Raw genomic sequence first — 56805 nt, 5'->3', positions numbered from 1 at the left:
GGGCGAGAGCGAAAAAGGGGCGCGGTGCGCAGCATGCAAGGGACTCCTGGATCGGTAAAGGGAAACGGCTGGTGCGCTGCGCACAGCGCTGCCACCCCCTGTAGACGCAGCTGCGCCAGGAATCCGCAGGTCCCGAGGAAAAATATTTTGAATAATTTTTGAGCCGCTCACACGGCCCGGCAAACCGAAGCTTGGTGGATGAGACGACGCCCAAAGCCGCAGACATTACGGAAGTACGGCAAGGGTTGGCAACGAAGGACCCAGGGCCTGGTCCGTGACGTTTAGCGTGCGACGATTTCCGTCAGGCCATCGCGTTTGACCAGGCGCACCGGCAGCAGGTGCGGCAAAAATTCCGCAAAGCGCTGGTGCTGGTTCAAACCATAGCTGCCGCCCACCGGCAGGGCGGCGACGGCCGGGTCGCGCACCACCAGGCCAGTGGGGCCATAGCGCTCAAACTCGGCCAAGGCCTGGGCGAGGGGCGTGCGGTTAAAGCTCAGCCGACCGCTGCGCCACTGGGCCACGGCGGCGGGCGCCACCTCGGTGATGGTGCCCAGGCCCGCGTCTTGCGCGTTGCTGTCTTCCAGCATCTGGCCGGCCGTCAGCAGCACCATGGCCGGCGCCTTGTCGGTCTGGTCCGCATCGCGCTGCAGCCGCTCCACCTTCACCCGGCCTTCTTCCACCGCCACCTGGGTGTGGCCCGCGCCCACGCCCTGCGCCGTATGGCGTACCGAAAAACGCGTGCCGACCACGGTGATGCGCAGATCGCCCGCCAGCACCTGGAAGGGCCGGCCCGGGTCGGAATGCACGGAGAACATGGCCTGGCCATCGGCCAGCGCCACCTCGCGCCGGTGGCGGTAGAGCCGCGCGGTCAGGTGCGTGTCGGTATCCAGCTGCACGGTGCTGCCGGAGGCCGCGTCATCGGGCAAGGTGACCATCAGCTGCTGGCCACGCTGCGAGGCATAGTTTTGCTGAAAGCTGGGTTGTACCCACCAGCCAAACCAGCCTGCGCCCACGACCGCCGCTGCCACCAGCGCCGTGGCGGCATAAGGCACCACGGGCCGCAGCCAGGCTTGCCAAAAGCGGGGGCGCGGGGTAGGTGTCTGTGCATCACGCTGGGGCAGGCCGGCGCGCAGCCGGGCCAGGTCGTGGGCTGGCAGGCTTTGCACGCCCGCGATGCTGGCGCGCATCGCATCCAGCGCGGGCCCATGGCGCGGGTCAGCCGCCAGCCAGGCCTGCAAGGCCGCCTGGCCCTGCGCATCCAGCCCGGCGTTGCAGCGCACCGCCCAGGTTGCGGCCTCGTGCTCCAGCGCATCCACATCGTTGGCCTCGTCCGCAGCCATCCCTTCGGGCAAGTCACCCGGGCTGTGGTTGAAGGATGAAGAGGTGCTGGACATGCGCAGAAAAATCGGGAGGGAATGGAGCGAGAGGGGCGGTGAGGAGGAGGCGATTGAAGCGGTGCACACTAAGCGCCAGGCCCCTGCCCATGCCGTTTGCAGGCCAGGGTGCCGCGCACCACATGCTTCTCGACCATGCTAACCGATATGCCCATGCGCGCTGCGATCTCGGCCTGCGGCAGGCCATCGATGACATGCAGCACAAAGGCCTCGCGGCAGCGTGGCGGCAGGCTCTCGATCACCTGCACATAGCCATGCACGGTCTGCTGTCGCACCAGGGCCTCCTCGGGTTGCAGATGCTGGGGCGCGGGCGGCTCATCGGATGCCGCCACCTCGTCCAGGCTGTCATGGCGCCGCAGCGCGGCACGGCGGTGCTGGTCAATCACCAAGTTGCGCGCGGTGCGGTACAGCAGCGCCCGACCATCCATCACCGGCGGCCCCGAGCGCTGTGCTGCCAGCACCCGTGCATAGCTCTCCTGCGCCAGGTCCGCCGCCGCATCGCGGTCGCCCACCTGGCGGTGGAGAAAGTTCAGCAGTTCGCGGTAGAAGCGCTCAAGCATGGAGGGGGCGGAGGGCCGGCGGCAGTCCCTGCAGGCAGGGGCTAGTGACGAAAATAAGAATCATTCTAATTGTCGCGCCTAAGCCCTGTGCCCAGGTTGCCCTGTTCTGGATCTATCCCTTGCCAAGAACCAAGACGGCATCGCCCGCACCGGGTGCGGCCTGCATTCCAGGATCGCCCTGCAATGGAGTCGTTTTGTAGAGCAAATAAACATTTGTTAACATTATTTGCAGATATCTACGGCCGTGTATACATTTGCCAAATAGCTCATTTTTTTGGTAAATGCACACCCGAACGCATCCGGCTTGGAGCGGCTGGCGGGCTCAGAAAGATCCAAAGGGATATCCAGATATGACAAACAACTACTTCAGCAGCCTTCTGCGAAGGCTGGGGGCGATCCTTGCGTTGCTGCCCATTTCCGTGATTGCCTGGGGCCAGACCGCCGACCTGCAGATCGTGAAGTCAGGGCCGGCCACGGCAGCCGGCGGTGGTGCATTCAGCTACACGCTGGTGCTGGACAACAATGGGCCCAATGCGGCCAACAACGCCAGCTTTTTGGACACCCTGCCGCCCGGCGTGGTGAATGTTTCGGCCTCCTGTGTTGCCGCCACGAATGGGGCGTCGTGCCCTGCCAGCATCGTGGCGGACAACAGCGCGGTCTCCGGCGTCCTGCCCACGTTTCCCGCACTGGGGAAGGTGACGATTGAGATCCTGGGGAATTTTGCAGTCTCAGGGCCGAGCTCGCTCACCAATACATCGACGGTGAGCCCTCCTGCGGGCGTCACCGATCCCATGCCCGAGTCCAATACGAGTTCGGTGAGCACGGCGATGAACTATGGTGCCGATCTGGTGGTCAGCAAATCGCAGAGCGCTCAGAGTTTTGTCTCTGGCCAGACGGTGACCTATGTCATGACGCTGACCAACAACGGCCCTGCGGCAGCGGATGGCACGATGATGGAGGACTTCCCCTACGGAAACAGCGGCAGCTCTGCGGCCCGCGTGAATGCCAGTTACACGTTTGGCGGTTGCAGCGCAGTGAACGGTGCCGTGTGCCCGGACACCGGTGCATTTCAGAACTACAGCGGTCAGGTGGGAAGCGCAGGCTATTTGTTCAATACGGCAGTTCCCCGTTTGCCATCGGGCGGTGCCATCACCATCACCTACACGATGGTCGCGACAGCGCCTTCGATGTGCGGCTTGACGGCAGGCGCACTACAAAACGTGTTCCAGACCCGAGGCATGCCCGCCAGCGTCATCGACCCCGATCCGACCAATAACCGCGCAGAAGTGGAGCAGGCAGTAGCTGCGACGGCCGCCTGTCCGGAGGCGGACCTGGAAGTGACCAAAACGCAAAGCGCTGACGATTTTGTCCCTGGCCAGCCGGTGACCTACGTCATGACGCTGACCAACAACGGCCCCACCGCTGCGGATGGCGTCTTGATCGAGGATTTCCCTTATGGCTACGGCGGCACGGCTGCTGCCAATGTGAATGCGGCTTACAGCTTTGGGAGCTGTGTGGCGGCCAATGGCGCTGTCTGTCCGGACGCTGGCGCATTCCAGAATTACTCGGGGCTGGTGGGAAGCGCGGGCTATTTGTTCAATACGTCGGTACCGGCGCTGCCATCAGGAGGCACGATCACTATCACCTACACGATGGTGGCGGATGCGCCCTTGCGATGCGGCTTGCCCTCCGGGCCTTTGCAGAATGTGTTTCAGACACGGGGACTGCCACCGGGTGTCACGGACTCCAATGCATCCAACAATCGCGCCGAAGTGGAACAAACCGTCGATGCCACAGCGGATTGCCCACAGGCTGACCTGGTCGCTACTAAAACGCAAAGTACCGATATCTTTGTCGCTGGCCAGCCAGTCACCTACACGATGACCTTGACGAACAACGGCCCGGCAGCGGCCGATGGGGCGTCCATGTTGGATTTCCCCTATGCCTACGGTGCGGGCGTCCAGCTCAATGCCGCCTATAGCTTTGCCGGCTGCACGGCGACCAATGGCGCGGTTTGTCCCGACAACGGCGTTTTCCAGAACTACAGCGGCCAGGTCGGTAGCGCGGGCTATCTGTTCCAGACCACCGTGCCCAGCTTGCCATCAGGCGGTGCCGTCACCATCACCTACACGATGGTGGCCAACATGACGAGCGCTTGCACCTCTGCCAACGGGACCATTCAGAATAACTTTCGGGTTTCTGCACCAGTCGGCGTCACCGACCCCGAGCGATTCAATGACGAAATCCTGGTGGAGCAGCCGTTTGTATGCGCGGATATCTCCACCAACAAGACGGTAGCGCCAGTCACCGTCCAGGCCGGAGAGACGGTGACCTACACCGTCAGCGTGGTGAACGCCGGTCCTGCCGATGTCAGCAATGTGGCGTTTTCCGATCCGCTGCCCAATGGCTTTGTCTACGCCAGCGCAAGCTGCGCGGTTGAAGTGGCGCCGGGCACCTGCGGCCCCGTCAACTATGACGCTGCCACGCGCACCGTCAGCAGCAGCATTGCGGCGATTGGGAATGGCGGCCAAGTGCGATTCACCATCGTAGGTACCGCTGGAAACATCCCCGGAACCTATCCCAACGTGGCCTATGCCGCCGCACCTTCTGGTGTCGTGGATCCGGTGACCTCGTCCAACAGCAGCTCGGTCAATCTGCAGATCTTCAACACCAGCGCAGCGGTGACGGTCAGCAAAACCATCACGGGTCTGTCGCCCAGTGGCCTGCCCGCTCCGCTCACCTTCAGCGGCACCGTCACCTGTGGCGCACAAGCGCCGCAAAACTGGTCTGCCACCGTTGCCGCTGGCAGCAGCAGCGCCAGCAGTGCTGCGCTGAGCTTCTACGACGGTGATGCCTGCACGGTGACAGAGAACGCGCCACCTGCTGCGCCCGCAGGCTACGTCTGGACCGGCACGCCCGTCATCAGCCCCAGCCCCACCGCAACGCTGGCATCGGCACCAGTGGCCGTCAGCGTGACCAATGCCCTGCAGCGCCAGACCGGCAGCCTGGATCTGAGCCAGCTGTTTACCGGCCCGGCCGATGGGGTTGCGCAGGTCAATGGGGTGTTCAACTTCTCGCTGAACTGCGGCGCCGATGGCAGCTACTCCTTGGCGATCACCGTGACCCATGGCACCAGCGTGCCCGCTGTCATCAGCAGCCTGCCCGCGGCTGCCAGCTGCACGGCGACCGCGACAGGCCCCATGCCGGCAGCTCCTGGCGGATTCACCTGGGAGGCATCGAGCTACCAGAACAATCCTGCAGTGACCATTGCCAATGGCGTGGTGAGCATTGTCGTTACCACGCCGTTGAAGGCGACGACGGGCGATGTGGGCGGCTCCGTCAAGGCCGTGCCCGGCCTCGGCAACGCCATGCTGGTGCTGATGGCGCTCCTGCTGTTGGGCTTTGCGGCGGCCAATGTCAGAAGCCGCCAGCATTGATCTGGCTAGCATTGCGCAAGTAATGTGGAACGCCCGGCGATGCCGGGCGTTTTTATGGGATGAAGCTAGTGTTTTTATGAGCGGTTGCTGACAGACTTGCAGGATGACGGGCCGCATTCGGTGCTTGCCGCGTCCGCTTACCTCAGCCGCTTCAGCATCTCTGCCATCACGATATGGCGCATGGCGAGGGCGACGCGCAGGTGTTGTGGGTTGCCCTGGATGTGCGGTACATCGTCGTTCAACAGCTCTGCAGCGGCCTTTTCGATATGGGCACGTGTCTCGTCCAGAATACGGCCCGCCAGGCCGGCAGCCAAGCCCAGCGCGACACCGGCATCGACCACACTGGACCGCGTCACTTGGCGGAACTGTGTGGCGTTTGGCAAGGGAAACACCAGCGGTCTCTCTGACCAATCGTTCAGATCGGCGGTGTCTGTTGGTAGGCTTGATGCAACAACTATCTGTCGATAATCCAAATTTTTGTCGGCATCCCTTGCTTTGCAGCGATTAGCCTCTTGCGGCGGCTGAACAGGGTGAGGGAGCGCGGTGTTGTTTCCAGATCACGCCATCAACCAGGTAGTGATGAAAATTCAGTGTGAAGTGTGCGATGAGCACAGTGGGAAGTCCCAGCCAAAGCAACTGTGTCCCAACCCAGTCTACGGCCCAATAGAGTAGGGCTCCCAGTAGCAGACAATGGCAGATGTATTGCCGGGCACTCTTCCAGAGCAGCGTTGTTGAGATCCTTTCGCTGCTTTTCTCAGCGTCGCGCCGTATGTTCTGCACCCAGACGAACTGTAAGTACTGCAGGTTGTGCCAGAGGTTGATCACCAGCCAGCCAAGGGTGATATCGGTGATCCAGATGTAAGCTGCGAGATTGGCGCACACGTGCGATGCCACAAACCCATCGTGGCGCCAATCGATCTCGCGAGCCAGGGCCTTATGTGCAAGCCGCCACAACCACCATGCGCCGCACACGATGGTGGCTACTCCTGCGACGTCGGCCACCGGTGTAGGCACAGCCGGAAGTTCAATGGGGTACTCAAGAAAAGTTGTGGGAGACTCGGCGCAGCGGGCAAGTAGTCCCCAGGCTGCAACCATATAGATCAGGGTTTCGGACAGTCGATCCGCTTGAAACGGTTGCGTCGACCCTGCCCGTCGATAAGCCCTGGCGATACCGAAGGATTGCCGCGCGACGTGATAGCTCTGCGCGATGAAATAGAGCGTGAATAGTCCGCTAATCTCATACGCTAGTGCCGTGGCCACCACACCGCCGAGCACGATCACGGGTAACCCGAAGATCAGAAAACGATATCGTCGAACGTGGGCCAAACTGGCACCGATACGGGTGAAGGTCGCCACCACATGGGGATTGGCGAAAAGCCAGGTATCGATCAGTACAACGGCGATCAGCATCGCAGGAGAGACGGATGCGATGCCTGCCAGGCCGAGAGCTAGCCCCAGCGTACCCACGATGAAGGTGCCATCAAACCAGGCATGCTGGCCCAGCAATCCAGTGCGGGCGGCCCGTTTCTGGGCCAAAGTATTCATGTAACTGTCATCGGCCTGATATGTGGCCGAGGTGACCCGAGCGGTGCAGGCTTGGGAGGCATGGTGAACATGGTTCCTGCACGGAGGAATTGCGCAGTGCTGTTCTTGAGTTTCTCCAGCGCTAGTGCGCGGGAGGCTGCAAAACGTGATTCAAGTGTGAGCCGCTTGGACATTCCGGACAGGCCTGCAGCGGGAAGCTTTTGGTATGGATCGTAGACTTCGGTAATTTCACAGGGATAGCAGCGATCACTTGCATCAAGTTGGCTCGCAAGGCTAATTTTGTAGACAACACCTTCGGCCTGATCGGGATCCACAGGAAAGGAAAAGACCAAATCGGAAACCCTGAGGTCTTTCCTAATATCGCCTTGAAATATGAATCCCGCAGCCCGATAGGCGTCAATGACCGTAGATTTCAAGCTGGTCTGCTCAATACCGACGAACGAGTTCTCATAGAGGTTCTTCTCACCTTGCCACTGGTTCTTGTAATCGAACCCTAGACTGCCATCCATAAATGCCTGCCCATCTTGCTGAATGCTCGCATAGGCTTGATCGATGGCAGGAAGGACCTGCCGATTCACTGCATACTGAAGCATCCAGGGAGCCTGTTGCAGATGAGCAAAGTCTGTCAACACCGTCGTTCGCAGAAAACAAGTCGCACACCGCCCCTTCTTGTCGATATTTTCATCCGTCCTGAGCACTACTTCGATATTCTGGACCTGTCCTTCCATTGCCACAGGGTAGGCGAAGGTGTAACGCACCGTGCCATCTTTCATTCGTTCAGAAGTACGCGATGAGAAGCCTGCGTTTTCGAAAGCGGTACTCACCATTTTGCTGAAATTCTCAGCCGGCATCCCTTTATAAGCAGCTATGGCGACAGCCTCTGACGCTGTGCTCGGGTGAAGCAGGATCGGCGCGGCGACTTCTTTTGCTAATACATTTCCTATCAGAGTTACGCCCAATAAAAGGGAAGGCATTAGTTTTATTAACTGCTTTATTTGCATTATTTATAATTGACCTGTATGGAAGAGAAAAGAAGAACAGCATAACACTGCAATAAAATATTTGCCTAAGGCTGAAGAAGTGTTTGTATGAAGCAAAGATTGCGGATTTACTACACCGAAGCTCAGAAAACGGTGATGTGGGATCGCTGGAAAACAGGCGATACCTCGTCCGAGATCGTCAAGCTTTTTGACCGGCCGCACACCAAGCATTGGCTGTTGGCGAATCGATTCGCTGCATCGCCAGGCGCTTGAGACGAGTTGCCTCCACCATCAGTCGCGAGCGGCTGCGCAATGACGGCAGGACTTGCTACCGAGCGGCTAAGGCCGATGCTGTAGCCTGGGAGCGTGCTCATCGCCCCAAGGCATGCAAATCGGCACGTAACCCTGCACTGGCTCAGATGGTGGCGGTTAAATTGCAAGGTCTGTGGTCACCCGAACCAATAGCGGGATGGCTCAAGCGAACGTATCCGGACCAAAAGGAGTTGCAGGTGTTTCATGAAGCCATCTACCGCACGCTATTCGTCCAACCACGTGGTGCTTTGAAGAAGGAGCACCTGGAGCACTTGCGCCGAACCAGAGGCATGCGTCGCTCAAGGCACTACACCCAGAAAACTCCGATCCATGGCCTATCAGCGAACGCCCAGCCTGCATAGAAGTTCGTGCAGTTCCAGGCCATTGGGAAGGCGCCCTGTGGTTCGGTGATGCTTACAGCCAGATTGCGACGCTGGTCGAGCGGCATACGCGCTATGTGATGTTGGTCAAACTCGTGGACAAAGATTTGTACACCGTGGGAGCCGCGTTAGCCCGGCATGGGCAGACAATGCCCAGGCAGCTGTATCTCTCCTTGACTGGGGACCGCTCAATGAGAAACTATAGCTATAGAAGAAGGTATATAAAAAGAGCCCGGAAAAATCCGGGCTCTTTTTGCTGGCTATGCCAAGCGTCTTCATTTAACGCCTAAAGGTAGGTGAGTCGTTTGGTTTGTGGCATCCAGTCGCAAAACTGTGTCGCGAGTCGCAAACAATACGGAGCCCTACGAACAACAACCATCACACATCAATATTCCCCGCCCGCAATGCATTGGTCTCGATAAAGTCGCGGCGTGGCTCGACCTCGTCGCCCATCAGCATCGTGAAGACGCGGTCGGCTTCGATGGCGTCGCCGACCTTGACCTGCAGCAGGCTGCGGACTTGGGGGTCCATCGTGGTTTCCCACAGCTGCTCGGGGTTCATCTCGCCCAGGCCCTTGTAGCGCTGGCGGGCGGTGGTGCGTTCGGCTTCGCTGATGAGCCACTGCATGGCCTGGCGGAAGTCGGTCACTTTTTCCATCTTGGCTTTTTCGCCTTCGCCACGGGTGACCTTGGCGCCTTCGGCGAGCAGACCGTGGAAGTTCTGGGCTTCGGCGGCGAGCGCCGCGTAGTCCTGGCCTTCGACAAACTCCTGCGTCAGGATGGAGCTCTTGATGTTGCCGTGGTGGTGGCGGCTGATGCGCAGGATCGGCTTTTCGGTGTGCGGATCGAGCTCACCGGTGACCTCGGCGGGCACGCCGGTCGTGGTCAGCTCGCGCAGCTTGGCTTCGAGCACCGGGGCGCAGACCATGGCGTCGTCCAGCGTGTCGAGGCGGATCTGCACGCCGTCGGCGATAGCGCGCAGCGCTTCGGCGTCCAGGTAGGACGAGAGACGGTCGATGACGGTTTCGGCAGCCAGGTGCATGCCGGCCAGGCGGCCCAGCTCTTCCCCATCGATGGTGCGCGGGTTGGCGCCGCCGGTACTGACGCTGGCGCCTTGCAGGGCCACGCGCAGCAGGAACTGGTTGAGGGCAGGGCCGTCCTTGAGGTACAGCTCTTCCTTGCCGTTCTTGACCTTGTACAGCGGCGGCTGCGCAATGTAGATGTGGCCGGCTTCGACCAGATCGGGCATCTGGCGGTAGAAGAAGGTCAGCAGCAGGGTGCGGATGTGGGCGCCGTCGACGTCCGCATCGGTCATGATGATGATGCGGTGGTAGCGCAGCTTGGCGAGGTTGTAGTCGTCGGTGCTGCTCTTGCCCGAGTCTTCGCTCACCTTGCCGATGCCGGTGCCCAGCGCGGTGATCAGGGTCACGATTTCGCTGCTGGAGAGCAGCTTTTCGTAGCGGGCTTTTTCCACGTTCAGGATCTTGCCGCGCAGCGGCAGGATGGCCTGGAACTTGCGGTCACGCCCTTGCTTGGCCGAGCCGCCTGCGGAGTCACCCTCGACGATGTAGATTTCAGACAGCGCCGGGTCTTTTTCCTGGCAGTCGGCCAGCTTGCCGGGCAGGCCCATGCCATCGAGCACGCCTTTGCGGCGCGTCATTTCCCGGGCCTTGCGGGCGGCTTCACGGGCGCGGGCCGCTTCAACGATCTTGTTGCAGATGATCTTGGCGTCGTTGGGCTTTTCTTCGAGGTACTCGGTCAGCAGCTTGCCGACGATGTCCTCAACCGGTGCGCGCACTTCGCTGGAGACCAGCTTGTCCTTGGTCTGGCTGCTGAACTTGGGCTCGGGCACCTTGACGCTGAGCACCGCGCACAGGCCTTCGCGCATGTCGTCGCCGGTGACTTCGACCTTGGCCTTCTTAGCCAGGTCATGGTCGGCGATGTACTTGCCGATGACGCGGGTCATCGCCGCGCGCAGGCCGGTCAAATGGGTGCCGCCATCGCGCTGGGGGATGTTGTTGGTGAAGCAGAGCACCTGCTCGTTGTAGCCGTCGTTCCACTGCATGGCCACTTCAACACCGATCTCGGTGCCGGGGATGCCGCCATAGGTTTCGGCCGGGCGGCTGCCTTCGGCGTGGAACACGGTGGGGTGCAGCACTTTCTTGGTGCCGTTGATGAACTCGACAAAGCCCTGCACGCCGCCGGCGCCGGAGAAGTCGTCTTCCTTGCCATCGCGCTCGTCCTTGAGACGGATGCGCACGCCATTGTTCAGGAAGGACAGCTCGCGCAGGCGCTTGGCCAGGATCTCGTAGCGGAACTCGTAGTTTTCCTTGAAGATTTCCTGGTCGGGCAGAAAGTGCACTTCGGTGCCGCGCTTCTCGGTGGCGCCGACAATGCGCATTGGCGAGACTTCGACGCCGTCGACCACTTCGACCAGGCGGTTTTGCACAAAGCCGCGCGAGAAGTCGATCTGGTGCACCTGGCCTTCGCGGCGCACGATGAGCTTGAGCTTGATGGACAGTGCGTTCACGCAGGACACGCCCACGCCGTGCAGACCGCCCGAGACCTTGTAGCTGTTCTGGTTGAACTTGCCGCCGGCGTGCAGCTCGGTCAGCGCGATTTCAGCGGCCGAGCGCTTGGGCTCGTGCTTGTCGTCCATCTTCACGCCGGTGGGAATGCCGCGGCCGTTGTCCACCACCGACAACGAGCCGTCGGCATGGATGGTCACCAGGATGTCGTCGCAATAGCCGGCCAGCGCCTCGTCGATGGAGTTGTCCACCACTTCAAACACCAGGTGGTGCAGGCCGGTGCCGTCCGAGGTATCGCCGATGTACATGCCCGGGCGTTTGCGCACAGCCTCCAGCCCTTCCAGGATCTGGATGGCGCCTTCGCCATAGCCGCTGGCATCGGGGCCTGGCGTGCTGGGGGATTGTTCCGGCTGGTTTTCTGCGGTCATGAAGCTGCCTTGGTACTGCACTGGCGGGCGCGGCGCCCTGCCATGTCTTTGAATCAAATAAATCTCGGTGCTGCGCCGGCCTGCTGCTGCAAACCGGCGCGCGGGTCGTCTGCGTGGCTTACATGCGCATCGGCATGACCACGTACTTGAAGGTGTCGTTTTCCGGGTTGGTGATCAGCGCCGAGTTGTTGTTGTCGGCAAAGTCGATGCGCACCATGTCCTGGCCCATGTTGGAGAGCACATCGATCAGGTAGGTGACGTTGAAGCCGACTTCAACGGCCGGGCCGCCGTAGTCGATGTCGAGCTCATCCACCGCCTCTTCCTGCTCGGCGTTGTTGGCTGCAATGCGCAAGGTGCCGGGCTCGATGGTCAGGCGCACACCCTTGAACTTGTCGCTGGTCATGATGGCCGTGCGCTGCATGCTGGCCAGCAGTGGTGCGCGGCCCAGCGTGATGCTGTTGGGGTGGTTGCGCGGGATGACGCGGTTGTAGTCGGGGAACTTGCCCTCGACCAGCTTGGTGACGAACTCCATGCCGGCAAAGGTGAAGCGCGCCTGGTTGCTGGCGAACTGCATCTCGATGACGGGCTGGTTGTCGCCGCTGGCGTCCGACAGCAGGCGCTGGAGCTCCAGCACCGTCTTGCGCGGCAGAATCACTTCCTGCTTGGGCACTTCCACATCCAGGGTGGCGCTGGCAAAGGCCAGGCGGTGGCCGTCGGTGGCCACCAGGCTCAGCGTGTTGCCTTCGGCCACGAACAGGATGCCGTTCAGGTAGTAACGGATATCTTGCACAGCCATCGCGAACGAGACCTGGCCCATCAGGTCCTTGAGCACCTTTTGCGGCACGCTGAACACGGGGCCGAACGAGGGCGCCTCCTGCACCAGCGGGAAGTCTTCCGCCGGCAGGGTCTGCAAGGTAAAGCGGCTCTTGCCGCCCTTGAGGATCATCTTGGACTGCTGCGTCTCCAGGCTCACGGTCTGGTCGCTGGGCATGGTCTTCAAGATGTCGATCAGCTTGCGCGCGCCCACGGTGGTGGTGAAGTCACCCATGTCACCGCCCAGCTCGGCCGTGGTGCGGATCTGGATTTCCAGGTCGCTGGTGGTCAGCTGCAGCGCATTGCCGGTCTTGCGGATCAGCACGTTGGCCAGGATCGGCAAAGTGTGGCGCCGCTCGACAATACCGGCGACCGACTGCAGTACTGCGATGACTTTGTCTTGTGTGGCCTTCAGAACAATCATTTCAACCTCTTGTCAAATTGCGGTGTTGTTGTGGACGGCAGTTGTGCACGGAGCCCCCTCTGCACCTGTCCCATTTGCCATTGTGCCTGCGGCGCGCAGGCAATTGGCGAAATCAAAAAATTCCATCGGCTAGCCCTTGAGGGTCTGCTCCAGCACGTGCAATTGCTGGTTCAGCTCAGTCAATTGCTGGCGCTCGCCGCCAATCTTGCGCACGGCATGCAGCACGGTGGTGTGGTCGCGGCCGCCAAACAGCTCGCCGATTTCCGGCAGGCTTTTCTGCGTCAGCTCCTTGGCCAGGTACATGGCAATCTGGCGCGGGCGGGCAATGCTGGCCGGGCGCTTTTTGCTGTACATGTCGGCGACCTTGATCTTGTAGTAGTCCGCGACGGTCTTCTGGATGTTCTCCACGCTGATCTGGCGGTTCTGGATCGACAGCAGATCGCGCAGCGCCTCGCGCGCCAGCTGGATGGAGATTTCCTTCTGGTTGAAGCGCGAGTAGGCCAGGATCTTGCGCAGCGCGCCTTCAAGCTCACGCACATTGGAGCGCACGTTCTTGGCCACGAAGAAGGCCACTTCCTCGGGCATCTCCGTGCCTTCAACGCGCGACTTGTTGATCAGAATGGCAACGCGCATCTCCAGCTCGGGCGGCTCGATGGCCACCGTCAGGCCCGAGTCAAAGCGCGAGACCAGGCGCTCGTGGATATTGGCCAGACCCTTTGGATAGGTGTCGGACGTCATCACGATGTGGCTCTTCTTGGCCAGCAGCGCTTCAAAGGCGTTGAAGAACTCTTCCTGCGTGCGGTCCTTGTTGGCAAAAAACTGCACATCGTCGATCAGCAGCAGATCGAGCGAGTGGTAGCGCTCCTTGAACTCGTCAAAGGTGCGGCGCTGGTAGGACTTGACCACATCCGAGACGAACTGCTCGGCATGGATGTAGAGAACTTTGGCGTCCGGGTTGTCGGCCAGCAGCTTGTTGCCCACGGCATGCACCAAGTGGGTCTTACCCAGACCGACGCCGCCGTAGATGAACAAGGGGTTGTACAGATGGCCGGGAGACGCCGCCACATGCATGGCCGCCGAGCGCGCCATGCGGTTGGCAGTACCTTCGACCAGCGTGTCAAACGTGAGCACCGGGTTCAGGCGGTTGCGGAAGTTGCCACTGGCATTGCCGGTATCGCCCTCGGCGCTGCTGGCCTGGCCTGCATGGGGCGCGGGGCTGGCGTCGCTGATCTGGATGCTGTTGCGGTACTGCTCGGCCGCGTTGGCGGCAGATTGGCCGGGGTTGCGGCTTGCTGGCCCGTAGGACGGCCCCAGGCCCATGCCTGACGAGGTGCCGCTGCCCTGGGCCGACGCGGCCAGCGCACCCCCGCTGCGCACCGGTGGGCGCACGACGGTGCGCACGGCAGCATCGCGCTGGGCAATGGCCAACTCGATGGCCACCGGTTGTCCGTAGGTTTCCTCCAGCATGGCGGCCAGGCGGCCGGTGTATTGGGCGCGAATCCAGTCGAGCTTGAAACGGTTGGCCACATAGAGCGTGACCTTGGACAAGTCGTCCGACACGACAGCGGTCAGCGGCTTGATCCAGGTGTTGAACTGTTGCTCGGGCATTTCTTGGGCGAGTTGCTCTACAACTGCACGCCACAAACCTTGACCCAGGCTGGCTTCATCCATTGTTATCCCACGGAAAGATTCATCCCCCACGCTATTGTTGTTGTGGATAAGGGGGAAGGTTGATCGGCTGCCTATTGTAGCTTGTGCAAAAGTTATCCACACAACGGACTGGTCTGCACAAACCCCATGCTCGGGTTTCCTCGATGGGCTGGCCGCAGACTTGGCAAAAGTCTGCGCATATTACAGAAAAAACCGAGGACAAAGCCAAGTAATTGCCAAGGACAGTAAACACTGCGATAATTTGCGGTTTCCCTGCATGTCAGGGCGAATTTTACGCGCGTGTCCGTCCGCGCTGGCAGCAGGCCTTGTGCCCTTGCCATGGGGGTGGTCCGCACTATTTCACCGGTGTTGCGCTTGAGCAGGGCTTGAGCTTGGTTGCTTTTGTGTTCATTTATGGATGCAAGCGGCCAACAAACCGGAACCAAGCCTCTCTAGGAATTGCATCATGAAACGTACTTACCAACCTTCCAAAGTTCGCCGCGCCCGTACCCACGGTTTCCTCGTCCGCATGAAGACCAAGGGTGGCCGCGCTGTTATCAACGCACGCCGCGCCAAGGGCCGCAAGCGTCTGGGCCTGTAAGGCTGACAGGGTGACGGGCACCTTCCGGGTGCCAGGTAGTGCACCAGTGGGTGACACTTATGCATCGCCTTAAGACTCGCCCTCAATTCCAAGCCGCCATGGCAGGCGGCACCATCGCCCGTACAGCGCACTTTGCGCTGCACAGGCTGGTGTTGTCTGCCGACGCCTCGGGCAGCGCCGCTGCCCCATTAGGGCCTGGTGACCCACCTGCAAAGGTTGGGGCACAGGCTCTTTTTGCGTTGGAGGCGGCCTGGCTGGGTGCCATGGTGCCCAAGCGCTGGGCGCGCCGCGCGGTCACCCGCAACGCCATCAAGCGGCAGATCTATGCCGTCGCCGCCTTGCATGAGGCGCAGCTGCCTGCCGCCGCCCATGTGGTGCGCTTGCGCAGCACGTTCGACCGCAAGCAGTTCATCAGCCCCAGCTCCGACGTGCTCAAGCAGGCGGTGCGGGCCGAGCTGATGCAGCTGTTTGCCCGGGCGCACAAGAACAGCCAGCCGGCCAAAGCCGAGCGCGGCGAAGGCGCCAAGGCGCTTAGCGTATGATGCAACGCTTGCTCATGGGTTTGGTGCGCGGCTACAGGCTGCTGCTGAGCCCTTGGCTAGGTTCTGCCTGCCGGTTCGAGCCCACGTGCTCTGCCTATTCATTGCAGGCGCTGGAACAGCACGGTGCTGCCATGGGCAGCTATTTGACGGTGCGCCGCTTGGTGCGCTGCCATCCCTGGTGCGAGGGCGGCCATGACCCGGTCCCCGCGCATCCGCGCTGGTTCAGTCGTCTGGTGACTCCCGCCGATTCATCCTCTTCCCCCTCTGAGAAGTCTTCATGAACGATATTCGCCGCACCATCTTGTGGGTGATATTTGGTTTCTCCCTGGTCCTGCTCTGGGACAAGTGGCAAATCCACAATGGTCGCAAACCCACATTCTTCCCCACACCTGAGGTGACGGCCCAGGCGCCTGCAGATGCAGTCAGCACCGACAACGGTCTGCCCGCTGCCAGCGCCGCCAGCCCTGCGGCTGCTGCGAACGCCAGCAACGTGCCCGGCACGGCTGCTGCAGATGCGGCAGCCCCTGCTGCTGCACGCGAGAAGCTGACCGTGGCCTCCGACCTGCTGCGCCTGACCTTTGACAGCGAAGGCGCATCCTTGGTGGGTGCCGAGCTGCTCAAGTACGCCGACCAGGACGACAAGACCAAGCCCGTGAAGCTGCTCGACGAGAGCGCCAACCGCGTCTACGTCGCACAGACCGGTCTGATCGGTGGCAACTTCCCGACCCACAAGACGGCGATGACCCTCAAGCCCGGTCCGCGCGAGCTGGCCGAAGGCCAGAACGAGCTGAACGTGGTGTTCGAGTCGCCGGATCTGGGCGGCGTCAAGCTGGTCAAGACCTGGACGCTCAAGCGCGGCGACTACGCCATTGGCCTGAAGCAGGAGGTGGTGAACACCGGCTCTGCCGCAGTCAACCCCCAGCTGTACCTGCAGCTGACGCGTGATGGCAACAAGCCCGCTGGCGAATCCTCGTTCTACTCGACCTTCACCGGCCCGGCCGTCTACACCGAAGCCAAGAAGTACCACAAGGTCGACTTCAAGGACATCGAAAACGGCAAGACCGACAGCGTGGACAAGGCGGCCGACAATGGCTATGTGGCCATGGTGCAGCACTATTTTGCCAGCGCCTGGCTGCTGCCTCAGGGCACGCAGCGCGACATCTATGTGCGCAAGGCCGGCACCAACCTGTACTCGGTCGGCGAAATCACCCACCTGGGCGAGATCGCTCCCGGCCAGAGCAAGGCCATCGATGCGCGCCTGTTCGTGGGCCCGCAGATCGAAAAGACGCTGGAAGCCATCGCCCCTGGCCTGGAGCTGGTCAAGGACTACGGCTGGGTGACGATTCTGGCCAAGCCGCTGTACTGGCTGCTCGACAAGCTGCACGGCTTCATCGGCAACTGGGGCTGGTCGATTGTGGCCCTGGTGATGCTGCTGAAGATCGCGTTCTACTGGCTCAATGCCAAGGCCTACGCATCGATGGCCAAGATGAAGGCGATCAACCCCCGCATCATGGAGATGCGCGAGCGCCTCAAGGACAAGCCCCAGCAGATGCAGCAGGAGATGATGCGCATCTACCGCGAAGAGAAGGTCAACCCCATGGGCGGTTGCTTCCCGATCGTGATCCAGATCCCCGTGTTCATCGCGCTGTACTGGGTGCTGCTGTCGTCGGTGGAAATCCGCAACGCGCCCTGGATCGGCTGGATCCATGACCTGTCGGTGCCCGATCCGTTCTTCATCCTGCCTGTGCTGATGACCCTGTCGTCGCTGCTGCAGACGGCGCTGAACCCCGCACCACCCGATCCGATGCAAGCCAAGATGATGTGGATCATGCCGCTGATGTTCAGCGTGATGTTCTTCTTCTTCCCGGCCGGTCTGGTGCTGTACTGGCTGACCAACAACTTGCTGTCGATTGCCCAGCAGTGGATCATCAATACCCGCATGGGTGTGCCACCGCAGTTCAACCTGCCGAAGTTCAAGTAGCCAGCATTTGTCAATGCAGGGATTGCCTAGGCGGGCATTCCCGGATACACCTCCCAAACGGTCGCATTAGCGACCGTTTTTTCGTTAGCATGAGTTGTTTGAAAATGTGTTCAACAAAATAGGGGTTCAGGTATGGCGAAAGTATCGGTTTTTCGACCTAGCGCGCTGGCGCTGGCAGTGTTGGTCTGTGCAGGCGCGGCCCAGGCGGCCACCTTGCGCTGGGCAGGTGCCAACGACATCCTGACCCTGGACCCCCACGCACAGAACCACCAGACCACCCATGCTTTCCTGCAGCAGGTCTATGAGCCGCTGGTGCGCTACGGCAAGGACTTCCAGCTGGAGCCCGCACTGGCGACCAAGTGGACCGAGGTGAGCCCCACCCAGTGGCGCTTTGAACTGCGCAAGGGCGTCAAATTCCACGACGGCGCAGCCTTCACCGCCGATGACGTGGTGTTCTCGCTGACCCGCATCATGACCCCGCCATCGAACATGATGAGCGCCACCCAGAGCATCAAGGAAGTCAAGAAGGTCGATGACTTCACCGTCGATCTGATCCTCAAGGGCCCCAACCCCATCCTGCTGCGTGAGCTGACCGAGGCGCGCATCATGAACAAGGCCTGGGCCGAGAAGCACAACGCCGTCAAGACCCAGGACTACGCCGGCAAGGAAGAAAGCTACTCCAGCCGCAACACCAATGGCACCGGCTCCTTTGTCGCCGTCAGCTGGCAGCCCGATGTCAAGCTGACCCTGAAGAAGAACGCCGCCTGGTGGGACAAGCCCACCGGCAACGTCGACGAGATCATCTTCACCCCCATCAAGTCGGCCGCCACCCGCACCGCGGCACTGATCTCCAACCAGGTCGACTTCATGGTCGACCCGCCGCCGCAAGACCAGGACCGCATCAAGAAGACCGCCGAGTTGAAGCTGCTCGAGGGCACCGAGAACCGCACCATCTACCTGGGTCTGGACATCTTCCGCGACGAGCTGCCAGGCGCTGGCACCCCGGGCAAGAACCCGATGAAGGATGTGCGCGTGCGCAAGGCCATGTACATGGCCATCGACACCGACGGCCTGCACAAGCGCACGATGCGCGGCATGTCGATCACCGCCGGCACGATGGTGGCACCGATGGTGCACGGCTGGAGCAAGGAGCTCGAAGAGCGTGCCGCCAAGTACGACGTCGAAGGCGCCAAGAAGCTGCTGGCCGAAGCGGGTTACCCCAATGGCTTCAACCTCAAGCTCGAATGCCCGAACGACCGCTATGTGAACGACGAGGCGATCTGCCAGGCCGTCACCGCGATGTGGACCCGCATCGGCATCAAGACCAGCCTGCAGGCGACGCCGATGGCGCAGTTCGTGACCCGCGTGATGAACTCCGACCCGAACGCCTACCTGTTCGGCTGGGGTGTGGCGACCTTTGATGCGCTCTACTCGCTCGACGCGCTGATCCACAGCAAGGGCGCAGCGGGCGGCGGCGTCTACAACGGCGGCCGCATTGCCGACAAGGAGCTGGACGCCAAGATCGACGCGATGAAGACCGAGACCGACACGGCCAAGCGCGATGCCTTGATCAACGACGCCTTGAAGATGACCAAGGACAACTTCTACACGATCCCCGTGCACCACCAGATCTTCCCCTGGGCGATGCGCAAGGGCATCGAGACCGTCTACCGCGCCGATGCGCGCCCCATCCCCGCCTGGACCACGGTCAAGTAAGCGCTTCGCTGCACACTCCAACCACCCCAAAGCCTGCGCCAGCAGGCTTTTTTCATGGGGCGGGGCGAAGTGCGGTGAATGAGGCCAATAGCCTGGCGGGCATGCCGCCGGCCCGGTCGCCCGATAATGTGGGGCTTGCTCCACTCGCGCCAAAGACCTGCCCATGCTTGCCCGCCACCACGATCCGATTGTTGCCATTGCCACTGCCCCCGGGCGCGGAGCGGTGGGCATTGTGCGCGTATCGGGCAAGGCGATTGCGCCGCTGGTCGAGCGCCTCTGCGGCAAGGCTTTGAAGCCGCGCGAAGCCACCTACCTGCCCTTTAAAGCAGCAGACGGCCAGGCCATTGACCAGGGGCTGGCGCTGTACTTTCCCGCGCCGCACAGCTACACCGGCGAAGATGTGCTGGAGCTGCAGGCCCACGGCGGCCCGGTGGTGCTGCAGCTGCTGCTGGCGCGCTGCCTGGAAGCCGCGCAAGCGGAGGCTGATAGTGGCCGGCCGCTGCTGCCTGGCCTGCGCCTGGCTGAGCCGGGGGAGTTCACCGAGCGCGCTTTTCTCAACGACAAGATCGACCTGGCCCAGGCTGAGGCGATTGCCGATTTGATCGACGCCAGCACCGAGGCGGCCGCGCGCAGCGCCAGCCGCTCGCTGACCGGCGCCTTCTCGCAAGAGGTGCACCGCCTGCGCGATGCGCTGGTGCACCTGCGCATGCTGGTCGAGGCCACCCTGGACTTCCCCGAGGAGGAAATCGACTTTCTGCAAAAGGCCGATGCCTATGGTCAGCTGGACCAGCTGCGCGCCACCGTGCAGGCCGTCATGCAGCGCACCCGCCAGGGCGCCTTGCTGCGCGAGGGCATCAAGGTGGTGATTGCCGGCCAGCCCAATGCCGGCAAAAGCTCCTTGCTCAATGCGCTCGCTGGCGCCGAGCTGGCCATCGTCACCCCCATTGCCGGCACTACGCGCGACAAGGTCACGCAAACCATCCAGATCGAAGGCGTGCCCCTGCATGTGATCGACACCGCCGGCCTGCGCGAGAGCAGTGACGAGGTCGAGCGCATCGGCATTGCCCGCGCCTGGGAAGAAATTGCCGCCGCCGACGCCGTACTCTTCTTGCACGACCTGACCCGCATGGCCCAGGCCGACTATGCTCAGGCCGACCGCGAGATTGCCGCCTCCTTGCAGCAGCAGCTGCCTGCCAATGTGCCCGTGCTGCAGGTCTGGAACAAGGCCGATGCGCTGACCCCCGACGAGGCGCGCCGCCAAAGTGCCGAGGCGGCCGCCCAGTTCAGCACCCCCGCTGCTGCTGCCGCTGCGGGCGACCAGGCCCCGCTGGTGCTATCGGCCAAAACCGGCGTGGGCCTCGACACCCTGCGCCAGCAGCTGCTGGCAATGGCCGGCTGGCAGCCTGCCGCCGAAGGCACCTACATCGCCCGCGCCCGCCATGTGCAGGCGCTGCAGCAGGTCGAAGAGCACCTGGATATCGCCCATGCCCAGCTGCATGTGGACAGCCCCGCCCTCGACCTGCTGGCCGAAGAGCTGCGCCTGGCGCAGCAATCACTCAATGCGATCACCGGCGAATTCACATCGGATGATTTGCTGGGGGTGATTTTTTCGAGCTTTTGTATTGGGAAGTGACCGCGAAGCAAGGTCCAAAGAGATTTAAAAGAGCAGAGAGCAATCTAAAAGGAGCGTATCAATGGCGAGGATGTGGATGGTGCGGGGAGAGGGCGGTAGCTTGTACGATGCTTTTCGCGAAAGAGGTGTGGTGGCGATTGGTTGGAGCCAGCTAGCACCGCATGCGCAGCCGGGTGTGAGCCGCAAGCAATTGATCTCGTTGCTTCAATCCATTGAGCCGCAGGCAAAGAAGGGGAGTCTGATATCCGGAGCTTCACAGGTATGGCGCTTTGTGAATGAAATCCAAATCGGTGACTGGATCATTAGCTATACACCTGCTAATCGCTTGTACTCCATTGGAAAAGTGATGGGTTCTGCTGAACATCATCCTGAATGGGCTGACCAAGGCATGGCGTTGGCGCGCAGAGTGCAATGGGAGGCGCGGGAATTGCCGCGCGACAGCTTAAGCGGTAGCACCAAAAATAGTCTGGGTTCGATTTCCACCCTATTTGAGATTGCTGCCCTTGCTGTGGAAGAAGTTCTGGCCGTCTTGAAGGGAAAGCCTGTGCCGGATGTGGAAGATGATTCGGAAGACATTGTCGCTGACCCACTGGCTGACGTTGAGTCTCAAGCGCTGGAACGCATCAAAGATCGGGTCAACGAACTTGACTGGGACGAGATGCAGCAACTAGTCGCCGGTATCCTGCGTGCCATGGGCTACAAAACGCAGGTGTCCCCACCAGGTTCAGATCGGGGTAAGGACATTGTTGCCTCGCCAGATGGTTTTGGCTTCGAGCATCCTCGTATTGTTGTAGAGGTCAAGCATCGCAAAGGGCAGATGGGAAGCCAGGAAGTTCGCAGTTTCCTTGGAGGGCGTCATAAAGACGATCGTGGTCTTTACGTAAGTACGGGTGGGTTCACAAAGGATGCGCAGTATGAGGCAGACCGCGCTTCTATTCCATTGGCAATGTGGACACTGGAGCATGTGGTGCGCGCACTGGTCGAGCACTACGATGCGACCGATGCCGAAACCAAACGGATTGTTCCGCTGAAGCGGCTGTACTGGCCAGCCTAAGACACAGAGGTCGCACGCAGCACAAGTTGCGTTTGTAGAAGGCTCGTGACTGCCTTGCTCTTTTGAAATCCGTGCACCGATTGGTTAAATGCGGCATGGAGAGTCACATAGAGAAATTAGAAGTTTGCAGAGGGAAATTGATTAAATTCTTTATTAATCAATTGGTTATTGAATTGCATTGGTGCGCTATTTGCAGAGAGCTAACGTGAAGCTGCAGGTGAATGGAAAATTCGCCAGACACTTCTCAAATAGAGCGGCTCTGGAGAAGAGCGGCAGCGTCCCCCCGAGGCAGCACCAGCACCGCCTCCAACCCGCCCCCATCCGCCTCGCGCAGCAACAGCTCGCCCCCATGGGCCTGCGCCACCGTCTGCGCAATCGATAGACCCAGCCCCACGCCGCCGGATGCGGCATTGCGGGAGGGCTCCATGCGGTAGTAGGGCTCCAGCACCCGTTCGCGCTGTGCGGCGGGGATGCCCGGGCCATGGTCGCGCACGTGGATGCGCAGCTGCTGGCCATCGTCGTCGATGTGCAACTGCGCATCGCCGGCATAGCGCAGTGCGTTTTCCACCAGGTTGTGCAGGCCCCGGCGCAGGCTTTGGGCGTAGCCGGTGTAGGGCTGCAGCGCCCGGCCGCTGACGGGGACCGGCAGGCCGCTGGCCTCGTGCATGTCCTGGGCCACGCCATGGACCAAAGCATGGATGTCCATGGTTTGGCGCGGGCCGCTGGCATGGGCGCCGGTGAGCATGTCCAAGGTGGAGGCAACCATGTGCTCCATCTCTTCGAGGTCCTTGCGGAACTTGGCGCGCAGGGCGTCGGGCTCGAGCATTTCTGCACGCAGGCGCAGCCGGGTGATGGGCGAGCGCAGGTCATGCGATACAGCGGCCAAAAAGCGTGTGCGCTCGGCCAGGCCTTCGTTGATTTGTTGCTGCATCGCGTTGAAGGCTTGGGCCGCCTGCTGCACTTCGCGCGGGCCCCGCGCATCCATCGGCGGGCTGTGCAGGTTGCGGCCCAGCGCCTCGGCGGCGGCAGCCAGGCGCTGCAAGGGGCGCATCGCCAGGCGCACCGCAATGAGGGCGACGGCCACAATCACCAGGCTGCGCAGCAGGTAGACGCGCAGCACATAGTCGGCCAGCGCCTGCAGCGGCTGCACCGGTTGGCCGATTTCGCCTTCCTGCGCATCGATTTGCAGCCACTGGCCATCCTGCATTTGCAGCAGCAGGCGCAGATGGGCTTCGGGCTGGTCGGCCAGCAGCACCGGGTGGCGGCGGCCGTCTGCGTGGCGCTCGCCCAGCAGCGCGAGCTGCTGCAACTGCAAGGGCACGGGCTGGCCCAGGCGCTCGCTGATTACCTGGGCCAGCACAGCCTGGGCTTCGGGGTAGGGCGATGGCAGGGCGGTGGCGCTTGCGCCGTCGACCAGCTGCAGCTGGTAGCGGCTGCCTTGCCACTGTGCAACCAGTGCGGCACGCTGCTCGGGCGGGCTGGCCTGAAGCAAGGCCAGCGTATCGGCAGCGCGTGCCGCCACCAGGCGCAAGGGCACCTCCAGCAGTTGGCTGCGGCGCATCTCCCACCAGATGGTGCCGGTCATCGCCTGGGCGGCCAGCATGCCGATGACCAGGATGGCGGCGATGCGGCCGGACAGGGTCTGCGGCCACAGCCGCGCCAGCCACGACAACCAGCTGGGAAGCCAGCGGCCGGTGCGATGCGTGGCGGGACTGTCGGGAGCGGTGCTCACGCCAGCGTCTCGACCTCGCAGGCAAGCACATAGCCGGCATTGCGCACGGTGCGCAGCAGCTGGGCCTGGCGCGGCTGGGGCTCCAGGTGCTGGCGCAGGCGGCTGATGCAGACATCGACGGCGCGGTCCAGCGCCTGGCGCTCGCGGCCAAAGGTGTACTCGGCCAGGTAGTCGCGGCTCAGGGTGCGCTGCGGGTTCTGCGCCAGCGCGCAGAGCACGCGGTAGTCCGACTGGGCCAGGCTGATCAGCAGGCCATCGGGGTCATGCAGGCTGCGGCTTTGCATGTTCAAGGTCCAGCCGGCAAAGCGCAGGGTGGCCAGGTGCTCGGGCTCGTGCATCGATGCGGGCACCTGGCGCGTGCGCCGCAGCACGCCAGTGATGCGGGCCAGCAGCTCGCGCGGGTCAAAGGGCTTGGGCAGGTAGTCGTCGGCGCCCATCTCCAGCCCCAGGATGCGGTCCATCAGCGCGCCGCGCGCTGTCAGCATCACCACCGCGATAGGGGTGCGCTCGCGCAGGCTGCGGCACAGCGACAGGCCATCGACGCCGGGCAGCATCAGGTCCAGCACCACCAGGTCAGCGCTGTGGCGGGCCAGCCAGTCCCACATGCCCTGGCCATCGGCCACGGCAGCTGCCTGCATGCCCTGGGCGCGCAGGTAGTCGCAGAGCAGCTCGCGGATCTCGGGGTCGTCATCGACCACCAGGATGCGGGCCTTGCTGGGCAGGCTGGCGGGGGGCGGGGGCGTCACGGTTTTCTCTGGATAAGTAATGGATTGTGTTGGAGGGCGGGGCGACAACATGGCATTGCAAATCAGGCGGGCGGTGGCAGCTGGGCAGCTGCCGCGCTGATTAGAGTGGCGGCTCACTGATCAATAAGAACGATTTTCATTCTAGTTTGTTGTGACCATGACCGCATTGAAGCTCTCCCCGGCACTGCCAGGTGCAGGTGCATCCGCTGCCCGGATTCCGCCCCGTTTTTGTACTGCTGCGCAAGCGGGCATGCGCCTGCGCGCGCTGGGATTGGCGCTGGGCTTGGGCCTGGCCACCAGCCTGGCGCTGGCTGCCCCAGCGCAGCCAGCAGCAGAGGCCGCAGCCGTGCAGGGCACGACGGTGGTGGATATCGTTGGCCGCACCGTGCAGATCCCCGCCAAGGTGGACCATATTCTGCTGGGCGAGGGCCGCTTTCTGTATGCGCTGGCGCTGATGGAGGGCGCTGAGCCCTTGAAGCGCATTGTGGGCTGGCAAGGCGAGCTGGCCTTTGCCGACCCCAATGGCTGGGCGGCCTACCAGCAGCGTTTTCCGCAGATCACGCAGATTCCGCTGATCGGGCGCACGTCGGAGGACAGCGTCAGCTATGAAAAATCGGTCTCGACCCAGCCCGATATCGCCATTTTTGGCCTGGGTGGCCATGGCCCGGGCCGCCAAAGCAGCCTGGTGCAGGCGCTGGAGAAAGCCGGCGTGCCGGTGGTGTTCATCGACTTCCGCGCCCAGCCGGTGCGCAATACCGCCAAGAGCATCCGCATTCTGGGCCGGGCGGTGCAGCGCGAGGCGCAGGCCAATGCCTATGCCGATTTCTACGAGACGCATTTGCAGCGCGTGCAATCCCGCGTCAAGGACATCCCGGCGCAGCAGCGCCCGCTGGTATTTGCCGAGCTGCTGGCCGGTGTCTGGGATGGCTGCTGCCACACGGCCGGCAAGGGCAATGTGGGCGAGTTCATTGACGCCGCTGGCGGCATCAACATCGCGGCAGGCAAGATCCCCGGCGCGATTGGCGATCTGAACCAGGAGGCGCTGATCGCGCAGGACCCGGCCGTCTACATCGCCACTGGCAGCCGGCCCCAGGGCAGCCGCCCCATGGTGCGGGCGGGTGAAGGGGTGAGTGCCGCGCAACTGGGCAGCAGCCTGCGCGAGCTGACCCAGCGCCCCGGCTTTGAGATGCTGAGCGCCGTGCGCGCGGGCCGCGCCCATGGCCTGTGGCACAACTTCTACGATGCGCCCACCAATATCCTGGCGATCGAGGCCATGGCCAAGTGGTTCTACCCCGAGCGCTTTGCCGATGTGGACCCGCAGGCGACGATGGCCGAGATCAACCAGCGCTTCTTGCCGGCGCTGCCGATGCAAGGCGCGTACTGGGGGGATATCGCCCCCTTGAAGGCCAAGCCATGAGCGTGGCTGTGCCGCCGCTGGCCACAGGCGCGGCAGGGCTGGCAGGCGCTGCCAGCCCTGGCGTCGATGCGGCACAGGCCCAGCAGCGCGCTCAGGCCTACCGCCGCTTGACGGGCTGGCGCCTTTTGGTGCTGGCGCTGCTGGCCGGCGCGATTGTCGCGGCCCTGCTGTTTGACTTCACCACCGGCCCCTCGGGCCTGGCGCTGCCGCAGCTGCTGCGGACCCTGTACACGCCCGATGCCGCGCCGCCAGCGCTGCGCGTGATTGTCTGGGACATTCGCCTGCCCTATGCCTTGATGGCAGTCGCCGTCGGTTTGGCGCTGGGCCTGGCGGGTGCCGAGATGCAGACCGTGCTGGCCAACCCGCTGGCCAGCCCTTTCACCTTGGGGCTGTCGTCTGCCGCTGCCTTTGGCGCAGCGCTGGCGATTGTGCTGGACTGGAGCCTACCGGGCGTGCCCGCATCCTGGGCGGTGCCGGCCAATGCCTTTGTGTTTGCAATGGCCTCGGCCTTGCTGCTCGATCTGGTGGCCCGCTGGGGCGGCATGAGCGCCACCGGCGTGGTGCTGTTTGGCATTGCACTGGTGTTCAGCTTCAATGCGCTGGTGTCCTTGCTGCAGTTTGTGGCCACGGCCGAGGCCTTGCAGGGCCTGGTGTTCTGGACCATGGGCAGCCTCTCGCGCGCGACTTGGCCCAAGCTGGGCGCGCTGGCCTTGGCCCTGGTGGTCGTGCTGCCGCTGTCGATGCGCAATGCCTGGCGGCTGACCGCGCTGCGTCTGGGGGAAGACCGCGCGGCCAGTTTTGGCGTGGATGTGCGGCGCCTGCGCCTGGGCGCGCTGCTGCGCATCAGCCTGCTGGCGGCCCTGTCGGTGGCCTTTGTCGGCAGCATCGGCTTTATTGGCCTGGTCGCGCCCCATATTGCGCGCCGGCTCGTGGGCGATGACCACCGCTTTTACCTGCCGGCCTCGGCCTTGACCGGCGCGCTGGTGCTGTCGCTGGCCTCCGTCGCTTCCAAGGCGCTGGTGCCGGGCGTCATCGTGCCGGTGGGCATCGTCACCTCGCTGGTGGGCATTCCGTTCTTTTTGGCCATTGTGCTGCGCACCCGGGGGCGGGCATGAGCGCGGGCGGTTTGCAGATCAGCGGACTGCAGGTGGCCTATGGCCGGCGCGTGGTCATCCCGGGGCTGTCGCTGGCCGATCTGCAGCCCGGCCAGGTCACCGTGGTGCTGGGGCCCAATGGCAGCGGCAAGTCGACCTTGTTGCGGGCGCTGGCGGGCCTGACCCGTGCCAGCGGCCAGGTGCGCCTGCAAGGGCAGTCGCTGGACCAGGCCAGCCTGGCCGAGCGTGCCCGGCGCGTGGTCTACCAGCCCCAGGCCTTGCCGGCGGCCGTGCATTTGCGCGTGATCGAATCGCTGATGGCCGCGCGCAAGGCCTCGCCCCACAGCCTGCAGGCGGGTGCGGAGCCGGCCCAGGATGCGGTGCTGCAGTGCGCGGCGCTGCTGCAACTGCTGGGCATTGACCACCTGGCCATGCGCCACCTCGATGAGCTCTCGGGCGGGCAGGCGCAACTGGCCGGTCTGGCGCAGGCGCTGATCCGCCAGCCCCAGGTGCTGATGCTCGATGAGCCGCTGTCGGCGCTGGATTTGAACCACCAGTTCCATGTGATGGAACTGGTGGGCGAGCAGACCCGCCGCTGCGGCATGGTCACGCTGGTGGTCCTGCATGACCTGGGCCTGGCGCTGCGCCATGCCGACCGCGTGCTGGTGCTGAAAAACGGCGAGCTGCAGGCCGATGGCCTGCCCTGCGACGCGATCAACCCCGAGCTGCTGGCCCGTGTCTATGGCGTGCGGGCCCGTGTCGAGCCCTGCTCGCGCGGCATTCCGCAGGTGATGGTGGATGGCCTGCTGCGCTGAGCGGCCAGAGGGATCCACCGCCTGCTTCCTCTTTCTCAACCACCCAAGCGATCCACCATGACGTTTTCCTTGCACCATCTTGCCCTTTGCGCCGCCACCCTGGGCGCCAGCAGCGCCGCCTTCGCACAGCCCGCCGCGCCCGCCACGGCGCAGGCCCCGGTCTGTGAGGCCCATGTACAAGGCCAGCCCGGAAAAAAGTTTGACCTGACCGAGCTGCGCGTGAGCAAGCGCTGCGCGCAGTTCACCGTGCACCTGCTGCACACCGGCAAAAAGCCCTGGCAGGAAGCGGGCCACAACTGGGTGCTGACGCGCAGCCAGGACACCGAGGCGGTGATCCGCGAAGGCCAGCGTTCGGGCCCCGAGCGCGCCTGGCTCAGCCGGGGCGATGCCCGGGTGCTGGCTGCCACCCAGATGCTGTCGGGCGGCGAGCATGCCTCGGTGAGCTTCCCGGTCGAGCGCCTGCGCCAGGGCGAGGACTACACCTATTTCTGCTCCTTCCCCACCCATGCCGAGCCGATGCGCGGCAAGCTGGTCGTCATCGACTAAGAGCCGTTAACACAACCCTTGATACGTCGTTGCCTCGCCGGCCGCGCCCTGCCTTGTCGTACTACAGTACTGCCTGCGGCAGGACGCCTAGTCGGGGGCGCCTAGTCTCAACCGCAAACCTTCGGTTTGCTGGATCGTGTTACCGGCTCTAAACCGCTGAACCAGCGGCCCAGCCTCAGCTGGGCATGCGGTAGGCCAGCACCTTGAGCGCCCGGTCGGGCGAGACATCGGCAAAGATGGCCGGGTTGGCCACCTGCTCGATGAACTCCAGCTCCGGCGCCAGCGCGGCCATCTGGTCTTGCAAGAAGGCCAGCGGCAGCTCGGGGGCGTTGAGGCAGAGCAGCGCAAAGCCGCCGGGAGCCAGCAGATCGGGCAGGCGCTTGATCAGGCGCGCGTAATCCTTGGTGGCGACAAAGCTGCCCTTTTGGTAGCTGGGCGGATCCATGATCACCAGCTGGTAAGGCCCGGTGCGGGTGATCTTGCCCCAGCTGCTGAAAATGTCATGGCCCCAGAACTGGCCGCCTGCGAGCTGGTTGAGGCGGTGGTTCTGCTGGCCGCTGGCCAAGGCCGCCTTGCTCATGTCGATATTGACCACCTGGCCGGCGCCTGCCTGCAGCGCCGCCACCGAAAAGGCGCAGGTATAGGCAAACAGGTTGAGCACGGTGCAGCGCTCAGGGTCGGGCTGGCGCGCGATGAACTGGCGCACCCAGCGCCGGCCTTCGGCCATGTCCAGAAACAGGCCATGGTTTTGCCCGCGCAGCACATGCACCAGGTAGCGGGCATCGTCTTCCTGCACCGTATGGGGCTCGGGCAGGCTGCCCTGAACCAGGCGGGTCTCGGCCGCGCCCAGCGCCCGGCATTGGTAGACCCAGGTCAGCGGCTCGCCCGGGTAGAGCTGCTGCCAGCGCTGCTGCAGCGCACCGCCCACGCTTTGCAGCGCCTCGTCGGCCAGCGGCGCAAAGCTGGTCAGCACCACCGCCGGTGGGTACAGGTCCAGCGACAGGTGTTCGCAACCGGGAAACAGGCCGCCCCGGCCGTGGAAGAGGCGTTGCGCCTGCTGGCTCGCGGGCATGGTGGCGATGGCCTCTAGTAATGCATGCATGGAATCTGAAAAACGTCTAGGAGAGAAGGTGGGAGGCGGCGTGCTTGGTCAGGAATTGTGGGCTGGGCGATACTTCTTACAAATTTTTGCCCCGCCGCCCAGCCATTGTGCAGCCACTCGGTTAGATTTCTTGGATTAGGAATTTCGATAGATCACTGGTGGATCCACCGCCAGGATTGCGGAGGAGGATTTCATGTTCAGTAGCGCCAATGACATCAAGCCCCTGGTAACAGCCATTAACAACTGCCAGGACGAGGAAAGCATGATCAACCCGCTGACGGCTGCGCAGTGGGAGATCCTGGCCCCGTACCTGACGCAGACCCAGCTGGCGGCATCGCAGGTGCTGTTTCAGCAAGGCACGCAGGAGCGCACCCTGTTTTTCATCGAAAGCGGCAGCCTCAGCGTGCATTTCGAGGACGAAAAGCAGCGCATTCGCCTGGCGATCGTCGGCGCGGGCTCCATTGTCGGCGAAGGCGCGTTCTTCTCGCACCAGCCGCGCAATGCCACCGTGCAGGCGGTGGCCGGCTGCCGCCTCTGGGGGCTGTCGAGCATCCGCTTTACCGAGCTGTGCAACCGCCAGCCCACGGTGGCCGTCGCGCTGGCGATGGCGGCCGGATCGGTGCTGGCCAAGCGCCTGGGCAACCGCAAACGCCGCGTCGCCGCAACATAAAAGCTTGGCATTGGTCAAATCGCGCGCGCTTTTCTGACCAGGGTATGCAATACTCCTTCCTACAATTACAAACGCCTGTTGCGTGATGAAACGGGTGACCATAAGAGAGTCGCGGATACAGACCCAGCCAACCCCAGGTTTGCGGGCCTGCAAGGCGGGATGCGGCCAGCCAGGCCATATCCCCCAAGGCCTGTGTCTGCGGCTCAAATTCTGATCAGGGTAGGGAGTGGCATGTCTATATTTGCCAAATGGTTCAGTCGACCAGAAAAAAAATCGGCTTTTGCGCCCCTGGGGCCGCAAACCATGTTTGCCGAACCGCTGGGTGTGAGCCAGCACGATATGCTGGCCGCCCAGAGCCCCTTGGTGGCCGCCAAGCCCATGGCTGCGGCACCGCAGCACGACAGCGCAGCGCCCCGCCCCGGAGAGCGCTCGGCCCGCCGGGAGATGGTGTATTCGGCCGTGCGCGAGTCGATGGTGCGCTCGGGCATTCTGTCGGCAGGTTACAAATTCAAGGTGCTGGCGCTGGACAAGCGTGCCACGCAGTTCATCGTGATGGTGGACCTGGCCCAGCAGCACTGCGCCTCGCCCGACAAGCTCACCCAGATCGAGGCCTTGATCGCCTACTCGGCCAAGACCCGTTTCGAGATCGTGATCACCTCGGTCTACTGGCGCCTCAATGCCCAGCTGGGTGCCACCAGCCCCAAGGCCCCCAGTGTGGTTACCGCGCCCCAGCCGGCCGTGGTGCCGGTGCCGCTGGGCATGGACCCGGTCGATGAGGCGGAGATTGCCGCCTTCAAGAAAGCCTTGCTCGAAGCGGCGCTGAACCCGGTGCCTGCGCTCGACGGTGCTTCGGCTGCAAACCGCGCTGCCACCAGTGCGGCGCCCCGGCCCGCGCCCATCGTGCCGCCTGCGCGAAGCGCCGCGCACAATGCCCAGATCGCCCGGGAGGCCGCGCAGCGCGGCGGTGCGCCCGCGCCCACGGCCGACACCAGCTTTGGCGGCCTGAGCAATACCCAGTACGGCGATCTGCACTGAGAACAAATTCAAAGCCTCTGGCGCGGCGCGAAGAGACTTTGCGCGGGTCCTTGGCAGCTCTTTGCTGAGGTGCGAAGGCCCGCTGGCCTTAGTCAGTGCCCCGCAAAATCCACCAGCGTGAACAGCGGCAGACCCGCGTCGGTCAGCCGCTTGGAGCCGCCCAGCTCCGGCAGGTCGACAATCGCTGCGCCCTCCATCACCTGGGCGCCCAGCTTTTCCAGCAGCTTCTTGCCGGCCATCATCGTGCCGCCAGTGGCAATCAGATCGTCGACCAGCAGCACCTTGTCGCCGGGCTTCACGGCGTCGGCATGCAGCTCCACGGTGGCGCTGCCGTATTCGAGCTCATAGGTTTCTTCGACCGTGGTGAAGGGCAGCTTGCCCTTTTTTCGGATCGGCACAAAGCCCACCTTGAGCTGGTAGGCGATGACCGCGCCCAGGATGAAGCCGCGCGCATCGAGCCCGGCCACCACATCGGGGCGCATGTCGCGTGACATGTAGCGGTGCACAAAGGCATCGATCAGCACATGGAAGACCTGCGGGTTCTGCAGCAGCGGGGTGATGTCCCGGAACTGCACGCCCGGCGCTGGCCAATCGGGAACGGTGCGGATGTGGTGACGCAAAAAGGCGTTGACGTCGGGAGCGTGCATGGTGGGCGGGCAGAAAAGGGGAGGAGCCGCCATGGTAGTCCAACTGCGGCAGCAGCAACCGGCGCCCGGCGCAGGTTAAGCATGTTTGGCAATGACCTGCGCCCGCCGGGGCGCGGACGCTCCGATAAAATCAGCCTCCATGAGCACCCTACAGCCCAAGCGCCCCGTTGAAGCGGCGCAGATTCTGCGCCTGGCGGCGTCTACCTTCGCGATCGAGGCCGAGGCCATTGCGGCACTGACGCAGCGCCTGGACGACAACTTTGTCCAGGTCGTGCAGCGCATGCTGGACATTCCCGGGCGTGTGGTGGTCACCGGCATGGGCAAGAGCGGGCATGTGGGGCGCAAGATTGCCGCCACCCTGGCATCGACCGGGACGCCGGCCTTTTTTGTGCACCCGGGCGAGGCCAGCCATGGCGATCTGGGCATGGTCACGGGCCAGGACCTGGTGCTGGCCATCTCCAACAGCGGCGAGAGTGGCGAGATTTCCGTGCTGCTGCCGGTGCTCAAGCGCCTGGGCGTGCCCGTGGTGGCGATGACGGGCAACCTGCAGTCCTCGATGGCGCGCCATGCCGACTGGGTGCTCAACACCCAGGTCGACAAGGAAGCCTGCCCGCTGAACCTGGCCCCCACGGCGAGCACCACCGCGCAAATGGCGATGGGCGATGCGCTGGCCGTGGCGCTGCTGGATGCGCGCGGCTTCAAGGCCGAAGATTTTGCCCGCTCCCACCCCGGTGGCGCGTTGGGCCGGCGCCTGCTCACCCATGTGGCCGACGTGATGCGCAGCGGCGCTGAACTGCCGACCGTGTTGCCCAGCGCCAGCTTCAGCGACCTGATGCGCGAGATGAGCGCCAAGGGCATGGGCGCAGCCGCCATCGTCGATGCGCATGGCCTGCTGCAAGGCGTGTTCACCGATGGTGATCTGCGCCGCCGCATTGAGGCCGGTGCCGATTTGCGCGGGCTGACAGCCGCCGAGGTGATGCATGCCACGCCGCGCCAGATCTCGGCCGACGCACTGGCAGCGGACGCCGCCGCGATGATGGAGGCCCACCGCATCACCAGCGTGCTGGTGACCGATGCGGACCAGCGCCTGGTGGGCATCGTGCATGTGGGCGATCTGATGCGGGCCAAGGTGATCTGATGGCCAGCACATTCACCTTGCCCGCCATCACCCCCGCCCAGCACTGGCCCGCTGAGCTGCTGCTGCGCGCCCAGGGCATCAAGATCGTGTTTTTCGATGTGGATGGCGTGCTCACCGATGGGGGCCTGTACATCAGCGAGCAGGGCGAGACGCTCAAGCGCTTCCACACGCTCGACGGCCATGGCCTCAAGATGCTGCGTGAGGCCGGCATTGTGCCGGCCGTCATCACCGGGCGCGATTCGGCACCGCTGCGCCACCGCCTGGCGGCGCTGGGCATCGCGCATGTGCGCTATGGCACCGAGGACAAGCTGCCTGCCGCCCAGGCCATGCTCGAGGCCCTGGGCCTGGACTGGCACCAGGCGGCTGCGATTGGCGATGACTGGCCGGATCTGCCGGTGCTGCGCCGCTGCCAGCTGGCCTGCGCCCCCGCCAATGCCCACCCCGAAGTGCTGGGCGTGGCACACTGGGTAACCACCCGCCAAGGCGGCGCCGGTGCTGCGCGCGAGCTCTGCGACGCCGTGCTGGCCGCCTGCGGTGCCTATGTCAACCTGCTCGATCGGTACGGACAATGAAATCTCGCCTGCGACGCCTTATGGACCTGTCGTCCATCTACCTGCCGGTGATCCTGATGGGCCTGCTGGCGCTGGGCACCTGGTGGCTGGTGCGCAATGCCCCCAAGCCCCAGAGCGTGCGCGAGCAGGTGGTGGCCGGCCACGAGGTGGATTACTACATGAACGACTTTTCGGTGCGCAGCTTTGACGGCACCGGCGTGCTGACCAGCGAGATCCAGGGCAACAAGATGCGCCACTACATGGACACCGACACGCTGGAGATCGACACGGCCACGATGCGTGCCATCCGCCAGGATGGCTCCACCACGGTGGCCACCGCCAACCGCGCGCTGTCCAATGCCGATGGCTCCGAAGTGCAGTTGTTTGGCAATGCCAAGGTGGTGCGCAGCAGCAACAAGCCCGGTGCGCCGCAGATGGAGTTCCGGGGCGAGTTTCTGCACGCCTTTGTCAATGAAGAGCGGGTGAGCTCGAACAAGCCCGTCGAGATCATCCGGGGCCAGGACCGGTTCACGGCCGACTCGATGGTCTTCAACAACATCACCCAGGTCGCAGAGCTCAAGGGCCGGGTCAAGGGCGTGCTGCAGCCCGCACGCTGAGCGCCGCATGTCTCCCCCCCTGAGCGACGCACCGCTGGTACTGATCACCGGCGCCTCCAGCGGCATCGGCCAGGCGCTGGCCTGGCGCTACTACCAGGCCGGTTACCGCCTGGCCTTGGTGGCCCGCCGTACCGCGCTGATTGCGGACTGGGCCCAGGCGCAGGCGATGGACGCCAGCCGCTACGCCATCTATGGCGCGGATGTGGCCGACCAGGACCAGACCATTGCTGCCTGCATGCAATGCCTGCAGCAGCAGGGCCTGCCCGATGTGGTGGTGGCCAATGCCGGGGTGAGCTACGGCATCGACACGGCCGAGCGCGAGGACCTGGAGGTCATGGCCCAGACCTATGCGACCAATGTGATTGGCATGGCTGCCACCTTCCATGCCTTTGTGCGGCCCATGCAGGCGCGCGGCAGTGGCAAGCTGGTCGGTATTGCCAGCGTGGCCGGCATACGCGGCCTGCCTGGCCATGGCGCCTACTGCGCCAGCAAGGCGGCGGTCATCAGCTACTGCGAGAGCCTGCGGGTGGAGCTTAAGCGCAGCGGCGTGCAGGTGGTCACCATCTGCCCGGGCTTTGTCGCCACGCCGCTCACCAGCCACAACCGCTACGGCATGCCGTTCCTGATGCAGCCCGAGGCCTTTGCCGACCAGGCCTTTGCGGTGATTGCCAAGGCGCGCAGCTATGCCGTCATCCCCTGGCAGATGGGCTGGGTGGCCAAACTGTTGCGCTGCCTGCCCAATGCCCTCTATGACCGCGCGCTGGCCAACCGCCCGCGCAAGCACCGCCACCGCGAGCGGGTGCAAGAGGCGCCACCGGGTCAAGACTGAAAGCAGGTCCTGAGCCGGGCATGAAAAAAGCCCCTGGCGGGGCTTTGTCGTTGCGGTGCGGCACAGCGCCGGGCTGTGCCTGCAGGCATCAATAGTCGTCGTTGTTGTCGTAGCCTTGGTTGCCGCCGCGGTTGCGCGAACCATTGCCGTAGGGGCTGCGGAAGCCGCCATCGCGCTCACCGCCACGATCGCCACCACCAAAGCCGCGGTCATTGCCGCCACGGCCGCCATCGCGACCACCGCGGTCGCCATAACCACCGCCGCCGCCGCCGTAGCCGCCGCGATCACCGCCGCCGCCACCGCCGTAACCACCACCACCGCCGCCGCCGTAGCCACCGCCACCACCGCCGCCGTAGCCACCACCGCCGCCGCCAAAGCCGCCACGGTTACCGCCGCCGCCGCCAAAGCCACCACCGCGTGGGCCGCCAAAACCACCACCGCCGCTGCGGGGAGGACGGGGCTCCATGGGGCGTGCTTCGTTCACGACCAGATTGCGACCGCCCAGGGGCTGACCGTTCAGACCGTTGACCGCAGCTTGGGCTTCTTCATCGCTGCCCATTTCTACAAAACCGAAACCCTTGGAGCGACCCGTGTCGCGTTCCATCATCACCTTGGCGCTGGTTACGCTGCCAAACTGACCAAAGGCCTGTTCCAGATCGTTGTCGCGAACCTGGTATGGCAAATTACCGACGTAAAGCTTGTTGCCCATTTGAGGGACTCCTGATAACTCTTAAATAATGCGATCGCGCCCTGTAGAACACCGGTCATCTATCGCAGTAGCCCAATGGAGGAATGCTCCATCCTTTATTTTCTGGCATAAAAACCGAGAATGGCATAGTTGTGCCCCTCAGTTGTGGCGCAGAAGCTGCAACCAGATGCAAAAAAGGCCTCAAAGAGGCCTTTTTTCCGGGAAAACCCGTCATCTCACTGTCAAAACCTCTCAGAGGTTTTGGATGCGATGTGCTTAGTAGCTGCCGCCACCGTAGCCACCACGGCCACCGCCGCCGAAGCCACCGCGGTCACCGCCGCCGCCGAAGCCGCCGCGATCACCACCGCCGAAACCACGGCCACCACCACCGCCGCCGAAGCCGCCGCTGCGTGGAGGACGTGCTTCCATTGGACGTGCTTCGTTCACGACCAGGTTACGACCGCCAAAGCCTTGGCCGTTCACGCCTTCGATAGCAGCTTGTGCTTCAGCGTCCGAACCCATTTCCACAAAGCCGAAGCCCTTGGAACGGCCGGTGTCACGTTCCATCATGACCTTGGCGCTGGAGACGGTACCGAATTGGCTGAAAGTGCTTTCCAGATCGCTGTCACGGAAAGAGTAAGGCAGGTTGCCCACGTAAAGTTTGTTGCCCATTTGAGGACTCCGAAAAAAGTAAAAAAAGCGATGGAGCCTGATGCAATCAACAAACCTGTGACAACTTCCAAGACGGATCACCGCGCGCTCTAGTGTACCCGGGGGCACATTGAGCTTCACCATTATGGGTGAATCGCCTTACGCTGTGTTGACAGTTCCCGCAACCAGCCCTTGGTATTTTCCCTGGCGGGCGTAGGTGTTGCGGCGCAACATCGCTTTTGGGCGTATGATGCGCCAGTCTTTGGGGAGTAGCCTGCTGGGCGCGCGATGCGCCGCAGAGTGTGCGTCAACAAACTTGGGCCTTCGCGGCCTATGGCGTACACGGCATCTGGTGATGAGGATGCTGGGCGAGACCATTGACCACGTTGCGATCCAATGCCGGAGTCGCGATGCGGTCAATGCTGTCTTGCTATATCCGGCTGCAATAACGATCCCCACTCCATGGAAGCCTTTCTCCTCTCGACCGCTGTCGTTGCCCTTGCCGAAATGGGCGACAAGACACAGCTGCTGTCCCTCGTTCTCGCTGCCAAATACCGCAAACCCTGGCCCATTGTGCTGGGCATCTTTGTCTCGACGCTGGTCAACCATGCGCTGGCCGGTGCCGTTGGCGCCTGGATCACCACGATGCTGGGCCCCGATGTGCTGCGCTGGATTCTGGGCGTGTCCTTTATCCTGATGGCCGGCTGGATGCTGATCCCCGACAAGATTGACGAGGACGAAGCGGGCAAGAGCAGCGGCCGCTGGGGCGTGTTCGGCACCACGGTGCTGCTGTTCTTCCTGGCCGAGATGGGCGACAAGACCCAGCTGGCCACCGTGGGCCTGGCCGCCAAGTACCCCGCTTCTTATTACTGGGTGGTTGCTGGCACCACGATCGGCATGATGCTGGCCAATGCGCCGGTGGTCTGGTTTGGCGACAAGATCACCAAGAAGCTGCCGATCCGCTGGATCCACCGCGTCTGCGCGGTGATCTTCCTGGCGCTGGGGGTGGCCGCGCTGTTCACGACGATGGACTGATAGCGCTGGCGGCGCTTGCAACACTGCAACGCCCTAACTAAATAAATAAAAGGGCTGGGGATCTTGCGATCTCCAGCCCTTTTTTGATGGGGCTGTGCCCCCAAGCCTCAGCCTCAGTCCAAGGTCATCAGGCTGGCATTGCCGCCGGCCGCTGCGGTGTTGATGCTGATGGCATGCTCGGCCAGCAGGCGGAACAGCGGCACGCTGCCATCGGCGGCCTGGGCGGTGATCGGCACGATGGCGCCGGCGCGGCCGGCCAGGCGGCTGGCCGTGGGCAGCCAGCCGCTGGCCGCATCGACGATCAGCGCATCAAAGGCTTCGGACTGCACAAAGGCCTGCTCGCTGTGCGCAGACAATTGCACCGAGGCACGCACCGAGGTAGGCAGCTGGGCCAGCAGGCTGGCGTGGCTGCTGCCCGCGGGCCACACGGCGGAGGAGCCAGCGGCGAGCACGGCAGCGAGCTGGGCCAGCAGCAAACTGCTGGTGCTGGCCACGCAGGCCACGCGCGCACGGCCGCTCAGCACATACAGATTGCGCTCGCCCGTGGGGCCGGGCAGTTCGGCGGCAAAGCCGTTGCCGGTATGGGCGGCATAGCGCTGGCACAGCGCTGCCAGATCGCCCTGGCCTTGCTGGCTGGCCCAGCTTTGCAGCGCCTCCAGCCCAGCGGCGGGGGCGGCATCGGCCTGTTCCAGGCCATGGGCATTGCTGCGCTGAGCGGTGCTGGCGGCCGGGGCCTCGCTACCCGCCATGCGGGGCAGATGGGCCAGCGCATCCACGGTGGCCGTGGCGGGCATGCGGCTGAGCAGGCGCAGCATGTACAGCGGGCCGCCGGCCTTGGGGCCCGTGCCCGACAGGCCTTCGCCACCAAAGGGCTGCACGCCGACGACGGCGCCGACGATGTTGCGGTTCACATAGATATTGCCGGCATGCGCGGCATTGACCACCTGGTTGATGGTCTCGTCAATGCGGGTGTGCAGGCCCAGGGTGAGCGCGTAGCCGGTGGCATTGATGTCGGCCAGCAGCTGGGGCAGGTTCTCGCGGCGGTAGCGCAGCACATGCAGCACCGGGCCAAAGACCTCGCGCTTGAGCTCGGAGAGCTGGCCGATGGCGATCACCGTGGGCGGCACAAAGGTGCCTTGCGCGCTGGCGCCGCTGTTTTGCCAGACCTGGTGGCCAGCGGCCTGCATGCGGGCAATGTGCTGGTCGATGACGCCCTTGGCCTCGGCGTCGATCACGGGGCCGACATCGGTCTTGAGCTGGCAGGGGTTGCCCAGCTGGAGCTCCTGCATCGCGCCGCGCAGCATGTGCAGCAGGCGGTCGGCCGCTTCTTCCTGCACGCAGAGCACGCGCAGCGCCGAGCAGCGCTGGCCGGCCGAGTCAAAGGCCGAGGACAGCACATCCACGACGACCTGCTCGGCCAGCGCGGACGAATCCACGATCATCGCGTTCTGGCCGCCGGTCTCGGCCACCAGGGTGACGGGCTGGCCTTGGGCATCGAGGCGCTGGGCCAGCGTCTTTTGCAGAATGCGGGCCACCTCGGTCGAGCCGGTGAACATCACGGCCTGCACGCGGTGGTCGCCTACCAGGTGGGCACCCACGGTCTCGCCGGTGCCCGGCAGCAGCTGCAACACATCGCGCGGCACGCCGGCCTGCCACAGCGCCTGCACGGCGGCAGCGGCGATCAGCGGGGTCTGCTCGGCTGGCTTGGCCAGCACGGTGTTGCCGGCGGCCAGCGCCGCGGCAATCTGGCCGCTGAAGATGGCCAGCGGGAAGTTCCAGGGGCTGATGCAGGCCACCGGGCCCAGCGCCTGGTAATCCGCCTGGCCCCAGCTGCGCACCTGGGCGGCGTAAAAGCGCAGAAAGTCCACGGCCTCGCGCACCTCGGCAATCGCGTTGGCGCAGGTCTTGCCGGCCTCGCGCACCAGCACACCCATCAGGGTGGGCATATGGGCTTCAAGCAGGTCACCGGCCTGGGCGAGGCAATCGGCGCGCTGGGCGGGCGGGGTGGCCTGCCAGCGGGCGGCGGCGGCCTGGGCGGCGGCCAGTGCAAACTCCACCTGCTCGGTCGATGCCTGCGTGACCGTGCCGACCTGGTCGCTGTGGTCGGCCGGGTTCAGCACCGGTTCGCTGGCCTGGGTGGAGGCGGGCGCGCCATCGGCCAGCATCGGCTGGGCATGCCAGACCATCTGGGCGCTGGCCTGCAGGTCGTGCTGCAGCGCACGCAGGCGGTTGTCGTTGGACAGGTCGAGCCCTGCCGAATTGCTGCGGCTTGCGCCATACAGCGCGCGCGGCTGGGCAATGTGCGGGTTGGGCAGGCCCAATTGGCCTTCGCTCTGCGCCCATTGCTGCGCGGTGGTCACGGGGTTTTCCACCAGCTTGGCCAGGGGGATGTCCTGGTCGGCAATGCGGTTCACAAAGCTGGTGTTGGCACCGTTCTCCAGCAGGCGGCGCACCAGGTAGGCCAGCAGGGTTTCATGCGTGCCCACCGGGGCATAGATGCGGCAGGGGCGGCCCAGGTTTTCGCTGGCATTGCGGCCCACGACCTGCTCGTACAGCGGCTCGCCCATGCCGTGCAGGCACTGGAACTCGTACTGGCCGGGCTGGTAGCGGGCCGGGTCGGCCAGGTGGTAGATGGTGGCCAGGGTGTGGGCGTTGTGCGTGGCGAACTGGGGGTAGACCGCATCGGGCGCGGCCAGCAGCTGGCGCGCGCAGGCCAGGTAGGACACATCGGTATAGGCCTTGCGGGTGTAGACCGGGTAGCCTTCCAGGCCGTCGATCTGGGCGCGCTTGATCTCGCTGTCCCAGTAGGCCCCCTTGACCAGGCGCACCATCAGCCGGTGCTGGCTGCGGCGGGCCAGGTCGATGATGAAGTCCAGCACATAGGGGCAGCGCTTTTGGTAGGCCTGCACGACAAAGCCGATACCGGCAAAACCGGCCAGCTCGGGCGCAAAGCAGAGCTTTTCCAGCAGGTCCAGCGACAGCTCCAGGCGGTCGGCTTCTTCGGCATCGATATTGAGGCCGATGTTGTAGCCCTTGGCCAGCACGGCCAGCTGCAGCACTACGGGGTAGAGCTCGGCCATCACGCGGTCGTACTGGGCGCGGCTGTAGCGCGGGTGCAGCGCCGACAGCTTGATCGAGATGCCGGGGCCTTCGTACACGCCCCGGCCATGGCTGGCCTTGCCGATCGCATGGATGGCGTTTTCATAGTCGCGCAGGTAGCGCTTGGCGTCGTCGCTGGTCATCGCCGCTTCGCCCAGCATGTCGTAGGAGTAGCGGAAGCCCTTGGCCTCCAGGCGCTCGGCGTTCTTCAGCGCCTCGCCAATCGTCTCGCCGGTGACGAACTGCTCGCCCATCATGCGCATGGCCATGTCCACGCCCTTGCGGATCAGCGGCTCGCCGCCCCGGCCAATGAGGCGGGTGAGCGACTGGCCCAGCGAGCCTTCGCTGTGCGTGGCCACCAGCTTGCCGGTCAGCACCAGGCCCCAGGCGGCGGCATTGACGAACATCGACGGGCTCTTGCCCACGTGGGCCTTCCACTGGCCGTGCGCGATCTTGTCGCGGATCAGCACATCGCGGGTGGCCGTGTCGGGAATGCGCAGCAGCGCCTCGGCCAGGCACATCAGCGCAATGCCTTCTTGCGACGACAGCGCAAACTCCTGCAGCAGGCCTTGCACCAGGCCGGAGCGGCCGCTGTCGGCCTTGCGCTCGCGCAGGCTGCGGGCCAGTTGCAGCGCCAGCGCATCGCCCGCCTGGGCGATGGCGGCGGGCGGCGTGGCCTGGGGCAGCAGTGCTTGCAGCGCTTCGGGCTCGGGCTTGCGGTAGGCGGCGGTGATGGCCGCGCGCAGCGCCGAGGCGGGCTGTAAGGCCGACACCAGCTCATTAAAAACAGGAGCGCTTGCGCCAGATGGGCTGCTGTCTGCGGCCGAAAGGGGCAAGGCGGTGGAGGGCTGGTTGTCAACAACGGCGTTGGCAGTCATGGCGGGCTCGGTTAGCAAGTAAATAGTGAATGCCGCCAGTGTGATCGTTTGTGGTTTGAATTTCTCTCCATAATAGGCCCCATTCATAGTGAAAAATTCAGCCCATGACCGCCATCATCGACCCGCCGGAGGACCTGGATCGCATCGATCTGCGCATTCTGGCCGTGCTGCAGCGCGATGGCCGCATCTCCAACCTGAAGCTGGCCGAGGCGGTGTCGCTGTCGGCCACGGCCGTGCTGGCCCGCGTGCAGCGCCTGACCAAGGAAGGCTATATCACCGGCTACGAGGCGCGCTTGAACCCGCAAAAGCTGGGCGCGGCGATGCTGGTCTTTATCGAGGTGCTGCTGGACCGCACCACCCCCAATGTGTTTGACGAGTTCAAGGCGGCGGTGCAGGTGCGGCCCGAGATCATGGAGTGCCATATGGTGGCCGGCGGCTTTGACTACCTGGTCAAGATCCGCGTAGCCGATATGAACCACTACCGCCACTTTGCCGGTGAGGTTTTGTGGCAGCTGCCCGGCGTGCGCGAGACCCGCACCTACGCGGTGATGGAAGAGGTCAAAAGCTCCAACCGGCTCTACCTGGGCGGCAGCTGATGCAGCACATCTGCGGCCGATTTGCAGTACACTGAGATTTCACGGCGCCGATTTGCTTCAGCTTGCGGGCGCTTTATAAATCCAGCTAAAGACTCGGTAGGCGACTGCATTCCATCGACCCGGCCTCGTTTTTAGCGTTGCCGGGTTTTTTATGTCATTCGTTGCGACACCCCAATCAATGCATTTCCCGGAGGCGCTCCCGCTCCAAAGTGGCGCCTCCATCCGCGACTACCACCTGGCCTACGAGACCTACGGCCAGCTCAACGCCGACCGCTCCAACGCCATCCTGGTCTGCCATGCGCTCAACGCCTCGCACCATGTGGCCGGCCACTACGAGGGCCAGCCCAAGAGCGAGGGCTGGTGGGACAACATGATCGGCCCGGGCAAGCCGGTCGATACCAACCAGTTCTTTGTCATCGGCGTCAACAACCTGGGCTCCTGCTTTGGCTCCACCGGGCCCATGCACCGCAACCCGGATGCAGACAAGGACACGGACCAGGTCTATGGCGCCGATTTCCCCGTCGTCACGGTGGAGGACTGGGTCAATGCCCAGGCACTGCTGCTCGACCGCCTGGGCATCACGCAACTGGCCGCCGTGCTCGGCGGCAGCCTGGGCGGCATGCAGGCGCTGTCCTGGACCTTGCAGTACCCCGACCGCATGCGCCATGCGGTGGTGGTGGCCAGCGCGCCCTGCCTGTCGGCCGAGAACATTGCGTTCAACGAGGTGGCGCGCCGCGCCATCGTGACCGATCCGGACTTCCACGGCGGCCACTTCTACCGCCACGGCGTGATCCCCAAGCGCGGTCTGCGCATTGCCCGCATGATCGGCCACATCACCTACCTGAGCGACGATGTGATGAACCAGAAGTTCGGCCGCCAGCTGCGCGAAGGGATGGACCTCAAATACAGCACCCAGGATGTGGAGTTCCAGATCGAGAGCTATCTGCGCTACCAGGGCGACAAGTTCAGCGACTACTTTGATGCCAATACCTATTTGCTGATCACCCGGGCGCTCGACTACTTTGACCCGGCCAAGCCCTTTGGCGGCGACCTGACCCAGGCGCTGGCCGGCGCCAAGGCGCGCTTCATGCTGGTGAGCTTCAGCACCGACTGGCGCTTTTCGCCGGCGCGCAGCCGCGAGATCGTCAAGGCCTTGCTCGACAACCGCCGCACCGTCAGTTATGCCGAGATCGACGCACCCCATGGGCATGACGCCTTTTTGCTGGACGACGCGCGCTACATGGGCGTGATGCGCTCCTATTTCGAGAACATGGCCCGCGAACTGAGCGCCGGCCAGCCCAGCGCCCAGGAGGCCGCATGACCGAAGCTTCTTCCACCTTTCAAGCGATTGCCAACCTGGTGCCGCTGGGCACACGCGTGCTGGACCTGGGCTGCGGCGATGGCAGCTTGCTGGCCTACCTGCAGCGCGAGCGCCAGTGCAGCGGCTATGGCATCGAGTTTGACGACGCCAATGTGCTCGCCTGCGTGCGCCGGGGCGTGAACGTGCTGCAGCTGAACCTGGAAGACGGCCTGGCCATCTTCGAGGACAACAGCTTTGATATGGTGCTGCAGATTGACACCTTGCAGCATCTGCGCAATGCCGAGGTGATGCTGCGCGAGACCGCGCGCATCGGCAAGCAGGGCGTCGTCGCCTTCCCCAACTTTGCCCACTGGCCCAACCGCCTGTCCATCCTGCAAGGCCGCATGCCGGTGACCAAGCGCCTGCCCTACCAGTGGTACGACACGCCCAATATCCGCGTGGGCACCTTCAAGGATTTCGAGGTGCTGGCGCTCAAGAACAAGCTGCGCATTCTGGACAGCTTTGGCCTGCAGAACGGCGAAGTGCGGCGCTGGCTGCCGAATGCCCGCGCGGGCACGGCGGTGTTCCACTTCGAGCACGCCTGAGCCGCACTGCGGGCCTTGCCCGGCCGGGCCCTGCGCTGGATGACGGCAGCAGGGCTTTGCCCGAGGCGATAGCCGAGCGGCGCTGGCGCTGGTACGCTTATGCCTGCGGCTGCCCTTGTCGTGGCAGCACCTCCAGGAGATTCACCCATGAACGCCCGCCTAGACGCCGCCCATCTGCAAGCCGATGCGGCCTTGAGCCACATCAGCCAGCAGTGGGACCGCGATATCCTTCGCCAGCTGACCGACTACATCGCCATCCCCGCCAAGTCGCCGGGCTTTGATGGCAACTGGGAGCAGCATGGTTTCATCGACACGGTGGTGCGCAATGCCGCGAGCTGGATCGAGGCGCAGAAGGTCGAAGGGCTGACCCTGGAAGTGGTGCGCGTGCCGGGCCGCACGCCGGTGCTGTTCTTTGAAGTGCCTGCCACCCAGGCGCAGAGCATGCAGACCGTGCTGATGTACGGCCACCTGGACAAGCAGCCCGAGTTCTCCGGCTGGCGCAATGACCTGGGCCCCTGGACCCCCAAATACGAAGACGGCAAGCTCTATGGACGGGGCGGCGCCGATGACGGCTATGCCACCTACGCCAGCGTGGCCGCCATCCAGGAGCTCAAGCGCCAGAATGTGCCGCACCCGCGTATCGTCGGCCTGATCGAGACCTGCGAGGAAAGCGGCTCGGGCGATCTGCCGGTCTATATCGACATGCTCAAGCCCCGCCTGGGCGATGTGGGCCTGGTCATCTGCCTCGATAGCGGCGCGGGCAACTACGACCAGCTGTGGCTGACCACCAGCCTGCGCGGCATGGTCGCAGGCACCTTGAAGGTGGAGATCCTCACCGAAGGTGTGCACTCGGGCGATGCCTCGGGTGTCGTGCCCTCGTCCTTCCGCATCATGCGCCAGGTGCTCGACCGCCTCGAAGACAGCAAGACCGGCCGCCTGCTGCCCGAGAGCTTTCACTGCGCGGTGCCCGCTGAGCGCCTGGCCCAGGCGCAGGCCACGGCCGGCATTCTGGGCGATGAGCTGTACAAGCGCTTCCCCTGGGCGCATTTTGACTGCAATGGCTCCAGCCTGTTTGCACTGCCCACCACCACCGACCCCACGCAGGCGCTGCTCAAGCGCACCTGGGAGCCGACCTTGTCCGTTACCGGCGCCGAAGGCCTGCCCGCGCTGCAGGATGCCGGCAATGTGCTGCGCCCCTATACCGCGTTCAAGCTGAGCCTGCGCCTGCCCCCGCTGGTCGATGCCACGCAGTGCATGCAAGAGCTCAAGACCTTGCTCGAAGACAATGCGCCCTACCAGGCCAAGGTCACCTGGGAAGGGGCCAGCGGCGCCAATGGCTGGAATGCGCCCAACACCAGCGACTGGTTCCTGAACGCGCTCAACCAATCGAGCCGCGCGCACTTTGGCGCCGACTGCGGCTTTATCGGCCAGGGCGGTTCGATCCCGCTGATGGGCATGCTCAGCGCCGGCTTCCCCAAGGCGCAGATGATGGTCTGCGGCGTGCTGGGCCCCAAGAGCAATGCACACGGGCCCAATGAGTTCCTGCATGTGCCTTATGCCAAGAAGCTGACCGCCGCCGTGGCCCAGGTGATTGCCAGCATGCCCACCACGGCTGCCAGCGTATAAATACAGCCAGCCCCCGGGCAGCCGCCGCGTGCCGATGTGCATGGGGCGGCTGCCTTTTCTTTTTGACGACAACGACAAAGACAGCGCGCCCGCCATGACCGAGCCCACCACCCCCACGATCTTGTTTGACGGCACCGAACCCCTGGGTGCCAGCGCCGACCTGCAGGACAACGGCAAGCCCTTTTTCTTTCAGCTGCCCAATGGGCAGAAGGCCTTTGTGATCCGCTGGCAGGGCCAGCTGCACGGCTGGATCAATGAGTGCCAGCACGCCAGCGTGCCCATGGACTTTGATGGCGACATTCTGGAGAGCGGCCGCCAGTTCATCCTCTGTCCCTACCACGGCGCCATCTACCAGCCCGATACCGGCAAATGCGTTGGCGGCCCCTGCCGGGGAGCTAGCCTGGATGCAGTGGCGGTGGAAGAGCGCGATGGCGCGGTGTGGCTGAAGCAGGGCTGAGCGCCAGCCGGGTCAGCATGCCCAAGCGCGGGCCCCAGACATCGCTTTGGCGCGATACTGGCGGGCTTGAAAAATGAGCGGCCACTTCTGCCAGGCCGCTTGCGCAGCGCCCCGCCATGAAATCCCCGATCCGAATTGTTGATGTTGACCGCCTGGAGACCTGGACCAAGTACAAGGCCGGTCTCTGCGACAGCTGCGCGGCCAACTGCTGCACGATGCCGCTGGAGGTGCAGCTGCCCGATCTGGTGCGCCTGGGCCTGGTGGACGCCTTTGAGGTGGACAATATCGCGCACAAGCTGATCGCCAAGCGCCTGCTCAAAGCCCGGCTGATCGACCATTACAACCCCAAGCACAATATCTTCACGATGGCGCGCCGCGCCAGTGGCGACTGCCAGTTTCTTGACCCGGTAGCGCGCCGCTGCACCGTGTATGACAAACGGCCGGAGACCTGCCGCCTGCATCCCAAAAAAGGGCCCAAGCCGGGATTTTGTGCCTATGGGCACAAAGATTTGCAATAAATCCTGTACCGATTATCGGGGGCCGCTCTGGCCGAGCTGTTGGCTCAGCGCCCCGAGCGCTTTATACAGAGGGTAAATAGTCCTCTAGAATGGCTCGCGCACCTGCTGCAGGTGTGGTCCGGGCCCTGCAAACGCAAGGCGAGGGCATTTTCTCAAGCCAACTAGCCGATGCAAAAATCAAAAATTTTCTGGTCGTTGGGTGTGCTGGCGCTCCTGGCCGCCGTCCTCACGATTTATGGCCTGGGCCTGCACAACGGCCTGGTGTTCGACGATGGCCGGCTGTCGGACGGCACCATTTTTGGCCGTTATGGCAGCTTACTCGAGCCCAAGGTGCGCATGCTGTCCTATGGCAGCTTTGTCTGGGTGCAGTCGCTCTTTGGCGAGAGTATGGCCGTGCAGCGGGTCATCAATATCTTGCTGCACCTGGCCACTTGCTATGCGATATGGCTGCTGGTGTCAGCACTGTTCAAACACACCCAGTTTTCGGACGAGGCGCGGGCAGAGCCGGGTTTTGGCACCAATATTCGGATGGCGATATTTGCCGCAGTGGCGCTGTTTGCCGTGCACCCGGTGGGCGTATATGCCGTCGGTTATCTGATCCAGCGCAGCATGGTGATGATGACCTTGTTTTCCGCGCTGGCCTGCTGGGCGTATATCCGCGCCTTGGCGGGGGCGGGGCTGCAGTGGGCGGCGCTGGCCGTGGTTTTCCTGCTCTGCGCCTTGATGAGCAAAGAGCATGCGGTGGTGCTGCCGGCGCTGGCCTTGCCGTTGTATGTGTTTGTCAAACGGCCGTCGTGGAAGAAGCTGCTGACGATCGCCGTGGCGATTGCCGTGCTGATCGGCCTGTTCACCGCACTGCTGTGGACGCAGCTGGGCGCCTTTGTCGGCGCTGTTGCCACCGATGACACCTCCTGGGCCTATGTGCGCCAGCTCGAGCAGCTCTACCCCGGCATCACCTCGTCGATCTACCCGCTCAGCCTGCTCAACCAGGGCAAGCTGTTTTTCCAGTACGGCCTCTTGTGGTTCCTGCCCAATGTGCAGTGGATGGCGCTGGACCTGCGCCCGGTCTTCCCGCTGAGCTTTGGCAGCCTGCCCCATCTGCTGGGCGGCCTGGGCTATGTGGCACTGGTGGTGGGCAGCGCGGTCCTGCTGCTGCGCAAACGCGATGCCTGGGGTCTGGTGGGCCTGGTGCTGCTGTGCACGGCGCTGCTGTTCAGCACCGAGTTTGTCACCAGCTGGTTGCAAGACCCCTTTGTGCTCTACCGCAGCTATATCTGGGCGATGCTGCTGCCGGCCTTGCTGGCCCTGGTGCTGCTGCTGTTTCCGCGCAAGCTGATGGTAGCCATCGCCTGCGCCGCCGGGCTGGTGCTGACGGCTCTGGCCACAGAGCGCAGCCTGAGCCTCAAGTCTGAGTACAGCGCCTGGAGCGATGCCGCCCAGAAGGTGGACGAGCAGGCCCCCTTCAACGCCTTTGGCCGCTGGCGCCCCTTTATCAACCGGGGTGCGTCGCTGCTGGAAAACCTGATCTACGAGCAGGCGCTGCAGGACTTTGAGAAAGCCGTTGCGCTGCAAGAACCCCTGGGCTCGGCCCAGTTCAACCGGGGCATGACCCTGGAGCTGCTCAAGCGCTACCCCGAGGCGCTGGCCGCGTTTGACAGCGCCCAAAAGCAAGGCTTTGACAATGCGGCGCTGGCCTACCACCAGGCCACGGCCTACAAGATGACGCAGCAGATGGAGCCGGCGTTCCAAAGCTATGCCAAGGCCCTGGCAATGAAGCCCGAAGACGTCTTGCTGCCCAAGATCTTGCTGGAGCAGGCCGAGGTCGCCATCCCCTCGGGCCACTACGACGTGGCCATTGCGAACTACCAGCGCCTGCTGCAGATGTCGCCGGGCAACACCCGCCTGGAGGTGGGCCTGGGCATTGCGTTCATTGGCAAGCGCGATTTTGCGCAGGCCTTGCAGATCTTTGACGCATCGCTCTCGCGCCAGCCCAACCCCCCCGCCTACTACGGCAAGGCCCTGGCCTACCGCGAGCAGGGCGACCGGGCCCAGGCCATTGCCAACCTGCAACGCGCCAGCGCCATGGACCCGGCCAACCCGGTCTACCAGCGCCTGCTGCAGCAACTGCAAGGCGGCCAATAACATGCTGCGCGATTGGCTGGGCCGGCCCCAGGCTGCGCCCTTGCATGCCCAGGCGGGCGATGCGCCGCAGCGCGTGCTGCATGTGGGCAAGTTCTACCCGCCTTACCGGGGCGGCATGGAATCGTTTCTGGCCGATCTGATCGAGCAGCAGCGCGCCAATGGCATTGACGCCCGCGCGGTGGTGCATGGCGATCCGCTGCCTGAGGACCCGCCCTGGCTCATCCGTGTGCCGGTGCAGATCACCCTGGTGTTCGCGCCGATTGCGCTGGGTTTTCCGCTGGCGCTGCACCGGGCCATCCGCGACTTTGCGCCCGATGTTCTGCATCTGCACATGCCCAACAATGCGGCATTTTGGGCGCTCATCATGCCCGCCGCGCGCCGGGTGGCCTGGGTCACGCACTGGCATTCGGATGTGCTGATCTCCAAATGGGACAGCCTGCTGCAGCTGTGCTACCAGGTCTACCGGCCCTTCGAGACCAAGCTGCTGCGGCAAAGCGCGGCCATCCTGGCCACCTCGCCGCCCTACATGGCCGCCAGCGTTCCGCTGCAGCGCTGGCTGTTCAAGACCTTGGCGATCCCGCTGGGCCTGAAGCCGCTGGGCCAGGGTGTGCTGGAGCAGGCCCAGGCCGAGGCCCCGCAGCTGCAGCTCTGGGGCGATGCCCGGCTGCGCGTGCTGTCGGTCGGCCGGCTCACCTACTACAAGGGTTTTGACACGCTGGTCTCGGCCGTGGCCGGCTTTGCCGATGTGCAGCTGATCATTGCCGGCGAAGGCGAGCAGCGCAAGGAACTCGAAGCGCTGATTGCGCGCGAGCGCGCCCAGCAAGGCTGTGCCAACGTGCAGCTGCTCGGCCAGGTCAGTGAGGCGCAAAAGCATGCGCTGTTCAACAGCTGCGATATCTTTGCGCTGGCCTCGCGCGAGCGCACCGAGGCCTTTGGCCTGGTGCTGATCGAAGCCATGCAGCATGGCAAGCCCTGCATTGCCTCTGACTTGGATGGCTCGGGCATGTCCTGGGTGGTGGGGCAGTCGGGCAGCGGCCAGTGCTATGCCCCCGACCAGGTGCAGGCCTGGAAAGAGGCCATGCGCCAGGCCCTGGCCGCCAAGGCGCAGCTGGCCGAGCGTGGTCTGGCAGCGCAGCAGGCGGCCGACGCCTATTTCACCATTGGCCAGTGCGAGCGGCGCATTGCCGAGGTCTACGACAGCATCCTGCCCGCCAGCGAGTGGGCACCTGCCCAGCCCCAGGCTGCGGCAGCGGCCAGGCCCTTGCAGGTTGCGGTGGTGCAGCAGGCCGCGCAGTGGCCGCTGCTGCAGCAGTGGCAGGCGGCCCACCCCGAGAGCCTGCTGCTCTGCGTCGATGCCAGCGGCCAGCGCCGTGTGGATCCGCAGGCCCTGGGCGGCCTGGCGCAGGTGTCGCTGGCCGACCTGGGCTGGTCCGAGGTAATCACGCTGGTCCAGCGGCTCGCTGCTGAGCAACCGCTCAGCGCTTTGTCCATCCGCTCTGCCGCCGATCTGCTGGGCGAGACGGGCAACGAGCCATTGCCGGCGCCGCCTGCGGGCTGGTGGCAGCGCTGGCTGGCGCGGCGCGGGGTTCGCCACCTGCAGCTGGGCCGCCATGCCTTGCTCTTGCGGGGCGATGAAATGGCTGCCTGGGCCGGTGCACGCCACGCCCTGGTGGGTGGGCATTTGTTCATGCGCAGCGCCTAGCCAGCGTTTGGCCAGCGCTTGTTTAGCACGTAGGCCCTTGCCTGGGCGGCTGGCTCAGCAGCCCAGCAGCATGGGCGGGCGCACCACTGCCAGCACGCTGGCGGCCATGCCCGCGCCCAGCAGCAAGCCCCGGCGCCAGCGCGGCCAGTGGCGGGTGACATGCTCCATGCCCAGTGCCGCAGGCGCGGCGGCAAAGAAGATGCCGTAGTTCAGCACGCGCAGCATCCAGTTGGTGTCCAGCAGCCACCACGACGCGGCAACGGCCAGCAGGCCCAGCAGCGCAATGCCCGCCAGCACACAGACCAGAAAACGGGCCATGCCCGGATCGATCCGCTGCTGGTGAAAGCCCCCCAGCCAGCGCCCGGCGCCGACCAGCAAAAAACCCGCGAGCAGCAGGTTGCCGGACTGGAACACGACAAACCGGATCCAGGAGCCGCCATAGGGCGCCCATGCCGCCGCTGGCAGCAGATAGGCCTGCATCGTGAGCACCAGCAGCGCAGCGATGCACAGCGACCATCCGGCAGCACGCTGGTGGCGCAGCAAGCCGGCCAGGGCGGCCGCCGGCCAGCGGATGTCGCCATGCCACCAGCGGCGGCTGGCCCAGGCGACGGCGGCCACAGCCACCAGCAGGACCAGGGAGGCTGGCAGGCTCAGCGGCCAGTGCCGGAAATGGGCCTGGCGCAGGTCGCGCAGCATATCGGTATAAGGGCCGCCGGGCCAGGCATAAACCGCAAAGCTGGCGATGCACAGCAGCGCAATGGCCAGGTGGCGCAGGCTCCAGCGGCGCTGGGCAATGCCATGGGTGGCCACCAGCACCAGGCAGAGAAAGACCAGCACCGCATGGCTCAGGATATGGGTAAAGGCGACGGCAGGCAGCGCGACAAAAAAGGCCAGGCCGCCCCGGTGCTGCAGCCAGCGCCAGGCCGAGATGGTGCCCAGAAATACCGCCAGCTGCCCCCATTGCTGCGGGCGTGCCTCCAGCAAGGGCGCCCAGAAATAGCTCGACAGCGCCAGCGTTGCAAACACCGGCACCAAGGTCTTGAGCCCCAGGCGGTAGTAGCCCCAGCTCAGACCCCCGACGACGATAAACACGCCGCAGACCCCCATCCAGGGCATCACCTCGGCGTGGCTGGAGCCGGTCACCCAGGCCGCCTGGCGCAGCGTGTTGACAAAGGCAGGCCCCGAGACCGGCCAGGCCACGCCCTGGTCGAGCTGCTGGGCGATGCCGATCCAGTTCTTCTCGTCGTTGACGCACAGGGGGTAGTTCAGCAGCATGCGCATGGCGCAGGCCAGCAGCGCAAACAGCGCAGCCCATGCCAGCAGTGACAAGACCCGCGTGCGCAGCGCCAGGTAGGGCAGCGGTATCGCGGGCGCAGGCGGTGCGAACGGGGGCAGCGTAGGCAAGGACATCAGCGCTGGAGTGTAGAGGGCCTCAAGCAATATGGGAGAAATCTGGGCGTTTTTGTTGCATTAATTGGTACAGCGCCTGGGCCGCCATCGACAGCTGCGGCTCGCGCCTGCGCACCAGGTAGATCTGGCGGTCCATGCCGGGCAGATGCAGCGGCCGGGTGACCAGGCCAGGCTGCGCAAAGTGAAACAAGCTGAGGGCCGGCACCACGCTGATGCCCAGACCGGCCTTGACCAGGCCCATCACGGTGGCGAGCTGCTCGACCTCCACCAGGGTCTGCATGGCCTGCGGGAAAAAGGCGGCATCCAGGTACTGGCGCACGCTGCTGTGCCGGGCCAGGTGCACAAAGGGCCAGGCCGCCAGGTCGGACAGCAGCACCTCGTCCAGCGCGGCCAGTGGGTGGTCGGCCGGGCAGACCAGGTGAAAGCGGTCACTGCAAAAGGGCTCGGCGCGCAAATCGGGCGTGTCGGCGCGGATGGCGGCCAGCGCAAAGTCGGCGTCGCCATTGGCCACGGCGGCAATGCAGGGCTCGGACAACACATCGAAGACCTGCAGCTGCACACCGGGGTGCTGGCCGGCAAAGCTGCGCAGCACCGGCGGCAGCCAGCCAGCGGCCAGCGACGGCAGCAGCGCAACGGCGACCCGGCCCTGGACGAGCTGGGCGGTAGCGCGCATCGCTTTTTCGCAGGCGGCAAATTCGGCCGCGATGCGCTGGGCCGACAACAGAAACTGCTCGCCCTCGGGCGTCAGCAGCACATGCCGGGTGCTGCGCTCGAACAGGCGCAGGCCCACCGTGGTCTCCAGCGCGCGGATGAGGGCGCTGAAAGCTGGCTGGGACAGGTGGCAGAGGCTGGCGGCCCGGGTGAAGTTCTTCTGGCTGGCCAGCGCCAGAAAGGCCTGGATGTCGCGTTGGGATAGATTCATTTGTAATGCAGATTAATCGATCTTAATTATCGATTTCACAACATAGAACCTCTTTTCTATAGTGGGCTGCAGGAGATGCTATGCAGACAGACAAGACAGCGCCCGCAGCCATGCTGATTGGCTGCGCGGCTGGTTTTTCAGGCGACCGGGTGGATGCGGCAGCGCCGGTGGTGCAGGCCCTGGTGGCCTTGCAGCAGCCCGCGTTTCTGATTTTTGAAACGCTGGCCGAGCGCACGCTGGCGCTGGCCCAACTGGCCCGGCGCGACGACCCCGAGGCCGGCTACGAGCCCTTGCTGCTCGAGCTGCTGCGCCCGGTGCTGGCCGACTGCCTGGCGCACCGCATCCGCATCGTTAGCAATTTTGGCGCGGCCAACCCGCAAGGCGCCGCCCGTGCCATTGCCGCGCTGGCGCGCAGCCTGGGCCTGCGCGCGCCGCGTATTGCCGTGGTGCAGGGCGATGACCTGAGCGGCCCGGCCCACCGGCCCATGCTGGCCCAGGCGCTGGGTGCGCAGATGCCCGAGCAGCCGCTGGTCAGCGCCAATGCCTATATTGGTGCGCGGCCGATTGCCGAGGCCTTGCTGGCAGGCGCCGATATCGTGGTCTGCGGCCGGGTGGCCGACCCCTCGCTGGTGCTGGGCCCGGCGATGGCGCATTTTGGCTGGGCCTGGGACGACTGGGACCGCCTGGCCCGCGCGACGATGGCTGGGCATCTGCTGGAATGCGGCACCCAGGTGAGCGGCGGCTATTTCGCCGACCCCGGCTACAAGGAGGTGCCGGGCATGGACCAGCTGGGCTACCCGATCGCCGAGATCGACGACAGCGGCAACTGCAGCATCTTCAAGCCCGAGGGCACCGGCGGCTGCATCACCACCGCGACCGTCAAGGAGCAGCTGCTCTACGAGATCCACGACCCCCGTGGCTACCTGACCCCCGATGTGGTGGCCGACATCAGCCAGGCCCAGGTGCGGGCCGAGGGCGAGAACCGCGTGCGGCTGGAGGGCGTCATCGGCCATCCACGCCCCGAGGCGCTCAAGGTTAACACCTGCTATGCCTCGGGCTGGTTTGCCGAGGCCGAGATTTCCTACGCCGGCCCGCGTGCGGCCGAGCGGGCGCGCCTGGCGGCGCAGACCGTCGCCCAGCGCCTTGAGGGCATTGCACCACTGCGCAGCGATCTGATTGGGGTCACCAGCGTCTGGGGCAACGATGCCAGCGACTGGCTGGCCGGTGCCGACCTGTCTGCCGCATCGCCCGATGTACGCCTGCGCATGGCCTGGCAGCATGCCGACAAGGCCACCGCTGCGCGCCTGCCGCGCGAGATCAATGCGCTGTACTGCTGCGGGCCCGCCGGTGGCGGTGGCGTGCGCAGCCATATGCGCCAGCGCCTGGGCATGGTGTCCTGCCTGGTGCCCCAAGCCTTGATTGCCACCGGCTTTACCTGGGCCGCGCAAGAGGAGGCTGCCGCATGAACGACCACATCACCGTCCCGCTCTACCGCCTGGCCCATGGGCGCACCGGCGACAAGGGCAACCGCTCCAACATCAGCGTGATCGCCTGGCATCCCGCGCTGTGGGAGGTCATCTGTGCGCAAGTTACCGAAGCGGCCGTGGCCGCGCTCTTTGCCGACCGCCAGCCGAGCCAGGTGCAGCGCTATCTGCTGCCCCAGCTGCAGGCGATGAACCTGGTGCTCGACGAGGTGCTGGACGGCGGCGTCAACGACGCGCTGAACCTCGACAGCCATGGCAAGACCCTGTGCTTTCGCGTGCTGCAAATGCCGATCGTGCTGCCAGCGCATTTGCAGGCCCATCTGCTAGGGCCGGCCGATGCGGCCATCCCAGCCACCACTGAATAAGAAACCAACCGGAGACAAAAGATGAAATTTTCCACCCGCCGCCACCTGCTGGCCTGTGCCACGGCCCTGGCCATCAGCCCGCTGGCTTTTGCGCAAGCGAGCTTTCCATCCAAACCCATTACCTTTGTCGTGCCCTTTGCGGCCGGCAGCGCCACCGACCAGCTGGCGCGTGCGCTGGGCCAGGCGGTGACCGAGCAGACGCACCAGCCGGTGATCGTCGAGAACAAGGCCGGTGCCAGCGGCATGATTGCGGCGCAGGCGGTGGCCAAGGCCCCGGCCGATGGCTACACGGTGCTGATCACTACCAACACCACGCATGCGGCCAATATCCACCTCTACCGCAAGCTGTCCTACGACCCGGTCAAGGACTTCACGCCCATCACCGGCCTGGGCAAGGGCGGCCAGGTGCTGGTGGTGCCGGCCAATGCGCCTTACCAGTCAGTGGGCGATCTGCTGGCCTATGCCAAGGCCAACCCCGGCAAGCTCAGCTTTGGCAGCGGCAGCTCGTCCAGCCGGGTCGCTGGCGAGATGCTCAAGCAGCTGGCCGATGTGGACATCCTGCATGTGCCCTACAAGAGCAACCCGCTGGCCATCACCGACCTGCTGGGCGGCCAGATCAACCTGATGATCACCGACGTCTCCACCGGCGTGCCGCAGATCAAGGCGGGCAAGCTGCGCGCACTGGGCTATTCCACGCAAAAGCGCAGCGCCCAGCTGCCCGATGTGCCCACCATTGCCGAGGCCGGGGTGAAGGGCTATGACATGGGCTACTGGTTTGCCGCCTATGCCCCTGCCAATGTGCCCGCTGCCGTCAGCGCCAAGCTCAACCAGCTGCTGGGCCAGGCCGTCGGCAGTGCCGCTGCCAAGTCCTTCTTCGAGATGTCGGGCTCCGACCCCTGGACGACGAGCCCGGCCGAGCTGGCGCAGTTCCAGGCGGCCGAGACCACCAAATGGGGGCAGGTGATCAAGGCAGCCGGCATCACGCCGGAATAAACCGGTTCCCATCCGCAGGCACTGCCCAAACGCTGCTTAAAGAATCCAGCGTTTGGGCAGCATGCGCTTGATCTCCGCCTTGGCCAGGTCGATGAAGGGCTTGAGCACCAGGGTGGAGGCATGGCGGTTGGAGACCACCATCGAGTACTCGCAGGGGACAGCGGGCTCGAACAGCACAAACTTCACATCGGGCCCGTGGTAGCTGCAGGCCGTCAGCGGGTCGATGATCGCCAGGCCGGCGCCGGCCTCGACCAGCTTGATGGCGGCGTACGAGATCTGGGTCTCGATGTTCACGCGGCGCTGCACGCGGTTGACGAGGAACAGGCTGTCGAGCTTGGCGCGGGTCTCCATCATCGTGGGCAGCGACACCAGGGGCTCGTCGACAAAGTCGACCGGTGACAGGCTGGTCTTGCGCGCCAGCTTGTGGCCGGCGGGCACGGCGACGACCAATTTGCCGATCACCAAGGTCTCCAGGCCCTTGAAGCGGGTGTGGTCGGGCGAGAGCATCACAAAGCCGATATCGCAGCGCTCGGCCTGGACCATGTCCAGCGCGGCCGGCGAGGCCTGCATGTGCAAGGTGACCAGGGTCTCGGGGAACTGGGCGCTGAACTTGGCAATGGCGCTGGGCAGGAACGAGGTCGCCATCGCCGGCGCGGCCGTCACCTCCAGCCGCTGCAGACGCCGAAAGCGCACGTTCTCGGAGATGTTGCGGATACGCTCGATGCCCATCAGCGCCTGGTGCACGTCTTCGAGCAGCAAGGTCGCCGCCGACGTCGGCTGCAGCCGGCTTTTGACCCGCTCGAACAGCGGCATGCCGATGCGCGCCTCGAATTCGGCGATCAGCCGTGTCACCACCGGCTGGGTCACCTCCAGCGACTGGGCCGCTGCGGTGACCGAGCGGCGCAGCATCAGCGCCCGAAAGGCTTCGAGATGGCGCAGTGTGATCTTCTTATCCATGTTGTAAAGACATGAGTTAATGGCCTAATGCAATCGAATAGTCTACAAAATTACTAATTTTGTAGTTATTTCAATGGTTTATCGATTGAGAAATTTCCATCCCATAAAGGCATTGAAGCAGGAATTCACCGATTCAATTTTGCCTGCAGATGCCTATCATTGGCTACCAGACAGATTGAATTCCACTTGGTTCCACGCTACTTTCTGGAGGTAATTTCGATGACCGTATCCCGTCTGGCTCTCTCTCTGGCCGCTGCCTTTGCTGCCACCGCTGGCATTACCCATGCTGAAGACATCTATGTCGGTGGCTATGGCGGCTCGACCGAGACCGCCTTCAAGCAAAAGATCATTCCCGCCTATGAGAAGCTGACCGGCAACAAGGTCATCTACGTGCCTGGCAACTCCACCGACACCCTGGCCAAGCTGCAGGCCGAAAAGAACAACCCCCAGTACGACGTGGC

Annotated in this window: 50 protein-coding genes, 1 pseudogene and 1 riboswitch (2 of these 52 running past the window's edge); of the genes and pseudogenes, 32 read left to right on the top strand and 19 right to left on the bottom strand. The window is 64.1% G+C overall.

The window, feature by feature from the left end; genetic code table 11:
- From WH367_RS09340 to WH367_RS09330, 3 genes are all read right to left on the bottom strand, one after another.
- Positions 1-35: the beginning of a TonB-dependent receptor gene (locus WH367_RS09340; protein ID WP_339535696.1), read on the bottom strand. 2401 nt of this gene lie to the left of the window's left edge; the window shows 35 of its 2436 coding nt (coding positions 1-35); its start codon is at positions 33-35; its stop codon lies off the left edge, out of view.
- Positions 36-281: 246 nt separating this feature from the next.
- Positions 282-1394 carry a FecR family protein gene (locus WH367_RS09335; RefSeq protein WP_339535693.1) on the bottom strand — a complete coding sequence of 371 codons (1113 nt, stop codon included), beginning with the start codon at positions 1392-1394 and terminating at the stop codon, positions 282-284.
- A 68-nt stretch (positions 1395-1462) separates the two neighbouring features.
- Positions 1463-1954 carry a sigma-70 family RNA polymerase sigma factor gene (locus WH367_RS09330; protein ID WP_312987456.1) on the bottom strand — a complete coding sequence of 164 codons (492 nt, stop codon included), beginning with the start codon at positions 1952-1954 and terminating at the stop codon, positions 1463-1465.
- Between the two features lie 350 nt (positions 1955-2304).
- On the opposite strand from WH367_RS09330, the gene WH367_RS09325 reads away from it, so the two are divergent.
- Positions 2305-5391 carry a DUF5979 domain-containing protein gene (locus WH367_RS09325; RefSeq protein WP_339535690.1) on the top strand — a complete coding sequence of 1029 codons (3087 nt, stop codon included), beginning with the start codon at positions 2305-2307 and terminating at the stop codon, positions 5389-5391.
- A 137-nt stretch (positions 5392-5528) separates the two neighbouring features.
- On the opposite strand, the gene WH367_RS09320 is transcribed toward WH367_RS09325, so the two are convergent.
- The 3 genes from WH367_RS09320 to WH367_RS09310 all read right to left on the bottom strand — a co-directional run bounded on the left by WH367_RS09320 (position 5529) and on the right by WH367_RS09310 (position 7910).
- Positions 5529-5774: a hypothetical protein gene (locus WH367_RS09320; RefSeq protein WP_339535688.1), complete on the bottom strand. Its 246-nt coding sequence runs from the start codon at positions 5772-5774 to the stop codon at positions 5529-5531.
- Between the two features lie 121 nt (positions 5775-5895).
- Positions 5896-6936: a hypothetical protein gene (locus WH367_RS09315; RefSeq protein ID WP_339535686.1), complete on the bottom strand. Its 1041-nt coding sequence runs from the start codon at positions 6934-6936 to the stop codon at positions 5896-5898.
- Complete coding sequence (locus tag WH367_RS09310; protein WP_339535684.1) at positions 6933-7910, bottom strand: hypothetical protein; 978 nt, start codon at positions 7908-7910, stop codon at positions 6933-6935. Before WH367_RS09310 ends, WH367_RS09315 begins: the two co-directional genes overlap by 4 nt.
- A gap of 114 nt (positions 7911-8024) precedes the next feature.
- Between WH367_RS09310 and WH367_RS09305 the strand changes: the two are divergent.
- A pseudogene (locus tag WH367_RS09305) lies at positions 8025-8823 on the top strand (IS30 family transposase); the annotation flags it as partial.
- A gap of 163 nt (positions 8824-8986) precedes the next feature.
- On the opposite strand, the gene gyrB reads toward WH367_RS09305, so the two are convergent.
- The 3 genes from gyrB to dnaA all read right to left on the bottom strand — a co-directional run bounded on the left by gyrB (position 8987) and on the right by dnaA (position 14471).
- Positions 8987-11563, bottom strand: a complete 2577-nt coding sequence (gyrB, locus tag WH367_RS09300) for a DNA topoisomerase (ATP-hydrolyzing) subunit B (RefSeq protein WP_339535681.1) — start codon at positions 11561-11563, stop codon at positions 8987-8989.
- Positions 11564-11681: 118 nt separating this feature from the next.
- Complete coding sequence (gene dnaN / locus WH367_RS09295) at positions 11682-12800, bottom strand: DNA polymerase III subunit beta (protein WP_116925466.1); 1119 nt, start codon at positions 12798-12800, stop codon at positions 11682-11684.
- Between the two features lie 129 nt (positions 12801-12929).
- Positions 12930-14471 (bottom strand): chromosomal replication initiator protein DnaA, encoded by a 1542-nt coding sequence (gene dnaA / locus WH367_RS09290; protein WP_339535679.1) that lies wholly within the window; start codon positions 14469-14471, stop codon positions 12930-12932.
- A 445-nt stretch (positions 14472-14916) separates the two neighbouring features.
- On the opposite strand from dnaA, the gene rpmH reads away from it, so the two are divergent.
- The 7 genes from rpmH to WH367_RS09255 all read left to right on the top strand — a co-directional run bounded on the left by rpmH (position 14917) and on the right by WH367_RS09255 (position 21977).
- The gene (rpmH, locus tag WH367_RS09285; protein ID WP_084635723.1) at positions 14917-15051 is read left to right on the top strand and encodes a 50S ribosomal protein L34; all 135 of its coding nucleotides are present in this window, start codon (positions 14917-14919) and stop codon (positions 15049-15051) included.
- 59 nt (positions 15052-15110) lie between these two features.
- Positions 15111-15593, top strand: coding sequence for a ribonuclease P protein component (locus tag WH367_RS09280; protein WP_339535677.1), 483 nt, complete (start codon positions 15111-15113; stop codon positions 15591-15593).
- On the top strand, positions 15590-15874 hold the full coding sequence (yidD, locus tag WH367_RS09275; protein ID WP_084635722.1) for a membrane protein insertion efficiency factor YidD: 285 nt from the start codon (positions 15590-15592) through the stop codon (positions 15872-15874). Before WH367_RS09280 ends, yidD begins: the two co-directional genes overlap by 4 nt.
- Positions 15871-17574, top strand: coding sequence for a membrane protein insertase YidC (gene yidC, locus WH367_RS09270; RefSeq protein ID WP_312987925.1), 1704 nt, complete (start codon positions 15871-15873; stop codon positions 17572-17574). The genes yidD and yidC overlap by 4 nt, the downstream gene beginning before the upstream one ends.
- A 132-nt stretch (positions 17575-17706) precedes the next feature.
- Positions 17707-19290, top strand: a complete 1584-nt coding sequence (locus tag WH367_RS09265) for an ABC transporter substrate-binding protein (protein WP_339535675.1) — start codon at positions 17707-17709, stop codon at positions 19288-19290.
- A gap of 163 nt (positions 19291-19453) precedes the next feature.
- A complete protein-coding gene (gene mnmE, locus WH367_RS09260) occupies positions 19454-20923 on the top strand; it encodes a tRNA uridine-5-carboxymethylaminomethyl(34) synthesis GTPase MnmE (RefSeq protein WP_339535673.1) in 1470 nt (489 codons plus the stop codon).
- 61 nt (positions 20924-20984) lie between these two features.
- Positions 20985-21977, top strand: coding sequence for a restriction endonuclease (locus WH367_RS09255; protein ID WP_339535671.1), 993 nt, complete (start codon positions 20985-20987; stop codon positions 21975-21977).
- A gap of 244 nt (positions 21978-22221) precedes the next feature.
- Here WH367_RS09255 and WH367_RS09250 read toward each other — a convergent pair whose 3' ends face one another.
- Positions 22222-23709, bottom strand: coding sequence for an ATP-binding protein (locus WH367_RS09250; RefSeq protein ID WP_339535669.1), 1488 nt, complete (start codon positions 23707-23709; stop codon positions 22222-22224).
- Positions 23706-24455 (bottom strand): response regulator, encoded by a 750-nt coding sequence (locus WH367_RS09245; RefSeq protein ID WP_339535666.1) that lies wholly within the window; start codon positions 24453-24455, stop codon positions 23706-23708. The genes WH367_RS09250 and WH367_RS09245 overlap by 4 nt, the downstream gene beginning before the upstream one ends.
- Positions 24456-24705: 250 nt before the next feature.
- Between WH367_RS09245 and WH367_RS09240 the strand changes: the two genes are divergently transcribed.
- The 4 genes from WH367_RS09240 to azu are packed head-to-tail and all read left to right on the top strand — an operon-like array spanning position 24706 to position 28327.
- Positions 24706-25872, top strand: coding sequence for an ABC transporter substrate-binding protein (locus tag WH367_RS09240; RefSeq protein WP_445228096.1), 1167 nt, complete (start codon positions 24706-24708; stop codon positions 25870-25872).
- On the top strand, positions 25869-26987 hold the full coding sequence (locus tag WH367_RS09235) for a FecCD family ABC transporter permease (protein WP_339535661.1): 1119 nt from the start codon (positions 25869-25871) through the stop codon (positions 26985-26987). Before WH367_RS09240 ends, WH367_RS09235 begins: the two co-directional genes overlap by 4 nt.
- Positions 26984-27781, top strand: a complete 798-nt coding sequence (locus tag WH367_RS09230; protein WP_339535659.1) for an ABC transporter ATP-binding protein — start codon at positions 26984-26986, stop codon at positions 27779-27781. Before WH367_RS09235 ends, WH367_RS09230 begins: the two co-directional genes overlap by 4 nt.
- 57 nt (positions 27782-27838) lie before the next feature.
- Entirely contained in the window at positions 27839-28327 is a 489-nt protein-coding gene (gene azu, locus WH367_RS09225; RefSeq protein ID WP_339535657.1) for an azurin, read from the top strand.
- 175 nt (positions 28328-28502) lie between these two features.
- Here azu and WH367_RS09220 read toward each other — a convergent pair whose 3' ends face one another.
- Entirely contained in the window at positions 28503-29429 is a 927-nt protein-coding gene (locus tag WH367_RS09220; protein WP_339535655.1) for a class I SAM-dependent methyltransferase, read from the bottom strand.
- Positions 29430-29622: 193 nt separating this feature from the next.
- Between WH367_RS09220 and WH367_RS09215 the strand changes: the two genes are divergently transcribed.
- Entirely contained in the window at positions 29623-30099 is a 477-nt protein-coding gene (locus WH367_RS09215) for a Crp/Fnr family transcriptional regulator (protein ID WP_339517105.1), read from the top strand.
- A 303-nt stretch (positions 30100-30402) separates the two neighbouring features.
- A complete protein-coding gene (locus WH367_RS09210; protein WP_339535654.1) occupies positions 30403-31134 on the top strand; it encodes a hypothetical protein in 732 nt (243 codons plus the stop codon).
- 92 nt (positions 31135-31226) lie between these two features.
- Here the strand turns inward: WH367_RS09210 and WH367_RS09205 are convergent, their stop codons facing one another.
- Complete coding sequence (locus WH367_RS09205) at positions 31227-31781, bottom strand: adenine phosphoribosyltransferase (protein ID WP_021025692.1); 555 nt, start codon at positions 31779-31781, stop codon at positions 31227-31229.
- 139 nt (positions 31782-31920) lie between these two features.
- Here WH367_RS09205 and WH367_RS09200 point away from each other — a divergent pair, with 139 nt between their 5' ends.
- From WH367_RS09200 to WH367_RS09185, 4 genes are read left to right on the top strand one after another with little or no spacing between them, the layout of a single operon-like run.
- On the top strand, positions 31921-32919 hold the full coding sequence (locus tag WH367_RS09200; RefSeq protein WP_339535653.1) for a KpsF/GutQ family sugar-phosphate isomerase: 999 nt from the start codon (positions 31921-31923) through the stop codon (positions 32917-32919).
- Complete coding sequence (locus tag WH367_RS09195) at positions 32919-33491, top strand: KdsC family phosphatase (RefSeq protein WP_339535652.1); 573 nt, start codon at positions 32919-32921, stop codon at positions 33489-33491. The genes WH367_RS09200 and WH367_RS09195 overlap by 1 nt, the downstream gene beginning before the upstream one ends.
- On the top strand, positions 33488-34087 hold the full coding sequence (lptC, locus tag WH367_RS09190; RefSeq protein WP_021025689.1) for an LPS export ABC transporter periplasmic protein LptC: 600 nt from the start codon (positions 33488-33490) through the stop codon (positions 34085-34087). The genes WH367_RS09195 and lptC overlap by 4 nt, the downstream gene beginning before the upstream one ends.
- 7 nt (positions 34088-34094) lie before the next feature.
- Entirely contained in the window at positions 34095-34916 is an 822-nt protein-coding gene (locus WH367_RS09185; RefSeq protein WP_339535651.1) for an SDR family oxidoreductase, read from the top strand.
- 88 nt (positions 34917-35004) lie between these two features.
- On the opposite strand, the gene WH367_RS09180 is transcribed toward WH367_RS09185, so the two are convergent.
- Both WH367_RS09180 and WH367_RS09175 read right to left on the bottom strand, forming a co-directional pair.
- Complete coding sequence (locus tag WH367_RS09180; protein WP_339535650.1) at positions 35005-35625, bottom strand: RNA recognition motif domain-containing protein; 621 nt, start codon at positions 35623-35625, stop codon at positions 35005-35007.
- 255 nt (positions 35626-35880) lie between these two features.
- The gene (locus tag WH367_RS09175) at positions 35881-36276 is read right to left on the bottom strand and encodes an RNA recognition motif domain-containing protein (protein ID WP_021025438.1); all 396 of its coding nucleotides are present in this window, start codon (positions 36274-36276) and stop codon (positions 35881-35883) included.
- 231 nt (positions 36277-36507) lie between these two features.
- Positions 36508-36621, top strand: a riboswitch (yybP-ykoY riboswitch).
- Positions 36622-36717: 96 nt separating this feature from the next.
- Between WH367_RS09175 and WH367_RS09170 the strand changes: the two genes are divergently transcribed.
- The gene (locus WH367_RS09170; protein ID WP_339535649.1) at positions 36718-37290 is read left to right on the top strand and encodes a TMEM165/GDT1 family protein; all 573 of its coding nucleotides are present in this window, start codon (positions 36718-36720) and stop codon (positions 37288-37290) included.
- A gap of 113 nt (positions 37291-37403) precedes the next feature.
- On the opposite strand, the gene putA is transcribed toward WH367_RS09170, so the two are convergent.
- The gene (putA, locus tag WH367_RS09165) at positions 37404-41267 is read right to left on the bottom strand and encodes a trifunctional transcriptional regulator/proline dehydrogenase/L-glutamate gamma-semialdehyde dehydrogenase (RefSeq protein ID WP_339535648.1); all 3864 of its coding nucleotides are present in this window, start codon (positions 41265-41267) and stop codon (positions 37404-37406) included.
- A 104-nt stretch (positions 41268-41371) separates the two neighbouring features.
- On the opposite strand from putA, the gene WH367_RS09160 reads away from it, so the two are divergent.
- The 8 genes from WH367_RS09160 (at position 41372) to WH367_RS09125 (ending at position 50213) form a co-directional block, all read left to right on the top strand.
- The gene (locus tag WH367_RS09160) at positions 41372-41863 is read left to right on the top strand and encodes an Lrp/AsnC ligand binding domain-containing protein (RefSeq protein WP_021025653.1); all 492 of its coding nucleotides are present in this window, start codon (positions 41372-41374) and stop codon (positions 41861-41863) included.
- Between the two features lie 151 nt (positions 41864-42014).
- A complete protein-coding gene (metX, locus tag WH367_RS09155; protein ID WP_339535647.1) occupies positions 42015-43184 on the top strand; it encodes a homoserine O-succinyltransferase MetX in 1170 nt (389 codons plus the stop codon).
- Complete coding sequence (gene metW / locus WH367_RS09150; protein ID WP_339535646.1) at positions 43181-43768, top strand: methionine biosynthesis protein MetW; 588 nt, start codon at positions 43181-43183, stop codon at positions 43766-43768. The genes metX and metW overlap by 4 nt, the downstream gene beginning before the upstream one ends.
- 147 nt (positions 43769-43915) lie before the next feature.
- A complete protein-coding gene (locus tag WH367_RS09145; protein WP_339535644.1) occupies positions 43916-45394 on the top strand; it encodes a M20 family metallopeptidase in 1479 nt (492 codons plus the stop codon).
- A gap of 94 nt (positions 45395-45488) precedes the next feature.
- Positions 45489-45851 (top strand): Rieske (2Fe-2S) protein, encoded by a 363-nt coding sequence (locus tag WH367_RS09140; protein ID WP_312987961.1) that lies wholly within the window; start codon positions 45489-45491, stop codon positions 45849-45851.
- Between the two features lie 116 nt (positions 45852-45967).
- Entirely contained in the window at positions 45968-46369 is a 402-nt protein-coding gene (locus WH367_RS09135) for a YkgJ family cysteine cluster protein (protein WP_116925485.1), read from the top strand.
- Between the two features lie 168 nt (positions 46370-46537).
- Positions 46538-48511, top strand: a complete 1974-nt coding sequence (locus tag WH367_RS09130; RefSeq protein ID WP_339535639.1) for a tetratricopeptide repeat protein — start codon at positions 46538-46540, stop codon at positions 48509-48511.
- A gap of 1 nt (position 48512) precedes the next feature.
- Entirely contained in the window at positions 48513-50213 is a 1701-nt protein-coding gene (locus WH367_RS09125; RefSeq protein ID WP_339535637.1) for a glycosyltransferase, read from the top strand.
- A 54-nt stretch (positions 50214-50267) separates the two neighbouring features.
- On the opposite strand, the gene WH367_RS09120 is transcribed toward WH367_RS09125, so the two are convergent.
- Both WH367_RS09120 and WH367_RS09115 read right to left on the bottom strand, forming a co-directional pair.
- A complete protein-coding gene (locus tag WH367_RS09120; protein ID WP_339535635.1) occupies positions 50268-51623 on the bottom strand; it encodes a hypothetical protein in 1356 nt (451 codons plus the stop codon).
- A 22-nt stretch (positions 51624-51645) separates the two neighbouring features.
- Positions 51646-52545 (bottom strand): LysR family transcriptional regulator, encoded by a 900-nt coding sequence (locus tag WH367_RS09115; RefSeq protein WP_339535633.1) that lies wholly within the window; start codon positions 52543-52545, stop codon positions 51646-51648.
- A gap of 80 nt (positions 52546-52625) precedes the next feature.
- Between WH367_RS09115 and WH367_RS09110 the strand changes: the two genes are divergently transcribed.
- Genes WH367_RS09110 through WH367_RS09100 form a run of 3 tightly spaced genes read left to right on the top strand, consistent with a single transcriptional unit; the run spans position 52626 to position 55387 of the window.
- Positions 52626-54011 (top strand): acyclic terpene utilization AtuA family protein, encoded by a 1386-nt coding sequence (locus WH367_RS09110; RefSeq protein WP_339535631.1) that lies wholly within the window; start codon positions 52626-52628, stop codon positions 54009-54011.
- Positions 54008-54394 carry an AtuA-related protein gene (locus WH367_RS09105; protein ID WP_339535629.1) on the top strand — a complete coding sequence of 129 codons (387 nt, stop codon included), beginning with the start codon at positions 54008-54010 and terminating at the stop codon, positions 54392-54394. Before WH367_RS09110 ends, WH367_RS09105 begins: the two co-directional genes overlap by 4 nt.
- A 21-nt stretch (positions 54395-54415) precedes the next feature.
- On the top strand, positions 54416-55387 hold the full coding sequence (locus tag WH367_RS09100; RefSeq protein ID WP_339535628.1) for a Bug family tripartite tricarboxylate transporter substrate binding protein: 972 nt from the start codon (positions 54416-54418) through the stop codon (positions 55385-55387).
- A 36-nt stretch (positions 55388-55423) separates the two neighbouring features.
- Here WH367_RS09100 and WH367_RS09095 read toward each other — a convergent pair whose 3' ends face one another.
- Complete coding sequence (locus WH367_RS09095) at positions 55424-56344, bottom strand: LysR substrate-binding domain-containing protein (protein WP_312987974.1); 921 nt, start codon at positions 56342-56344, stop codon at positions 55424-55426.
- Between the two features lie 219 nt (positions 56345-56563).
- Between WH367_RS09095 and WH367_RS09090 the strand changes: the two genes are divergently transcribed.
- Positions 56564-56805, top strand: partial view of an ABC transporter substrate-binding protein gene (locus tag WH367_RS09090; protein WP_339535626.1) — the 5' portion only. The gene runs 793 nt beyond the window's last position; 242 of the gene's 1035 nt are visible here — the first part of the coding sequence; it begins with the start codon at positions 56564-56566; the stop codon falls past the right edge of the window.

The organism is Comamonas sp. MYb21 (genome assembly GCF_037479395.1).
Lineage (GTDB): Bacteria > Pseudomonadota > Gammaproteobacteria > Burkholderiales > Burkholderiaceae_C > Comamonas.
This window is presented reverse-complemented; position numbering and strand designations above follow the sequence as displayed.

Bases quoted from the DNA above. Each gene is read 5' to 3' on its own strand.
- WH367_RS09185 (WP_339535651.1), top strand. From the start codon at position 34,095: ATGTCTCCCCCCCTGAGCGACGCACCGCTGGTACTGATCACCGGCGCC.
- WH367_RS09115 (WP_339535633.1), bottom strand. From the start codon at position 52,545: ATGAATCTATCCCAACGCGACATCCAGGCCTTTCTGGCGCTGGCCAGC.
- WH367_RS09235 (WP_339535661.1), top strand. From the start codon at position 25,869: ATGAGCGTGGCTGTGCCGCCGCTGGCCACAGGCGCGGCAGGGCTGGCA.
- WH367_RS09220 (WP_339535655.1), bottom strand. From the start codon at position 29,429: ATGCATGCATTACTAGAGGCCATCGCCACCATGCCCGCGAGCCAGCAG.
- WH367_RS09130 (WP_339535639.1), top strand. From the start codon at position 46,538: ATGCAAAAATCAAAAATTTTCTGGTCGTTGGGTGTGCTGGCGCTCCTG.
- WH367_RS09205 (WP_021025692.1), bottom strand. From the start codon at position 31,781: ATGCACGCTCCCGACGTCAACGCCTTTTTGCGTCACCACATCCGCACC.
- WH367_RS09110 (WP_339535631.1), top strand. From the start codon at position 52,626: ATGCAGACAGACAAGACAGCGCCCGCAGCCATGCTGATTGGCTGCGCG.
- WH367_RS09095 (WP_312987974.1), bottom strand. From the start codon at position 56,344: ATGGATAAGAAGATCACACTGCGCCATCTCGAAGCCTTTCGGGCGCTG.
- WH367_RS09310 (WP_339535684.1), bottom strand. From the start codon at position 7,910: ATGCCTTCCCTTTTATTGGGCGTAACTCTGATAGGAAATGTATTAGCA.
- WH367_RS09140 (WP_312987961.1), top strand. From the start codon at position 45,489: ATGACCGAGCCCACCACCCCCACGATCTTGTTTGACGGCACCGAACCC.
- WH367_RS09160 (WP_021025653.1), top strand. From the start codon at position 41,372: ATGACCGCCATCATCGACCCGCCGGAGGACCTGGATCGCATCGATCTG.
- WH367_RS09210 (WP_339535654.1), top strand. From the start codon at position 30,403: ATGTTTGCCGAACCGCTGGGTGTGAGCCAGCACGATATGCTGGCCGCC.
- WH367_RS09325 (WP_339535690.1), top strand. From the start codon at position 2,305: ATGACAAACAACTACTTCAGCAGCCTTCTGCGAAGGCTGGGGGCGATC.
- mnmE (WP_339535673.1), top strand. From the start codon at position 19,454: ATGCTTGCCCGCCACCACGATCCGATTGTTGCCATTGCCACTGCCCCC.
- WH367_RS09335 (WP_339535693.1), bottom strand. From the start codon at position 1,394: ATGTCCAGCACCTCTTCATCCTTCAACCACAGCCCGGGTGACTTGCCC.
- WH367_RS09120 (WP_339535635.1), bottom strand. From the start codon at position 51,623: ATGTCCTTGCCTACGCTGCCCCCGTTCGCACCGCCTGCGCCCGCGATA.
- yidD (WP_084635722.1), top strand. From the start codon at position 15,590: ATGATGCAACGCTTGCTCATGGGTTTGGTGCGCGGCTACAGGCTGCTG.
- WH367_RS09105 (WP_339535629.1), top strand. From the start codon at position 54,008: ATGAACGACCACATCACCGTCCCGCTCTACCGCCTGGCCCATGGGCGC.
- WH367_RS09265 (WP_339535675.1), top strand. From the start codon at position 17,707: ATGGCGAAAGTATCGGTTTTTCGACCTAGCGCGCTGGCGCTGGCAGTG.
- lptC (WP_021025689.1), top strand. From the start codon at position 33,488: ATGAAATCTCGCCTGCGACGCCTTATGGACCTGTCGTCCATCTACCTG.
- WH367_RS09330 (WP_312987456.1), bottom strand. From the start codon at position 1,954: ATGCTTGAGCGCTTCTACCGCGAACTGCTGAACTTTCTCCACCGCCAG.
- dnaN (WP_116925466.1), bottom strand. From the start codon at position 12,800: ATGATTGTTCTGAAGGCCACACAAGACAAAGTCATCGCAGTACTGCAG.
- WH367_RS09100 (WP_339535628.1), top strand. From the start codon at position 54,416: ATGAAATTTTCCACCCGCCGCCACCTGCTGGCCTGTGCCACGGCCCTG.
- WH367_RS09175 (WP_021025438.1), bottom strand. From the start codon at position 36,276: ATGGGCAACAAACTTTACGTGGGCAACCTGCCTTACTCTTTCCGTGAC.
- WH367_RS09135 (WP_116925485.1), top strand. From the start codon at position 45,968: ATGAAATCCCCGATCCGAATTGTTGATGTTGACCGCCTGGAGACCTGG.
- WH367_RS09125 (WP_339535637.1), top strand. From the start codon at position 48,513: ATGCTGCGCGATTGGCTGGGCCGGCCCCAGGCTGCGCCCTTGCATGCC.
- azu (WP_339535657.1), top strand. From the start codon at position 27,839: ATGACGTTTTCCTTGCACCATCTTGCCCTTTGCGCCGCCACCCTGGGC.
- WH367_RS09240 (WP_445228096.1), top strand. From the start codon at position 24,706: ATGCGCCTGCGCGCGCTGGGATTGGCGCTGGGCTTGGGCCTGGCCACC.
- WH367_RS09200 (WP_339535653.1), top strand. From the start codon at position 31,921: ATGAGCACCCTACAGCCCAAGCGCCCCGTTGAAGCGGCGCAGATTCTG.
- WH367_RS09315 (WP_339535686.1), bottom strand. From the start codon at position 6,936: ATGAATACTTTGGCCCAGAAACGGGCCGCCCGCACTGGATTGCTGGGC.
- WH367_RS09195 (WP_339535652.1), top strand. From the start codon at position 32,919: ATGGCCAGCACATTCACCTTGCCCGCCATCACCCCCGCCCAGCACTGG.
- WH367_RS09170 (WP_339535649.1), top strand. From the start codon at position 36,718: ATGGAAGCCTTTCTCCTCTCGACCGCTGTCGTTGCCCTTGCCGAAATG.
- WH367_RS09280 (WP_339535677.1), top strand. From the start codon at position 15,111: ATGCATCGCCTTAAGACTCGCCCTCAATTCCAAGCCGCCATGGCAGGC.
- gyrB (WP_339535681.1), bottom strand. From the start codon at position 11,563: ATGACCGCAGAAAACCAGCCGGAACAATCCCCCAGCACGCCAGGCCCC.
- rpmH (WP_084635723.1), top strand. From the start codon at position 14,917: ATGAAACGTACTTACCAACCTTCCAAAGTTCGCCGCGCCCGTACCCAC.
- metW (WP_339535646.1), top strand. From the start codon at position 43,181: ATGACCGAAGCTTCTTCCACCTTTCAAGCGATTGCCAACCTGGTGCCG.
- WH367_RS09230 (WP_339535659.1), top strand. From the start codon at position 26,984: ATGAGCGCGGGCGGTTTGCAGATCAGCGGACTGCAGGTGGCCTATGGC.
- WH367_RS09255 (WP_339535671.1), top strand. From the start codon at position 20,985: ATGGCGAGGATGTGGATGGTGCGGGGAGAGGGCGGTAGCTTGTACGAT.
- WH367_RS09145 (WP_339535644.1), top strand. From the start codon at position 43,916: ATGAACGCCCGCCTAGACGCCGCCCATCTGCAAGCCGATGCGGCCTTG.
- WH367_RS09180 (WP_339535650.1), bottom strand. From the start codon at position 35,625: ATGGGCAACAAGCTTTACGTCGGTAATTTGCCATACCAGGTTCGCGAC.
- putA (WP_339535648.1), bottom strand. From the start codon at position 41,267: ATGACTGCCAACGCCGTTGTTGACAACCAGCCCTCCACCGCCTTGCCC.
- dnaA (WP_339535679.1), bottom strand. From the start codon at position 14,471: ATGGATGAAGCCAGCCTGGGTCAAGGTTTGTGGCGTGCAGTTGTAGAG.
- yidC (WP_312987925.1), top strand. From the start codon at position 15,871: ATGAACGATATTCGCCGCACCATCTTGTGGGTGATATTTGGTTTCTCC.
- metX (WP_339535647.1), top strand. From the start codon at position 42,015: ATGTCATTCGTTGCGACACCCCAATCAATGCATTTCCCGGAGGCGCTC.
- WH367_RS09215 (WP_339517105.1), top strand. From the start codon at position 29,623: ATGTTCAGTAGCGCCAATGACATCAAGCCCCTGGTAACAGCCATTAAC.